Origin of the sequence: Laspinema olomoucense D3b (genome assembly GCF_025370785.1) — a bacterium.
GTDB lineage: Bacteria > Cyanobacteriota > Cyanobacteriia > Cyanobacteriales > Laspinemataceae > Laspinema > Laspinema olomoucense.
Map to the genome: position 1 here is coordinate 156029 of NZ_JAMXFA010000005.1, position 57671 is coordinate 213699.

The 57671-nt window shown below is 47.3% G+C and carries 45 protein-coding genes and 28 tRNA genes (1 of these 73 cut by a window edge); 53 read left to right on the forward strand and 20 right to left on the reverse strand.

Features of this window, described 5'->3' with window-relative positions; all coding sequences use genetic code 11:
* Positions 1 to 717, reverse strand: a 717-nt coding sequence (locus NG792_RS05210) for a calcium-binding protein (protein ID WP_317619494.1), incomplete at its 3' end; no start/stop codon positions are given.
* Positions 718 to 1341: 624 nt separating this feature from the next.
* Between NG792_RS05210 and NG792_RS05215 the strand changes: the two genes are divergently transcribed.
* Both NG792_RS05215 and NG792_RS05220 read left to right on the forward strand, forming a co-directional pair.
* Entirely contained in the window at positions 1342 to 6276 is a 4935-nt protein-coding gene (locus tag NG792_RS05215; RefSeq protein WP_261234769.1) for a CHAT domain-containing protein, read from the forward strand.
* 48 nt (positions 6277 to 6324) lie between these two features.
* Entirely contained in the window at positions 6325 to 7269 is a 945-nt protein-coding gene (locus NG792_RS05220; RefSeq protein WP_261234770.1) for an aldo/keto reductase, read from the forward strand.
* A gap of 117 nt (positions 7270 to 7386) precedes the next feature.
* Here the strand turns inward: NG792_RS05220 and NG792_RS05225 are convergent, their stop codons facing one another.
* Positions 7387 to 8055 (reverse strand): hypothetical protein, encoded by a 669-nt coding sequence (locus NG792_RS05225; RefSeq protein WP_261234771.1) that lies wholly within the window; start codon positions 8053 to 8055, stop codon positions 7387 to 7389.
* A 388-nt stretch (positions 8056 to 8443) separates the two neighbouring features.
* Here NG792_RS05225 and NG792_RS05230 point away from each other — a divergent pair, with 388 nt between their 5' ends.
* Together NG792_RS05230 and NG792_RS05235 are read left to right on the forward strand one after the other, a co-directional pair.
* Positions 8444 to 8764 carry a hypothetical protein gene (locus tag NG792_RS05230; protein WP_261197424.1) on the forward strand — a complete coding sequence of 107 codons (321 nt, stop codon included), beginning with the start codon at positions 8444 to 8446 and terminating at the stop codon, positions 8762 to 8764.
* Positions 8765 to 8896: 132 nt separating this feature from the next.
* Positions 8897 to 9142: a DUF8620 family protein gene (locus NG792_RS05235; RefSeq protein ID WP_261197425.1), complete on the forward strand. Its 246-nt coding sequence runs from the start codon at positions 8897 to 8899 to the stop codon at positions 9140 to 9142.
* A 509-nt stretch (positions 9143 to 9651) separates the two neighbouring features.
* Here the strand turns inward: NG792_RS05235 and NG792_RS05240 are convergent.
* On the reverse strand, positions 9652 to 11160 hold the full coding sequence (locus NG792_RS05240) for a PAS domain-containing sensor histidine kinase (RefSeq protein ID WP_261197426.1): 1509 nt from the start codon (positions 11158 to 11160) through the stop codon (positions 9652 to 9654).
* Positions 11161 to 13321: 2161 nt separating this feature from the next.
* Between NG792_RS05240 and NG792_RS05245 the strand changes: the two genes are divergently transcribed.
* Both NG792_RS05245 and NG792_RS05250 read left to right on the forward strand, forming a co-directional pair.
* On the forward strand, positions 13322 to 13825 hold the full coding sequence (locus NG792_RS05245; protein ID WP_261197427.1) for a hypothetical protein: 504 nt from the start codon (positions 13322 to 13324) through the stop codon (positions 13823 to 13825).
* Complete coding sequence (locus NG792_RS05250) at positions 13818 to 16163, forward strand: ATP-binding protein (protein WP_261234772.1); 2346 nt, start codon at positions 13818 to 13820, stop codon at positions 16161 to 16163. The genes NG792_RS05245 and NG792_RS05250 overlap by 8 nt, the downstream gene beginning before the upstream one ends.
* Positions 16164 to 16401: 238 nt before the next feature.
* On the opposite strand, the gene NG792_RS05255 is transcribed toward NG792_RS05250, so the two are convergent.
* Positions 16402 to 16647, reverse strand: a complete 246-nt coding sequence (locus tag NG792_RS05255; RefSeq protein WP_261234773.1) for a hypothetical protein — start codon at positions 16645 to 16647, stop codon at positions 16402 to 16404.
* A 78-nt stretch (positions 16648 to 16725) separates the two neighbouring features.
* Here NG792_RS05255 and NG792_RS05260 point away from each other — a divergent pair.
* The 3 genes from NG792_RS05260 (at position 16726) to NG792_RS05270 (ending at position 19096) form a co-directional block, all read left to right on the forward strand.
* Positions 16726 to 16797 (forward strand) — tRNA-Gln (locus tag NG792_RS05260).
* A 197-nt stretch (positions 16798 to 16994) separates the two neighbouring features.
* Positions 16995 to 17774, forward strand: coding sequence for an HAD family hydrolase (locus NG792_RS05265; protein WP_435387565.1), 780 nt, complete (start codon positions 16995 to 16997; stop codon positions 17772 to 17774).
* 92 nt (positions 17775 to 17866) lie between these two features.
* Positions 17867 to 19096 (forward strand): DNA double-strand break repair nuclease NurA, encoded by a 1230-nt coding sequence (locus tag NG792_RS05270; protein ID WP_261197430.1) that lies wholly within the window; start codon positions 17867 to 17869, stop codon positions 19094 to 19096.
* Positions 19097 to 19200: 104 nt separating this feature from the next.
* Here NG792_RS05270 and xseB read toward each other — a convergent pair whose 3' ends face one another.
* A complete protein-coding gene (xseB, locus tag NG792_RS05275; protein WP_261197431.1) occupies positions 19201 to 19461 on the reverse strand; it encodes an exodeoxyribonuclease VII small subunit in 261 nt (86 codons plus the stop codon).
* A gap of 332 nt (positions 19462 to 19793) precedes the next feature.
* Between xseB and NG792_RS05280 the strand changes: the two genes are divergently transcribed.
* Entirely contained in the window at positions 19794 to 20291 is a 498-nt protein-coding gene (locus NG792_RS05280) for a helix-turn-helix domain-containing protein (protein ID WP_261197432.1), read from the forward strand.
* Between the two features lie 137 nt (positions 20292 to 20428).
* On the opposite strand, the gene NG792_RS05285 is transcribed toward NG792_RS05280, so the two are convergent.
* The 3 genes from NG792_RS05285 to NG792_RS05295 all read right to left on the reverse strand — a co-directional run bounded on the left by NG792_RS05285 (position 20429) and on the right by NG792_RS05295 (position 22815).
* Positions 20429 to 20725, reverse strand: a complete 297-nt coding sequence (locus NG792_RS05285; RefSeq protein ID WP_261197433.1) for a DUF2103 domain-containing protein — start codon at positions 20723 to 20725, stop codon at positions 20429 to 20431.
* A 205-nt stretch (positions 20726 to 20930) separates the two neighbouring features.
* Positions 20931 to 21224 carry an ATP-dependent Clp protease adapter ClpS gene (gene clpS, locus NG792_RS05290; protein WP_317618941.1) on the reverse strand — a complete coding sequence of 98 codons (294 nt, stop codon included), beginning with the start codon at positions 21222 to 21224 and terminating at the stop codon, positions 20931 to 20933.
* Positions 21225 to 21750: 526 nt separating this feature from the next.
* The gene (locus tag NG792_RS05295) at positions 21751 to 22815 is read right to left on the reverse strand and encodes an adenylate/guanylate cyclase domain-containing protein (protein WP_261234774.1); all 1065 of its coding nucleotides are present in this window, start codon (positions 22813 to 22815) and stop codon (positions 21751 to 21753) included.
* Between the two features lie 152 nt (positions 22816 to 22967).
* Between NG792_RS05295 and NG792_RS05300 the strand changes: the two genes are divergently transcribed.
* Positions 22968 to 23126 carry a hypothetical protein gene (locus tag NG792_RS05300; RefSeq protein WP_261234775.1) on the forward strand — a complete coding sequence of 53 codons (159 nt, stop codon included), beginning with the start codon at positions 22968 to 22970 and terminating at the stop codon, positions 23124 to 23126.
* A 191-nt stretch (positions 23127 to 23317) separates the two neighbouring features.
* Here NG792_RS05300 and NG792_RS05305 read toward each other — a convergent pair whose 3' ends face one another.
* The 3 genes from NG792_RS05305 to NG792_RS05315 all read right to left on the reverse strand — a co-directional run bounded on the left by NG792_RS05305 (position 23318) and on the right by NG792_RS05315 (position 28079).
* Positions 23318 to 26845, reverse strand: coding sequence for a PAS domain-containing sensor histidine kinase (locus tag NG792_RS05305; RefSeq protein WP_261234776.1), 3528 nt, complete (start codon positions 26843 to 26845; stop codon positions 23318 to 23320).
* A 634-nt stretch (positions 26846 to 27479) separates the two neighbouring features.
* A complete protein-coding gene (locus NG792_RS05310) occupies positions 27480 to 27857 on the reverse strand; it encodes a response regulator (protein ID WP_015148449.1) in 378 nt (125 codons plus the stop codon).
* Between the two features lie 63 nt (positions 27858 to 27920).
* On the reverse strand, positions 27921 to 28079 hold the full coding sequence (locus NG792_RS05315; RefSeq protein WP_261197437.1) for a hypothetical protein: 159 nt from the start codon (positions 28077 to 28079) through the stop codon (positions 27921 to 27923).
* Between the two features lie 234 nt (positions 28080 to 28313).
* Here NG792_RS05315 and NG792_RS05320 point away from each other — a divergent pair, with 234 nt between their 5' ends.
* The 3 genes from NG792_RS05320 (at position 28314) to NG792_RS05330 (ending at position 30791) form a co-directional block, all read left to right on the forward strand.
* Positions 28314 to 29096 (forward strand): ATP-binding cassette domain-containing protein, encoded by a 783-nt coding sequence (locus tag NG792_RS05320; RefSeq protein ID WP_261197438.1) that lies wholly within the window; start codon positions 28314 to 28316, stop codon positions 29094 to 29096.
* A 136-nt stretch (positions 29097 to 29232) separates the two neighbouring features.
* Positions 29233 to 29865, forward strand: coding sequence for an ABC transporter permease (locus tag NG792_RS05325; protein WP_261197439.1), 633 nt, complete (start codon positions 29233 to 29235; stop codon positions 29863 to 29865).
* Positions 29862 to 30791 carry a glycine betaine ABC transporter substrate-binding protein gene (locus NG792_RS05330; RefSeq protein WP_261197440.1) on the forward strand — a complete coding sequence of 310 codons (930 nt, stop codon included), beginning with the start codon at positions 29862 to 29864 and terminating at the stop codon, positions 30789 to 30791. Before NG792_RS05325 ends, NG792_RS05330 begins: the two co-directional genes overlap by 4 nt.
* Before the next feature lie 13 nt (positions 30792 to 30804).
* Here the strand turns inward: NG792_RS05330 and NG792_RS05335 are convergent, their stop codons facing one another.
* Both NG792_RS05335 and petL read right to left on the reverse strand, forming a co-directional pair.
* Positions 30805 to 32160 (reverse strand): MFS transporter, encoded by a 1356-nt coding sequence (locus tag NG792_RS05335; RefSeq protein ID WP_261234777.1) that lies wholly within the window; start codon positions 32158 to 32160, stop codon positions 30805 to 30807.
* A 419-nt stretch (positions 32161 to 32579) separates the two neighbouring features.
* Positions 32580 to 32675 carry a cytochrome b6-f complex subunit PetL gene (gene petL, locus NG792_RS05340; RefSeq protein ID WP_261197442.1) on the reverse strand — a complete coding sequence of 32 codons (96 nt, stop codon included), beginning with the start codon at positions 32673 to 32675 and terminating at the stop codon, positions 32580 to 32582.
* Between the two features lie 94 nt (positions 32676 to 32769).
* Here petL and aroB point away from each other — a divergent pair, with 94 nt between their 5' ends.
* Together aroB and NG792_RS05350 are read left to right on the forward strand one after the other, a co-directional pair.
* Positions 32770 to 33864, forward strand: a complete 1095-nt coding sequence (gene aroB, locus NG792_RS05345) for a 3-dehydroquinate synthase (RefSeq protein ID WP_261197443.1) — start codon at positions 32770 to 32772, stop codon at positions 33862 to 33864.
* A 39-nt stretch (positions 33865 to 33903) separates the two neighbouring features.
* Positions 33904 to 34353, forward strand: coding sequence for a tellurite resistance TerB family protein (locus NG792_RS05350; RefSeq protein WP_261197444.1), 450 nt, complete (start codon positions 33904 to 33906; stop codon positions 34351 to 34353).
* A gap of 136 nt (positions 34354 to 34489) precedes the next feature.
* Here the strand turns inward: NG792_RS05350 and NG792_RS05355 are convergent, their stop codons facing one another.
* Complete coding sequence (locus tag NG792_RS05355) at positions 34490 to 34825, reverse strand: hypothetical protein (RefSeq protein ID WP_261234778.1); 336 nt, start codon at positions 34823 to 34825, stop codon at positions 34490 to 34492.
* A gap of 439 nt (positions 34826 to 35264) precedes the next feature.
* On the opposite strand from NG792_RS05355, the gene NG792_RS05360 reads away from it, so the two are divergent.
* Both NG792_RS05360 and NG792_RS05365 read left to right on the forward strand, forming a co-directional pair.
* Complete coding sequence (locus NG792_RS05360) at positions 35265 to 35813, forward strand: HNH endonuclease (protein ID WP_261197448.1); 549 nt, start codon at positions 35265 to 35267, stop codon at positions 35811 to 35813.
* Between the two features lie 238 nt (positions 35814 to 36051).
* Positions 36052 to 36447 carry an alr0857 family protein gene (locus NG792_RS05365; protein ID WP_261234779.1) on the forward strand — a complete coding sequence of 132 codons (396 nt, stop codon included), beginning with the start codon at positions 36052 to 36054 and terminating at the stop codon, positions 36445 to 36447.
* Between the two features lie 68 nt (positions 36448 to 36515).
* Here NG792_RS05365 and NG792_RS05370 read toward each other — a convergent pair whose 3' ends face one another.
* Positions 36516 to 37466: an IS630 family transposase gene (locus NG792_RS05370; protein WP_261234780.1), complete on the reverse strand. Its 951-nt coding sequence runs from the start codon at positions 37464 to 37466 to the stop codon at positions 36516 to 36518.
* Between the two features lie 350 nt (positions 37467 to 37816).
* Positions 37817 to 38611 (reverse strand): glutathione S-transferase family protein, encoded by a 795-nt coding sequence (locus NG792_RS05375; RefSeq protein WP_317619495.1) that lies wholly within the window; start codon positions 38609 to 38611, stop codon positions 37817 to 37819.
* A gap of 355 nt (positions 38612 to 38966) precedes the next feature.
* On the opposite strand from NG792_RS05375, the gene NG792_RS05380 reads away from it, so the two are divergent.
* The 31 genes from NG792_RS05380 to NG792_RS05530 all read left to right on the forward strand — a co-directional run bounded on the left by NG792_RS05380 (position 38967) and on the right by NG792_RS05530 (position 46272).
* A tRNA-Asp gene (locus NG792_RS05380) sits at positions 38967 to 39041 on the forward strand.
* Positions 39042 to 39100: 59 nt separating this feature from the next.
* Positions 39101 to 39175: transfer RNA gene (locus tag NG792_RS05385), tRNA-Glu, on the forward strand.
* 9 nt (positions 39176 to 39184) lie between these two features.
* Positions 39185 to 39259, forward strand: a tRNA-Ile gene (locus NG792_RS05390).
* Positions 39260 to 39262: 3 nt separating this feature from the next.
* Positions 39263 to 39337: transfer RNA gene (locus NG792_RS05395), tRNA-Trp, on the forward strand.
* Between the two features lie 5 nt (positions 39338 to 39342).
* Positions 39343 to 39419: transfer RNA gene (locus NG792_RS05400), tRNA-Glu, on the forward strand.
* Positions 39420 to 39427: 8 nt separating this feature from the next.
* Positions 39428 to 39514: transfer RNA gene (locus NG792_RS05405), tRNA-Tyr, on the forward strand.
* A gap of 4 nt (positions 39515 to 39518) precedes the next feature.
* A tRNA-Ser gene (locus tag NG792_RS05410) sits at positions 39519 to 39605 on the forward strand.
* Between the two features lie 37 nt (positions 39606 to 39642).
* Positions 39643 to 39732: transfer RNA gene (locus NG792_RS05415), tRNA-Ser, on the forward strand.
* A gap of 4 nt (positions 39733 to 39736) precedes the next feature.
* Positions 39737 to 39810, forward strand: a tRNA-Phe gene (locus NG792_RS05420).
* Positions 39811 to 39817: 7 nt separating this feature from the next.
* Positions 39818 to 39893 (forward strand) — tRNA-Gln (locus tag NG792_RS05425).
* Between the two features lie 8 nt (positions 39894 to 39901).
* Positions 39902 to 39977: transfer RNA gene (locus tag NG792_RS05430), tRNA-Gln, on the forward strand.
* A 6-nt stretch (positions 39978 to 39983) separates the two neighbouring features.
* Positions 39984 to 40057, forward strand: a tRNA-Leu gene (locus NG792_RS05435).
* Between the two features lie 13 nt (positions 40058 to 40070).
* Positions 40071 to 40155: transfer RNA gene (locus NG792_RS05440), tRNA-Leu, on the forward strand.
* Position 40156: 1 nt separating this feature from the next.
* A tRNA-Pro gene (locus NG792_RS05445) sits at positions 40157 to 40231 on the forward strand.
* A gap of 8 nt (positions 40232 to 40239) precedes the next feature.
* A tRNA-Leu gene (locus tag NG792_RS05450) sits at positions 40240 to 40313 on the forward strand.
* A gap of 178 nt (positions 40314 to 40491) precedes the next feature.
* Positions 40492 to 40565: transfer RNA gene (locus NG792_RS05455), tRNA-Leu, on the forward strand.
* Positions 40566 to 40578: 13 nt separating this feature from the next.
* Positions 40579 to 40656 (forward strand) — tRNA-Met (locus NG792_RS05460).
* Between the two features lie 9 nt (positions 40657 to 40665).
* Positions 40666 to 40738 (forward strand) — tRNA-Thr (locus tag NG792_RS05465).
* A 4-nt stretch (positions 40739 to 40742) separates the two neighbouring features.
* Positions 40743 to 40814, forward strand: a tRNA-Gly gene (locus NG792_RS05470).
* 6 nt (positions 40815 to 40820) lie between these two features.
* Positions 40821 to 40891 (forward strand) — tRNA-Val (locus tag NG792_RS05475).
* Between the two features lie 9 nt (positions 40892 to 40900).
* A tRNA-Arg gene (locus tag NG792_RS05480) sits at positions 40901 to 40974 on the forward strand.
* 319 nt (positions 40975 to 41293) lie between these two features.
* Positions 41294 to 41366, forward strand: a tRNA-Ala gene (locus tag NG792_RS05485).
* Between the two features lie 6 nt (positions 41367 to 41372).
* Positions 41373 to 41446, forward strand: a tRNA-His gene (locus NG792_RS05490).
* 288 nt (positions 41447 to 41734) lie between these two features.
* Positions 41735 to 41806, forward strand: a tRNA-Asn gene (locus NG792_RS05495).
* 62 nt (positions 41807 to 41868) lie between these two features.
* Positions 41869 to 41954: transfer RNA gene (locus tag NG792_RS05500), tRNA-Ser, on the forward strand.
* Positions 41955 to 41971: 17 nt separating this feature from the next.
* Positions 41972 to 42044, forward strand: a tRNA-Lys gene (locus NG792_RS05505).
* 22 nt (positions 42045 to 42066) lie between these two features.
* Positions 42067 to 43035, forward strand: coding sequence for a GNAT family N-acetyltransferase (locus NG792_RS05510; protein ID WP_263012717.1), 969 nt, complete (start codon positions 42067 to 42069; stop codon positions 43033 to 43035).
* A 385-nt stretch (positions 43036 to 43420) separates the two neighbouring features.
* Positions 43421 to 43621, forward strand: coding sequence for a hypothetical protein (locus NG792_RS05515; protein ID WP_261234782.1), 201 nt, complete (start codon positions 43421 to 43423; stop codon positions 43619 to 43621).
* Positions 43622 to 44167: 546 nt separating this feature from the next.
* A tRNA-Ile gene (locus NG792_RS05520) sits at positions 44168 to 44241 on the forward strand.
* Between the two features lie 273 nt (positions 44242 to 44514).
* Positions 44515 to 45948, forward strand: a complete 1434-nt coding sequence (locus NG792_RS05525; RefSeq protein ID WP_261197454.1) for a vWA domain-containing protein — start codon at positions 44515 to 44517, stop codon at positions 45946 to 45948.
* Between the two features lie 60 nt (positions 45949 to 46008).
* Positions 46009 to 46272 carry an HNH endonuclease gene (locus NG792_RS05530; protein WP_261234783.1) on the forward strand — a complete coding sequence of 88 codons (264 nt, stop codon included), beginning with the start codon at positions 46009 to 46011 and terminating at the stop codon, positions 46270 to 46272.
* A gap of 142 nt (positions 46273 to 46414) precedes the next feature.
* Here the strand turns inward: NG792_RS05530 and NG792_RS05535 are convergent, their stop codons facing one another.
* The 3 genes from NG792_RS05535 to NG792_RS05545 all read right to left on the reverse strand — a co-directional run bounded on the left by NG792_RS05535 (position 46415) and on the right by NG792_RS05545 (position 48307).
* Complete coding sequence (locus NG792_RS05535) at positions 46415 to 46831, reverse strand: hypothetical protein (RefSeq protein ID WP_261234784.1); 417 nt, start codon at positions 46829 to 46831, stop codon at positions 46415 to 46417.
* Positions 46832 to 47067: 236 nt separating this feature from the next.
* Complete coding sequence (locus NG792_RS05540; protein WP_261234785.1) at positions 47068 to 47211, reverse strand: hypothetical protein; 144 nt, start codon at positions 47209 to 47211, stop codon at positions 47068 to 47070.
* A 391-nt stretch (positions 47212 to 47602) separates the two neighbouring features.
* A complete protein-coding gene (locus NG792_RS05545) occupies positions 47603 to 48307 on the reverse strand; it encodes a hypothetical protein (protein WP_261234786.1) in 705 nt (234 codons plus the stop codon).
* A 635-nt stretch (positions 48308 to 48942) separates the two neighbouring features.
* On the opposite strand from NG792_RS05545, the gene NG792_RS05550 reads away from it, so the two are divergent.
* The 3 genes from NG792_RS05550 to NG792_RS05560 all read left to right on the forward strand — a co-directional run bounded on the left by NG792_RS05550 (position 48943) and on the right by NG792_RS05560 (position 54947).
* Positions 48943 to 49674, forward strand: coding sequence for a hypothetical protein (locus NG792_RS05550; protein ID WP_261197458.1), 732 nt, complete (start codon positions 48943 to 48945; stop codon positions 49672 to 49674).
* 1040 nt (positions 49675 to 50714) lie between these two features.
* Positions 50715 to 53693: a beta-phosphoglucomutase gene (gene pgmB / locus NG792_RS05555; RefSeq protein ID WP_261197459.1), complete on the forward strand. Its 2979-nt coding sequence runs from the start codon at positions 50715 to 50717 to the stop codon at positions 53691 to 53693.
* 120 nt (positions 53694 to 53813) lie between these two features.
* On the forward strand, positions 53814 to 54947 hold the full coding sequence (locus tag NG792_RS05560) for a M14 family metallopeptidase (RefSeq protein ID WP_261234787.1): 1134 nt from the start codon (positions 53814 to 53816) through the stop codon (positions 54945 to 54947).
* A gap of 234 nt (positions 54948 to 55181) precedes the next feature.
* Here NG792_RS05560 and NG792_RS05565 read toward each other — a convergent pair whose 3' ends face one another.
* Positions 55182 to 55796: a Uma2 family endonuclease gene (locus NG792_RS05565; protein ID WP_261234788.1), complete on the reverse strand. Its 615-nt coding sequence runs from the start codon at positions 55794 to 55796 to the stop codon at positions 55182 to 55184.
* 546 nt (positions 55797 to 56342) lie between these two features.
* Between NG792_RS05565 and NG792_RS05570 the strand changes: the two genes are divergently transcribed.
* Positions 56343 to 57671, forward strand: the 5' portion of a protein-coding gene (locus NG792_RS05570) for a type I restriction-modification system subunit M (protein WP_261234789.1). It continues 294 nt past the right edge of the window; only the first 1329 of its 1623 coding nucleotides appear in the window; its start codon is at positions 56343 to 56345; the stop codon falls past the right edge of the window.

Genomic DNA, 57671 nt, shown 5'->3' on the forward strand with positions numbered 1-57671 from the left:
AGGTTGATTTCCCGGTGGGGTAGTTGGTGAAATTCCCGGTGAGGGACCGGCAAAGGTAATTAGGGGTTGTTCCGTTGCTGCTTCTGCGGGTACTGCTGTCTCTTGTGTTGGGATGTCCCCAGTCGCCTCTGGCACAAAACTAGGCGTTGCCACATTCCGTAAAATCGCTAAATATCGGCCTGTATTCCGGTCCTGGATAATCGTATCCTTGGCATAATTTTCCGTTCCTTGAAAAATATTTAACCCTTCAAAGGTGAGTCCCCCGGTGAGTTCGAGTTCATCTTCTAAGGGATTAAAATCGTTAATAATCGCCGCTTCTGTTAAAGTGCCACCGCCTAGGGTGGGAAATAGAATAAAGGTATCTTTGTCCTTGCCTCCGGTGACGGTATCCGCACCCCACTCCAGATAAAAGCTGTCGAATCCAGCATCTCCAAATAGGCGATCGCCTCCCAATCCTCCAATTAAAACATCCTCCCCCTGTCCACCATAGAGGATATCATTGCCATTGCTGCCATCTAAGACATCATTGCCTTGACTTCCGGCAACCAAGTCATTGCCATTCCCGCCAGTTAGACTATCATTTCCTTCATCCCCGTAGAGGATATCATCCCCATCTGCACTATTGAGGAAATCATTACCTTGCCACCCATACAGAAAATCATTGCCCAGAGTTCCGAGTAAGGTATCATCGAACGGTGTGCCTTGAATGACGGTCATAATGTTTGAGTTGCCCTAGCTAGAAGAGAGGTTTTTGGGGATAATTCTTGGGTGGGTGTACTGGTCCCAAGGGAACAGAGTCACGAAGGGATTCGGCGACAGACAGAAGTAGTGACAAGACGAGTCCAAATACACCCCTTATTTGGTTATGCCCTTTCATAAGGATAAATGTGACACCTTGTTCATAAATCTTTAAGAAATTAGAAGTAGAAGTAAGCAATGGTGTGACTCTTTTTGCTCCCCAAAAGTTTCTGCTTGACAGATGAAACAAAATGGGTTAAATATTTGGGAATTCAAGTCAATCCAGTGGACTATTCAATCTCATTGAGGCGTCAGGCTATGGGGAAGCCGTATAGCTGAACTGAGTTATTCAGGGCATGAAAAGAGCTAAAGAAGTCCGTGGAATTTAGGCGAGAAAAGAGACCCCTATATTTTTATTTGTTATTTTTCACGATAAGGTTGCCTGCTTTGACAAGATTTAATCCGGTGAAAGGCGGCTATAAAAGTTATAATCGGTTCATCCAAGACCTGGGTTTGTGGACTGGGACTGTGCCAATATTTATCTAGGATAGGTAGAGATACTATTTCGGTCCCTAGAAAAAACTCAGGGTATGAGGGGCTAAAGTGTTAGTTAAACAGCGATCGCAAATGTTAGAGGGAATCGCGGCAATGGATCGGAAAAAGGTGTTCATCCCCAAATCAGGGAAATCATACCCAAAAGCACACTTCATCGGGCTTTTGATGCTACCTTTTGCGGTGTTTTTCTCCGCTTTGAGCGCCCAATCTCAACCCATCCTCCCGGCAACGGATGGGACAGGGACTGTTGTTACGCCCGAGGGAACCCGTTATGATATCACCGGGGGTCAGCGGTCCTCTGATGGTCGGAATCTGTTCCATAGTTTTACTGAATTTGGCCTAAATCCCGCTGAGATTGCTAATTTTATTTCTAATCCGGAAATTGTCAATATTTTAGGCCGAATTAATGGCGGCAATGCTTCTTATATTAATGGGTTAATTCAGGTAACCGGCGGTGCATCGCATCTCTATTTAATGAATCCTGCCGGGATAGTGTTTGGACCGAATGCTAGTCTGAATGTCCCGGGTTCGTTTCTAGCAACGACGGCAACGGGAATTGGATTTAATGACGGCTGGTTTAATGCGGTAGGGGGGAATCTTTATGGGGATTTAGTGGGAACTCCCAGTGCTTTTGTTTTTGAGACAGTGCAGCCCGGGGCTATCATTAATTCAGGCAATTTAACCGTGCCATCGGGGCAAAATTTAACCCTGATGGGGGGAACAATTTTGAATCAGGGGACAGTCGCCTCACCCGAGGGAAGCATGACAATGGCGACGGTTCCCGGTTCGAGTTGGGTGCGCTTGTCTCAACCCAATCATCTCCTAAGTTTGGACATTTCTGCACCATTTCCCATCGCACCGATCGCCTTACCCGCCTTACTCACTGGGGGGAATTCTTCCCATGTGACGGATGTTCGCATCAACCCCGATGGAACGGTGCAATTAATCAGTTCCGGACTGGGAATTGCATCGGGAGATGTGGTAACGACCCAATCTCACCTAGAAGGGGAAACAGTTTCTTTATCAGCTCATCAAAATCTCACTTTAGTAAAAACCACCTTACAAACCACCGGGGATATGCTGTTGAGGGCGGGGGATACGGTGCGGGTGCGAGATCGCCTGCACCGGCCCTTTTTAGCCCATTCCGGGGGTAATTTGACCTTGCAAGGCGATCGCGCCATTGATATCTTAGCCTTGGATTCTATCGCTTCAGTGGATCAGGTTAAGTTTCAATTTGAACCCTTTCGCGCCGGGGGAGATATCACATTAGTGAGCGATGGCCCGATTTCCGGGGATTCTCACTTTGCCACCGGGGGAAATTTTGCGATTCGCACCGCTTCGGGGGAACCGGGAACCCTAATCAGTCTGTTTGACCCGATTGTGACTTCCAATGGGGATGTGAGCTTTGGGGACTATACCGGCGCTTCGTTGAAAGTGGAGGCGGGGGGCAGTATTATCGGGGTTAGTATTAATATCACCCAACCGGACACCACTCTGACGGGTTCCGATCCAGATATTCCCATTCTCACCAGCAGTCCCTCGGTGATTCTGCGCGCTGGGGAAGGGAGTTTGTCTAATGTCGCCAATGTTCCCCCGGATCAGACAATATCTGATACAGTGTTTTCTGGTGGTGAGAGTTTCAGTCGAGGCAGCATTACCGTTAACAATATTACCACCGCTGGGGGTCCGGCCATTCTGTCGGCGACTAGCGATATTATTACGGGAAATCTCACCACCAATGGGGGGGATATTTCAGTCCTAAGTCGCACTGGAAATATTATTACTGCTGGGGAAGTGGTCTCATTAGGAACGACCGTTAATGGCAATATTAACCTCAATGCAGGCAATACTCTCACTGTGGGGATGGTCAAAAGTGGCAGTGGCAATATTACCTTGACGGGTAACGAAATTGATTTGAATGCCACAGTTACAGGCACAGGAATTTTAACTCTACAACCAAGAAATCCTAACCAAAATATTGTCTTATCGGGTGAAAGGGATAGCGGAAATACGATTTTGGATCTGACGGTGGCGGATTTAGCGGCCCTAGAGGATGGGTTTAATTCGGTTATTATTGGGGCGGAAAATAGCACAGGACTGATTACCATTGCTGGGGTTGTGGACTTCAGCGATCCGGTTACCCTGCGATCGCCCCAAGGACGAGGTGCGACGGATATCGCCGGAAATCTCACCCTTTCGGATAATGCGACCCTGAATATCGATACCGCAGGCGCAACCTTGGTGAGTGCCGATGTCATTACCGAAGGAGAACTTAGCTTTGGCAATATCTTTTTAAATGCCGATGTTACCTTTTCCGGGAGTAATATCACCTTTAATGGCACCATTGATGGGGAACGCCAGCTCAATGTTAGTTCCCCACTGGGGACTGTAAGAGTAAACCAACCTATCGGCAGTGAGGTTCCCCTCCGCAATTTGGATATTGTGGCAGATGTTTTAACCCTATCCAGTGATATTGTTGCCCAAGGGAATATTCTTCTGAATAGTGCGGTAATTCTCGGCAATGATATCCGCTTGAGTACCCTGACTCCAGGGAGTTTGATTACGTTTAATAATACGCTGAATAGTCAGGAAAATGCGGCAGAATCTCTCACTCTAAATACTGCCGGTGGGATTATCTTTGCGCGGGAAGTCGGGGGCGGGGAAGGGGGTGCATTAGGGGCGATCGCCATTGAGGAAACCACCCAAATGACGGCATCTGAGGCGATTACAGCCAGTCGCCTGACGGTGAATAGTTCCGGGACAGTCGCCCTCGAAGATGTCACCCTAGTCGCGGAAAATGCCAATCCGACAACCCCGGTTGTAGAACTGAATGCAACAGAGCAAATTGCTGTCGGAAATGTCACCGCTAATCCGGGTAAAATGAGTCTCACCAGTACCAATAGTTTTGTCACTACTGGGGATATGACTTCACCGGGAGGAACCCTAGAAGTCACGGCGGGACAAGAAATTACCACCGGCATCCTGAATACCTCGACAACGACAGGAACAGGGGGCGAAATTACCCTCACTAGCACTAACAATCGCATTCTCACGGAAGAGATTAATACCTCTGGATTATTTGGCGGTGGCACTCTCACAATTTCAACCTGTGAGACTTGTCAAGGCATTGCCGGACAGCCCTTGGCACCGGGAATCCAAACCAGCACAATCGCCACCAATGCTACAGAACAAGCAGCAGGGGATGTCACCTTAACAGCCCCAGGGGATATACAAGTCGGGTCTATTAGCGCTCAGGGGAGTACCGGGGGAACTGCCGAAATTACCACCGGACGCTTTTTTCGGGCCACAGATACCTTACTGGATGAAAATTCCCCTGATGCGAGTATTTCCACTGCTGGTTTAAGTGAAGAAGGGGAAATTAAAATTAGTCATGGAAGTGCGATCGCCCAAGCGCCATTTATTATCGGTGATCCTCAACTTAATGGCACTCTAGCGGCGATTATGACGGCTGGAAATAATATTATTGTCCCCGTGCAATCCTTTCCCTTTTCCTTTACTCAAGGGAATATTTCTTTGGTTTCTGCTGCCAGAGAACCTTCAATCATCATCCCCTCGGTACCCATTCCTGAGTCTCCTCCCTCCCTCGCCTTACCAGAAAACCCATTACAAACTCAACTGGAAAGACCCCCAGAAGCACAACCGCTGATTCAGCTTGAAAGTCGCCAACTGGATAGCCGAATTTTACCCCAGGATCGCGTTGCAACAGCCCGCTTAAACTTAGACAATTTTCTAAACCAAGGCACTGAAAATCTCCCGCTAACTATCGAGCAAATTGAAGGACTCCGGCAATCTGAATTTGAAACCTATTTTAAAGAAGACTTAGGGAGTGACTCCCTTTCTTATGAAGAAATTGTCCAAAGATTGCGCCAAATTTCCCAAGAAACTGGCACAAATCCGGCAATTCTTTATGTTTTATCCCGGGGCGATCGCCTAGATTTAGTCCTGGTTACCCCCCAGGGTCAACCCATCCACCGGGTTATTCCCGAAGCTAACCAAGAAGAATTATTATCCACAGCCCGCAATTTATTGTCCCAAGTTACCGATCCAAAACGGTTAAATACTCAAACCTATTTACCTCCGGCACGACAACTGTATCAATGGCTGATTGCCCCCATTGTTGCTGAATTAGAAGCCCAAGAAATTGACACCCTTGCGTTTTCAATGGACGCCGGATTACGAACTCTTCCCGTTGCTGCCTTGCACGATGGAGAGCAGTTTTTAGTGCAAAAATATCGTTTGGGCTTAATTCCTAGTGTGAATTTAACCGATACTCGCTATGAGGATATCCGGAATTTTCCGGTTTTAGCAATGGGAGCATCAACCTTTACTAATTTACCAAATCTGCCAGCAGTTCCGTTGGAATTACAAGCGATTATTGAGACTTTAGAAAACGGACAATCCTTTTTAAACGAAGAATTTACTTTAGAAAATCTCAAATTTCAGCGTGCATCTCAACCCTTTAGGTTAGTCCATCTGGCGACACACGGGCAATTTAATCCCGGTGACCCCAGTGAATCTTATATCCAACTTTGGGACGGACCCTTAAACTTACAGCAAATGCGGGATTTAGACTGGAACAATCCGCCGGTGGATTTGCTGGTTTTAAGTGCCTGTCGCACGGCGATCGGCAGTTTAGAGGCGGAGTTAGGATTTGCGGGATTAGCGGTGCGAATTGGGGCAAAAACTGCCATAGCCAGTTTGACTTACGTCAGCGATGAAGGAACATTAGCCTTGATGACGGAGTTCTACCAGAGTCTAAAAACCGCCCCGATTAAAGCAGAAGCACTGCGACAGGCACAGATTGCCATGTTAGAGGGAAGAGTGCGCTTTGAAGGCGATCGCCTCTACTCGGAATCCGCCAATTTTTCTCTACGTTCTGATGGAATCAACGAAAATCAAACCCGCGATTTCAAACATCCCTATTTTTGGGCGGTGTTTACCCTGATTGGCAGCCCTTGGTAATTCTGGATTACAATACAATAGCAATCAAAGATTCAGGGTTTTAAAACAATGGAATTAATCCAATTAGGAAACAACGGACCCACCGTCCCGACCCTCGGTATTGGTGCCTGGTCCTGGGGAGATACCCTATTTTGGAATTTTGGCAAAGATTACGGGGTCACTCAGGTGAGGGAAGCATTTCATGCCGCTGTAGAGGCAGGAATTACCTTTTTTGACACCGCCGAAGTCTATGGATTAGGCAAATCTGAACAGCTTCTCGGTCAATTCATTCGGGAAACAGAAATCCCTATCCAAGTTGCCACAAAATACGGTCCTTTACCCTGGCGGTTTACCGCCGATTCGGTTGCTGAAGCCATCACCGCTAGTCTCGATCGCCTGCAATTAACCCAAGTTACTCTCTATCAAGTTCATTGGCCTTTTACTTTTTTAATGAGTCAAGAAACCTTGATGAATGCTTTAGCCGATGAAGTGGAAAAAGGCCGAATTCAAACCATTGGTGTCAGCAATTATTCCGCTGCCCAAATGCGAGAAGCTCATGCAGTTTTATCCAAACGCGGCATTCCTTTAGCCGTCAATCAGGTGCGTTATTCTTTATTATCTCGTGAGGTAGAAACCCAGGGAATTATCAAAACTGCCCGAGAATTAGGCATCACAATTTTGGCCTATAGTCCCCTGCAACAAGGCTTACTCACCGGCAAATACACCCCCGACGGTCCTCAACCGACCGGAGCTCGTCAGTGGGATTCGCGGTTCAAACCGGAGGGATTGCGGAAAATTGCTCCCGTCTTAGACTTGTTGCGCCAATTCGGTCAAAACTATGGAAAAACTCCCGCACAAGTTGCCTTGAATTGGTTGATTGCTCAAGGGGGTATCATTCCGATTCCCGGTGCTAAAAATGCTGAACAGGCGCGACAAAATGCCGGTGCTGTGGGATGGCAATTAACGGCGAATGAAGTAGCGCAATTGGAACAAGTGACTCGTCCTTGGTTATAACGAAAAGGGCCGCCCCGTTGCCTCATTTAACCCGGATTCAAAAGCATTTTCGGTGAGGTTATCCGCTACTACCGGCGGGGTTAAACCCTCGCCGGTTTGTCGGATTGCAACGCTGTTCTAAATTTGATTGGGAGACTCAGAATTAGGCTCAGAAGGGGCTACATCCAGCCGAGGTAAAAGAGTGGATTCAAAAAAGTAAACGCGATCGCAATAGCGATTTTGAGTAGAACAAACCGTTTCAATGGCAACATGACTGGCATTAGTGATATTCAGGGATAAAGCAACTTGCTCTCCCGGACTAATGGTATGTGATTCCTGTCGCACCCCATCTAAATAAATATTAACCGCATTCGGCGGACTTCCTCGGTCATTGTCGCGCATTCCAAATTCTAATAACAGGGATTCAAATTGGCCTTCTTGTTCTCCGATTCGACAAGTTACTGAGACTGCTCGACTTCCGGGTCCTAAAAAGAAATAAGAACGATAGACTTTTCTCCCGACGGATATATCTAAGGTTTCTTGTTGTAATCGCCCGGGTCCATTGGTGACACATTGAGTATCAAATAAAAATAATGGAACGGTTTCGCGGGCTTTGACAACGGGTTGGAGCCAAGGCGCGATCGCCACAGATAGGATTCCCGCTGCCATCAGTTGATTAATGAAGGATCTATTTTGCATTGAGGGACAAACCACTAAGGGGTTTTGTATCTTATAATAGCCAATTTTGCCCCCGGATGTGGCACCGACTCTCAGTCTTTTTTTCCGGTCTTGTTGGCGCGACTCCATCGGGATTCGTTAGCATCTAGCGTACCCATGAGCCAGTTTTAATCAGGTTAACGGGAGTAGAACGGCGATCGCACCGCTACTCCCTAGAGAGGTTTTAACCGTTCGGTGATTTACCGCTTGCTGGTCCAGACTGTGGTAAACATCATCAGCATCCCCCCGACAAAAATCCCCACAGCCAGCAGTCCAGCCACTACATTAAAAATTCCTTCTGCATTTTCCATTAGGTACGCTATCCTTTACAAGAATTTACAACTTTCTTATTTTTACCATACCTCAATTTTTTATAAAATTTATCTATCATTCGTCCCATCTCCCACTCAATATGCTAGAGTAAACCCAGGTCTATTTTGTAGTTCTACTTAGCACAAAACCCTTTCATAAGTTTATAATGTTTGATCTGATTTGCGAATTTTCTCGAACCCACTGTATAGCGATTTGCGCGTTTTTGGTTCCGGCTAACTTACTGGCCACCCTCCAAACTCTGATTTTTATGGGACTCGGAACCCAGAAACTACAGATTCGGGTCATGGCCGCGATCGCCAGTTTTTATGCGATCGTCATGGTCTTGCACGTTGTAAGCTGGTTCCTGATTGGGGTGGTCATGGCTCCTACCTATATTTTGCTTGCCCTAGGCAGTCTGTGTCTGAGCATCAATATCTGGGCGATCGCCCATTCTCCGAGGGTCATTCCGTTACTGCGACGCATTTAAATGAGGGAATCCCTCCGGATTTCCATAACTCACCCCCTCGTGATACCCTAGCGGTGGTATCTTACCATTCACCAAACTGCGATCGCCGCAATGGGGTTAAATTTTTTACAGGATTAGGACTAGCAAGCGCCCATGAAAGAAAAACTTTTAAATTGGCTGAACCTGTTTTTAGTCGCCGATGTATTTTTCGTCTTGTTAAGCTTTGTTTGGTTTGCGATCGCCGTCGTGGGACGCTCCACTGGGGTCAACCTTGGCCTAGATGTCTGGCATCAACTTTGGCAACCTGTGTTTAATCCAGCAATTGGTATTTTAATGGCCGGTGCGCTCTTGAGTGGATTGACCAGTTGGATTTCTAAGCGCTTCAATAAAGCCCATTAATCAACAATCGCTCATCCTCCCCCTCGCCTGCTGTTAACTCAACAGACCCAGGGCGAGGGCGATCGCCCACAGAAATACCCAGGTTTCTTGAGTCCCCATCCTATTAGCCCATCCAAACGTTTAAAATTTTTCCGTCTTTTTACGGAATTGGGATTTTGGGAAAAAATCTGTTATAGTATTTCTAAGTAGAATTTCGGAGAGTTTCAGCCCCCTATTACTCTCGCTCCCCTCTGGATTAAGCTTTTCCCTGGGCCCGATTCCGCACCTAGAAAATTAATCCAAAAACAGCAAAATTTCCCCGTGACCCATTCTGGTGATTCCTCAAGAGAACTGGATCAGGGGTTAGCCGATAAATTCAAAGATAGCCCAGCCTACCACAATACCAGGTAAAAGAAACTCAGGCTGCCTTAAGTCTCCGCCGTAGATCCCCAGCGCGGGACCGCCAACCCTTCAAGACACTGCACCTTATGCACAACTCAATATCACGCTAAGTTCCCCTCAACCCACATTTAGCAAGCCTTGAGATGAGGTTGAAAGCGCGTTTGAGGTCTTAAATCTGAGCGATTGACTGGGGGTTCAGAAGACTTACGTTTTTGCTGTTGAATCGGAATTTCGATGATAAATTCCGTGCCTTCGTCGGGGGTCGAAAAACATTGCAATTGGCCGCCATGTTTTTCCACCACGATGTGATAGGAAATAGACAAACCTAATCCCGTCCCTTTGCCCACAGGTTTCGTGGTAAAAAACGGATCAAACAATCGTGCCCTGACTTCCTCGCTCATCCCCGGACCGTTATCGGAAATTCTAATCAGCAGACGGGTTTCATCGCGATCGCCATTCGCCGAACTCTTTTCGACCAATTCAGTCGCAATTTTAATCCGGGGCGAGATTTTACTGCTCGCAGCGGTTCCTTCCCCGGTGGAGTCGGACAATTCAGAATGCAGCACTAAAAACTTAGAACTTTCTTCAATCGCATCAATGGAATTGCTGATAATATTCATAAAGACTTGGTTGAGTTGTCCGGCATAGCATTCAATCTGCTCCAAGTCGCCGTACTCTTTAACCAATTCAATTCCGGGAAATCCCGATCGCGCTTTTAGACGATTTTGCAGAATCAGCAGGGTACTATCAATCCCTTCATGAATATTCACTCGCTTCATTTGCGCCTCATCCAACCGCGAGAAATTCCGCAAGCTCATCACAATCTCGCGGATGCGATCGGTTCCCAACTTCATCGAAGAAAGTAGTTTGGGTAGATCTTGACTCAAAAATTCCAGATCAATTTCTTTTTGGTACTGAGTAATCTCTTCTCCCGGATTAGGGTATTTTTGTTCATAGAGTGCCATCAACCCCATTAAATCTTCGATATAGCAACTGGCATGATCAATATTTCCATAGATAAAGTTAACCGGGTTGTTAATTTCATGAGCCACCCCAGCCACCATTTGACCCAAACTGGACATTTTTTCCGTTTGAATCAGTTGGGATTGAGTCTGCTTAAGTTGCTGGAGGGTCCGCTCAAGTTGTTGGGTTTGTTCCCTAAGCTGCGCCTCAGATTTTTGCAATGCTTCCAGTGCTCGCACCCGGGAAGTAATATCCCGCAGGGACGCCATCAGAGCTTTTTCCCCTTCCCATTCGGTTTCCACAATTCGCATCTCAGCGATCGCATCTTCTTCGCCTTTGCGCAAAATCTCCACTTGCGTTTGCACAACCCTTGTGCTATTGCGATCGCTATCTCCAACCCGCTGAATAATTTCCGTCCCGATTTGACCCCCCTGGATTTCAAAAACCCGAGTGCCAAACACTTCTTTTCCGAGCAGCGCATCCGCTGGGCATGAAAGCAAGCATTCCGCAGCGCGGTTAATAAAGCGGACCAGTCCCTTGCCATCAACAATGATAATCCCATCAGCCAATTTATCGATTACATTCCGAAACCGGATTTCACTGGCTGCAAGTTGTTGCTGGAGTTCCTGTGCCTCAACTTGTTCTCTATATTGCGATTGAAGTGTGGTTAACATAACGAATAACTTCCTTTACTTAATATTTCCGCACAATTCCACTATTATGTTGCCCTGGGCTTTACTTTAAAGCATTTCTCCAATTAGCTAAGCCCGATTCTGGTTATGGAATGAATCGGTGAAGCATTTAACCCTTCCCGGTCCGGCTGTGCTAACTGAGGTAGTTCCCCTGGGGCGATCGTAAAATTCTCTGACACTGGGTTGATAAAAACTCGGTTTACCCCATATTCCTTTCGGTTCGTGAGTTCTCCCTTCGGACTCTTTAGGGGCATCAGTCCAATGACAACCTTTTCATTTCTTCATCTCCTCAGCATCCCTTTACCAACTTGAGATCTGTGATTCGTGAATTTTGAGAAAGTTTTGACTTCGCCTACCTCTTGGGCAACCCGATTTAGATGTCTTCCTCCTTTGTAACTGATACTTGCCTACTATTTTGTTTTATAGATCACTTTCTGAAAATTTTAAGTATCTCTTAATACTTTTTCTAGAAACGCCTCCCGTTTAATCCAATCTAAACCCAGTCCCTCATAAAACTTAATACAAAAGTTACATTTTTTCATAGTTCTCCCAAGGCTGATCCTTTACGTTGTAGGGGCTGGTAAATGGAACCACCATTCTCCTCTAAAGAGCCTGAGCAAAACGGGATGAAGTTTAGGAAGGGCCATTTTTTTTTGAGCCAAACTGCTTATTTTGCTCCGGCAAATCATCAAGGAGACCAGCGATACTCTGAATTTAATCGGCTATTATTCCTCCGCTACAGAATAAAACCTCAGTCATCAACCTGAGAATTGAGGGAAAAGCATTGGGGGGAAAATTGACAATTTACTCCGATTCAGTCAGCAAATTTTCTAATTCATCAGGGTGAACTCCCGGGAAAAATAAGGATAATTACCCAGGTTGGAAAGTAGGACACCCCCTATCAACCCTTCTGGTACAGCAACCGGAAAAATGGATGAGTTTGACGATGCCGCAGAAGCTTAAAAATTCGCCCAGAAAAACCAGCAATGGAGTGGGAAGTCTGAATTGGCCGCCCTTGAAAGAGTAACGGGTTTAGGATATTCTTCGCCTCAGCCGAGGCGGTGGATCATTCCCTAGTTTAGAAATTGGATTCGCCGATGGATGTAGAGGATGGGAGCCTCATGCATTCAACAGAAGAGTTCCCCACAGAACCTCCTTAAAAAGAGGTGCTGTTCTGCATCAAAGGTTCCCCAACTGTAGAAAATTGTGACCGTTGCCTGGGGTTTTAGGATGAGGCTACAGATTCTGGGGAGAGGGGCTGATTCATCTCCCTGTCCCCTGTGAAATCCCGGAAATAATGCCGGAAAAATTGTTCATGATTCCTTTACACAGAATGATTTTTTCTTTATCGTTTCTTTGCATTGAGATCAGGTTGGTTCACAACTGCCCTCTCTGGGGTAAAAATTCAGGGGGATCATCAAAAACACGGGTGAGAGAGCGAGGATTGAAGGATTTCAAAGCAGGAGAGAAGCGCCCTCCAGTGGGCTACCCAGGTCAGAAAAGACGCTTTTAGGTTGATGGGACCGAGTGACCGAAGCCTGGGGCGATCGCCTGGGATTGGCTTCCAGCTTTATTCGTTAAGATTCCTTGACATCATTGATTTTTTTTTGATATCATTAGACATTTTAAACTCGGCTTTTCTTCGATTAAAAATTTAACGCGCCTGTGCGATGCAGGAGTTGTCCTCTCCCTTGATCGTTGACCCAACCCGGGTGACTTGTAACAAAAGTTAATTTTTATTAAAAAGTTTAAAAAAAAGCAACAAAAAAGACATACTAGAAGACAGGAGAGGATGAAAGAGGGAATAAAACGGTCTGCTATAAATATAGCCCTCCGGAAAAAACCTCCGCTAAAATTGACAAGGATGACTGCATCTGCGCTTTAAAAAAAATTAATCCTTAATCCGCAATTTCCCTGGAGCGAGTTGGGGTAATTTCCCGTAAAATCAACTCAGTACCGGGCCATCAAATCCATGATAAAAAGCTAAAGTCCCGTCAGACAGACTGGCGGTTTCTAATTTGGGGAGGGGTACCTTCAGATGAAAGGACCAGTGCCAAGTCAAGAACAAATCAAAAAAAACCGGAGGGATCAAGGGTCAATCAGCCTTTCCCGGCCCCTTGCCTGGAAGGAGATCGGACGGGGGGTGGATCAAAGTAGCTACAGCTTTCAGGCCGTCCAATTGTTGGTGCGGGGAAATCAACCGGCATTGCGGGCGATGGGGGGTGGTTCATCCTCAGTGATTCAGTCTGTGGTAAAACTGTCCATCAGAGGCCGAGCACTCAAGCAAAAGCCAAAAATTTGGGTTGATAGTGGGGTGGGAAGCAAAAGCATCCGGGAGTTGATCGCGAGTCACAGGGGTCCAACTCTGGAGGAAAAATATTTAGAAGTGCTCTTAAATAGAAAGGGTTCTCCAGTTGGGGATCCAACCTTACTGGGTTACGTTAGTTGGAGATATTTCGAGGACTTTACCTCAGTGGAGGCGGAAATCACAGACGCTTTTATTCTGGGGCGATGGTTTTCCTCGGACTGGGGCAGAATATCAGGGGATGGAATCGGGCAAGGGGTGTGTCGTAAGCGCCGATCGCCGGTGCAGAATTTTTGCTCCTCGGGGAGAACTCCTGTACAAAGATGGAATCGTCATGGATAAAACGAGTAACACCCACTCCTGTGCACCTCAAGCACCAGATGCCAAGATCGTCAGGACCAGTCACGATAGCTGTGCGATCGCCTTGGGGGAAGATCTAAAAAATTTGGGTTATTTTCGACTGGATCGCGAGTGGAATTTTATCGAAATCAACCCGCAGGGTGAAGAAATTTTAGGCAAACCCAGGCATCTTTTAGTGGGGAGAAATATTTGGGAAGAATTAACCCAGTGGAAGAATCAGTCTAAATTGATAGAGGAGTACCGACGCGCCCTAGGTGAGGGGCGGACGGTCACAAGTAAGGCATTTTATCTGGGACGGTGTTTAAAAATGCAAGCCTACCCAAACTCCGAAGGTTTATCCGTGTATTTCCAAAATGTGACCCCCCCAAACGAACTCGAAGAAACTCCCCCGAATAGCAGTCGCCTTTATGAATTCAGCGCTCAGATTGGGCGACTCATCGCCAAAGGAGGAGCTTTAGAAACTCTGTTCCCGCCGCTCATGAGGGCGATCGTGGAGTATTTAGAAGCCACCTCCGTCGGAGTTTGGACCTTGAATCCGGCCCTGAAAGAACTAGAGATGCGATCGAGCGCCGGGATTCCCCTGGACCAGGAACTGTTCCCCGATCGCATTCCTCTGGGACATACCCAGATTGGAACCGTCGCTCAAACGCGCAAAACTTACACCGGCTGCTTGGTCCGCCAAAGAGAACGGGGCAAAAACGACTGCTTAGAGAATTGTGAACTCCACCCCGATTGCCTGCTGCAACCCTTAATCATCGATGACCAGATTTGTGGGGTCATGGCTGTCATCATCGAGAAGGGGGTGAGCCAGTCCGTCCAAAACCTCTTAGTTTGGGTAGCCAGCACTTTAGCCCTAGCCATTGATCGCGATCGCGCCCGGGAAGCGCTTTTATCCCGTCGGGAAGGCTTGCTCTTCCGCCTTGCCAGTCAGATTCGCAACTCCCTAGACCTCGACACCATCCTGGAAACCGCCGTCACGGAAATTCACTCCCTCTTACAAATTGACCGCTGTCACTTCTTGTGGTACTTGCCGCATCCGCTTCAGCCTAGCCTCACCGTCACCCATGAATCGCGATCGCCCAACAAAAAAAACCTGCTGTGCGAATATCCCGCCTCCCTCAGCGGCCCCCTCACCCAGAAAATTCGCGACCTAGAATCCTTGCGTAGCGATCGCCTCGATACCAGCGCCGACTTAGACGACAAAACCCGCACCCTCTTCTCAGAAATGGGGATTGTCTCCGTCCTGCTCCTCCCCTTAGAAACCCGTTCCGGTCAACTCGGGGCCGTCGTTTGTAGCCATAGCCAACCCCGCCCTTGGACCGATAGCGAAATCGAACTACTCCAAGGCGTCGTAGATCAACTCGCCCTGGCGATCGACCAAGCCGAACTCTACGCCCAAACCCACGCCGCCGCCCTCGCTGCCCAAACCCAGGCCCAACAACTCAGCGTCGCCCTGCAAAACCTCAAACAAACCCAAGCCCAGTTAATCCAAACCGAGAAAATGTCCAGCTTGGGACAAATGGTCGCAGGCATTGCCCACGAAATTAACAACCCCGTTAACTTCATCACCGGCAACCTGGTCCATGCCAACAACTACACCCAAGACTTGCTGCACCTAATCGAAGTCTATCAAGATCTCTACCCCAATCCTGCCCCTGAAGTTCTTGAAGTCTCCGAAGATATCGACCTCGACTTTCTCCTCGAAGATCTGCCTAAAATCCTCGCCTCCATGCAGATGGGTGCCGATCGCATTCGTCAAATTGTCGTCTCCTTGCGAAACTTCTCTCGTCTTGATGAAGCCGAAATGAAGCCCGTAGACATTCATGAAGGCATTGATAACACCCTGCTGATTTTGCACAACCGCTGGAAACCCAAAGGCAAAGACCCCGGCGTTGAACTCATCAAAGAATATGGGAAACTTCCCAAAGTGGAATGTTACGCCGGACAACTCAATCAAGTCTTTATGAACATTCTCACCAATGCAATGGACGCCCTGGAAAATCAAGGCGCACCCCATATTATTAAAATCAGCACCGACATCGCCAAAACCGATGCCCTCGGCAACCCCACCGAAGTCTCCATCCGCATTCGGGATAATGGACCCGGTATGAGCGAAGAAGTTAAAAAACGCCTATTTGACCCCTTCTTTACGACTAAACCCGTAGGCAAAGGGACCGGACTCGGCCTCTCCATTAGTTATAAAATTGTCGTCGATAAACATGGCGGTGTACTTAAATGTGACTCAGAACCGGGCCAGGGTACTGAGTTTTTAATTCAAATTCCCGCTAAACAACCCTACGTCAAAAGTCGCTGCGCGTGAGAGGTTATGGGGGTGGTGGGAGATGGGGGGATGGGGAGGATAGGGGAGATGGGGGAGATGGGGAGGATGGGGGAGATAGGGGAGATGGGGAGGATAGGGAGGATGGGGGAGATAGGGGAGATAGGGGAGAAGCTCTCGTGTCATGGCTGAAGCCGTGACACGCACCATCAGCGGCTCTGCCGCCTGTATGGGGACTGGAGGCAGAGCCTCCAGAATGCGTGACTCGGCAGAAGCCCAGTCACGAGGAACCTACCCCATCCTCCCCATCTCCCCTATCCTCCCCATCTCCCTTATCCTCCCCATCTCGCCTATCCTCCCCATCTCCCCTATCCTCCCCATCCTCCCCTATCCTCCCCATCCTCCCCATCCTCCCCATCTCCCCTATCCTCCCCATCTCCCCTATCCTCCCCATCTCCCCCATCCTCCCCATCTCCCCTATCCTCCCCATCTCCCCTATCCTCCCCATCTCCCCTATCCTCCCCATCTCCCCTGAAAAAAAAGTTTCAAAAAACAGTTGACAAAACCCGGGAGGTATCTGTTAGTATGTTTAAGGTCAGAGCAATGGGGCGTCGCCAAGCGGTAAGGCACCTGGTTTTGGTCCAGGCATCCGGAGGTTCGAATCCTTCCGCCCCAGTTGACTACAGCTCTATGAATCAGAGTTGGGTTTTTGAAAATCGCTGAATTAAGGCGTCTGCTATCAGTGTTAAAGCGTCTAAATAAAAGACCTACTTTTTAATAAAAAGTGGGTCTTTTGTTTTGGGAGGAATCGGGGCAGCCGATCGCCATTTGTGGGAAAATCGGCAAGGAGATTCTCTACCCTCAAATCTGATTGTGTCTAACCCTCCGACAATTCTAGGTCTTGATTTTGATGGCGTCATTTGTGACGGATTAATCGAATATTTCCAGACTACGTGGCGATCGTATTGCCAAATCTGGCCGAATGCCGATCGCCTCCCCCCGGAAGAAATAGCGCCCTTGTTCTATCAACTCAGACCGGCGATCGAAACGGGATGGGAGATGCCGGTCCTGGTGCGATCGCTTCTTTTAGGAACCCACCCTGAGCAAATATTAGAAAACTGGCCCGCAATTTGTTCGCAAATTGTCACCGCTGAAGGATTAGACCCGACGGATTTAGCGGCGATCGTGGATGGCATCCGGGATAAATGGATTGCAGAAGACCTCACGGACTGGTTGAGTTTGCATCGGTTTTATCCGGGAGTCATCGATCGCCTCAAAAGCTACCTCGCCACCCAGCAGCAACTGGTGATCATCACCACCAAAGAAGAACGCTTCGTGCGATCGCTACTGCAAGAACAAGGTATCGAACTGCCAGAAGATTGCGTATTTGGCAAAAATGTCAAGCGTCCCAAACACCAAATTCTGCGAGAACTCCTGGGAAAAATAACCCCAACCCCAACCATTTGGTTTGTAGAGGACCGCTTAAAAACTTTAGAATCTGTCCAAAAACAACTGGATTTGACTGGGGTTAAATTATATCTCGCAGACTGGGGATATAATACCCCCAGCGATCGCTCAGCAGCGCAGAACAATTCGGGGATAGAACTCTTGTCCTTGTCCACCTTCTGCCATGACTGTTCAGTTTGGCCTTAAATCGGTCCCCAATCATCGAAGGGTCCGGCCCTGGGCTATAAAATAAATACAGCAAAAGCAACAACGGGCTATTTCATACCCAGGGGGAACGGATGCTAGATCTGACCAAAATCGCAAGGCAAATGCAGGGAATCAGCGAACATCTTTCCAAAGAAGCGGAACAATCCCGTCAGCGGTTGGAAGTCGCCCAAAAATTGCGGAAAAAAGCTCACTCAGACCAAGAGCATTTGATTCAGGAACGAGAAATTTGGCGCGATCGCATGGGATTTCCCGTTGCTATCCCGGCAGAACCCCTGGACTTTACCCCCTATATCCCTACTCCCCCCAACGTCCAAACCGTGATCGCGACGGATGGGTCTCAGATTGCACCCTCCCATCATGAAATTGCTTACTGTTACTTAATTAATGTCGGGCGAGTGATTCTCCATTATGGTCAAAGTCGCCTCCCTCTGTTAGATAGTCTGCCGGAGGTGTTTTATAAACCCGAGGACCTGTATATTTCGCGGCAATGGGGGATTAAAACCGAAGAATGGATGGGTTATCGACGGGGGGTTTCCGAGGCGATCGCCCTAGCCGATTTAGCCCTTGCCTTGCGAACCCCAGGCAGCGGTCAAATTGCTCATCCAGAAGCGCCGATTTTAGGCATGGTCGATGGAGCCTTGATTTACTGGTTTCTCGAACCCCTACCCACCGATGCGCGTCAGCTCATCCTCGGGGCCATTTTAGAAGCTTGGGAAAAAATGCGGCAAGTCAAGGTCCCGATTGTGGGTTATATCAGTGCCTCCCGCAGCAGCGAATCTCTCAGCTTCTTAAGGTTAGCCGCCTGTCCCCATCCCCACCCCGACTGTTTTAGCCATTGTCCCATCGAGGCTGATTCTGTCCTGCGTCCCTACGACCAAAAAGCTCCCTGCCAAGTCTTTGATCCCTTGCGGGATACCACATTATGGGCCTCTGTACTCGAACCGGGACAACGCAGTCCCCTGTGGCGCAGTTGTTCGCGGATTTTGGATTTATATCCCCCGGAACATCAAGTTTATTTCTGTTACCTTCATGTGGGGCCAGAAATTGCCCGAATTGATATGCCTGCCTGGGTTGCCAAAGATCCATCGTTGTTAAACATGGCTTTAAGTATGGTTTTGTCCCAAGTGCAAAAAGGGTATGGCTATCCCGTGGTGTTAGCGGAGGCCCACAATCAAGCGGTGGTTCGGGGAGGCGATCGCGCTCGTTTCTTTGCCCTTTTGGAACAACAAATGATTAAAGCCGGGTTGCAAAATGTCGGCACCTCCTACAAAGAAACCCGCAAACGCGGCAGTATTGCTTAAAAGAAGGATTCAGCATGAAAGCCCCACCATGAATTCCTCGTGACTGGGCTACAGAGTCCAGTCACACACCTTTGGAAGATCTCCCTCCATTGCTCTACAGACGTTCAAAACTCAAAACTCCCCTCATCCAGAGTTTCCAGTAATAAATTGACCTGTTGCTGTCGTTGAGAGAGGAACGATTCGCACTGCCGCAGATACTCAACTGCGGTGGTGAATTGGTCGAAAACCTCAGCTAATTCCAATTCCCCCGATTCGACTCGTTCAACGATCGCTTCAATTTGAGCCACCGTTGCCTCATAGTTCCAGTCTGGTTCGGGGGTAAAACCCTTGTTCTTAGAAGTCGGAACCCGCCCTGAATTGCTCATTATCTGTTCGTCTGAAGGGACTGTTAATAAAATCTGCTTAATTTTAATAGATCTCTGGGTGAAGTGCGAGCAATGGGCCAATTTTATACCCGTTGTTGGTAAATTTTATCTCGAAAATGGTCAATTATTTAGTTATATATACTTAATTTGCCCGGTTTAAGAGCAGATTTTACCCTCTAAATTAAAAAAGGTTACCCGCTCTTAATTCATAGGGACCTCTTGACGATCCACTTTGGGTAGGCTAGGGTGGAATCAAAAATTTTTATGCTGCCTGTGCATGAAATTAACCCATGAAATCAACGGAATGGGGCTGAAGCGAGAAATTTATACAAATGGCACGAACTCTCAACCTAGAAATTAAGGAATCTGCAGAAGAACTGAAACAACTGCTAGACAGGCAGACCAGTGTCCAAATGAAAGAAAGACTGCAAGCTTTGTACTTACTGAAAACAGGAACTCTCTGTACTTTGCAAGAGTTATCTTCAGTTTTAGTCAGAGACCCTTCAACAATTTATCGCTGGTTTCAGAAGTACAAACATGAGGGATTAGAGGGATTACTCAAACCCTATAAAAGCCCAGGTAAAACTACCACTATTCCCTCAGCAGCAATGGGTAAATTAAAGCAATATTTAGAAGAAAATAAGGGATTTAAGAGTTATGGAGAGATTCAAACTTGGTTAAAAGAAGAATGTGGAGTGGATGTTAGCTATCATGTAGTTTATAGAGCAGTGCATCAGAAGCTGAAGGCCCAAATAAAAGGGTCTAAAACCCCAAAAAGACTCAGAAAAAATAGTGGGATAGAAGAACCGCAACTGTTCCTTGAGAAGTGATACGCATTGGGTTGAGTATCTGAAGAACAGTAACTTGTTTCAAAGCATTGAATCTTAATTCTTATAAATTTGGCGGGAGAAGGGGGCCTTAACCCTAATCATCAGGGAATCGGGTTTTGTCGCATCAGACCCCGGGGCTATTTTTTTGCCAAGCATGAAGCGATCGCCCCTTCTAGGTCCGGTTGACTTAATTCCGTAATGATAAAGACTTCTTGCACCGTTTTTCCCTGTCTGGCAATCACCTTATATCCGCCCAAAATAGGAACCGATATCTTTAACTTCATCTGAGGACAGTGACCTTTGGCGCGACCAATTACCCCGGGAGTAATGGTTTGAATGCCGAGGCAACCCGTTAACTTTTCCAGGATGGCGATTAAACCAGGAATATGAGTGGAGTGATTCAGAACCAAGCGACCGCTAGAAGGTTTTCCCATGAGATGTTTACCAAATAGAATAGTGTTTTCTTGATATGGGGGAACCAATCAAAGGCTGGTACAGCCTGGAAATCAGCTCGGATACCCTAGACGAGAAATTTCGCGCCTGTAGCTTACAGTATGCAACCTACTGGTTCATCTTAAGGGTAAACCGTGAAACCCTAATTTTGAACCCTCAGCTTGGATGCCGGATTTTTTAACGGGATTAGGCTTTTTCTAAAGGAGCCATCGTTAATCCAGCGCGGCTAAGTTGCTGGTGGTACAATTCAGCTTGCTCTAGTGGACCCACCCAGACTGTGGCTTGTCCTTCAAAGTGAACTTGATTGGTGAGTTCCCAAGCGCGATCGCTCGTCATGTTGGGAATGTACTTCATTAAGCAGGAAGAAACGTGCTGAAACGTATTAAAATCATCGTTTAGCACGATTACTTTATAATTCGGGTACGGTTGTCGGGTAACTTGACCAACTTGGTCCGGCGCAATAGTGGGCGCTGTCGCCATTGATCGAATTTTTACTGAAAGTCCCCTAGTCATAGCCTTAGCCTTACCGAATTAAGTTAACAATAATAGTTCTGTACAGTGATTCTGTGGTTAGTTTAACAAGGAACTGACGGATCATCAATCCATTGAGTCGGGATGGGTCATAAATTGTCAAGGGCGGGGCTAATTTTTACCCCTGGGGGATAAAAGTCCGGTTAAGGGCCGATCGCCCCTCCACCCGCCGGAATCATTGCCCTAAGTTTAGGGAAACCGCAGACTGTCCGGGATGTTCGGGAATGGAAACAAGCAGGGCGATCCTTGGCTCCGGAGGTTGTGGTTTGGGAGGCGATCGCCAATTGCGCAACCCTCCAACCAAGGGTAATCCGTCAATCGCCCCTTTAACCGATTGAGGTCAAAAACAGGAGCATCTCACCCGGGAGCGTGCCGTCATCCGGGAGAGGAACCGGATGGATTCCGGGCTTTGATTCACTGCTTTAAAACATAGAAAAACCCGAGGGTTTTTAAATAATTATCAGCTAGAATTAAACTAAACAATAGGTTTTTTACCCATCAGGAGATAGGTCAACATTTCTCCTTTGCCTTTGACGGGAATTAGGCCCCGGTTTTCAAATACAAAATCATCAGCCAGACATTTATAAGTCGAAGTCGTCACTTGAATCCGTCCAGGAATGCCATGAGATTCCATTCTTGAAGCTGTATTAACCGTATCCCCCCATAAGTCATAACTAAACTTTTTAGTTCCAATTACTCCAGCTTCCACCGGGCCGGTACTGATGCCGATCCGCATGGCGATGGTTTCGCCATGATTCGTCCTTAATTGGGTCGTAGCGTCGAGCATATCGAGAGCCATTTGGGCGATCGCCTGAGCATGGTCCGGCCTAGGCATGGGTAAACCCCCGACCACCATATAAGCATCGCCAATGGTTTTAATTTTTTCCAACCCATATTTATCCGCCAACTCATCAAACAACGAGAAAATATGGTTAAGAAATTCCACCAATTCCGGGGGAGATAAATGAGAAGAAAGCTGGGAAAAGCCGACAATATCTGCAAATAAAACGGTGACATCGGAAAAATTATCAGCGATCGTCCGTTCCCCCGCCTTCAGGCGTTCGGCAATGGGTTTGGGTAAAATATTCAACAAGAGGAGTTCAGATTTAGCCTGTTCATCTTGTAATTTTTGTAAAACCGCTTGTTCTTGGTCTCGCAGGCGTTTTTTCTCCAAAGAGGCACTAATCCGAGCTTTTAACAGGACCGGATTAAACGGTTTAGAGAGATAGTCTTCTGCACCTAACTCAATGCATTTGACCACACTATCAATATCATCCACAGCGGAAATCATAATCACCGGGATATGGCGCAGACTGGAATCGGCCTTAATTTCCTCTAAGACTTGATAGCCATTAAGATGGGGCATCATAATATCCAGTAGCACGAGATCGAAGGGTTCCGCTCGGATTAATTCGAGTGCCTTCAGACCATCTTCTGCAATTTTGACGTGGTAGCCTTGCCGCTTCAAGCGGCGGCAGAGGAGATCGCGGTTGGCTTCAACATCATCAACTACCAGCACCGAGGCTTGGTCAAGGTTCATGGCATCGACTCTTTAAAATCTAGCAGGCTCGAAATAGCAATCGGGCAGGGGTTTAATGGGGTTAACCCGTCTCGGAACGGGCGATCGCCTCTAGGAGACGATGGGGTTCCGTTAGCCGTGGGATCATGGAGATCCCCTAGGAGATAGAACCTATGGATACCAAATCCGGGGGTCAAAGTTCTGTTTTGAGGTTAGCCCTTTTCATCGGGGCTTTGTCTGTGTCGCTGTACCCGACTGGGTGCAGCTACACAGACAAACGAGAACCGAGGGGAGTATTAGAGGAGTTTTGGGCGATCGCATCATGGCATTAGTGTCCGCATAGCTGGGTTTACTGAGAGTGAAGGAGCAAATCAACCCCTGATGGCGTTTGCTCTCTCCCCGTGGTGCAAGTGATTCTGCTTCATAGCGTGGACAGAGGAAAACTTCCTAGGATTCTACCTATTTCTTAAAGGTTCTATCCCACGGACAGAGAATTTCCCAGGGAAAATGCCTCGTTTGAGCATTAGGGGTGAGGCTGAACTGGGACAGTCCGGAGACGGACGGTAAAAGTGGAGCCCACTCCCACTTCACTGGTAACGGAGATGTCACCTCCCATCATCTCGCAGAATCGCTGAGAAATAGCTAATCCTAAACCCGTACCTCCATACTTGCGCGTTGTAGAAGGGTCTGCTTGGGTAAAAGCGTTAAAAATTTGATTCATTTGTTCCGGACTCATGCCAATCCCTGTATCTGTCACCCGAAAGACAATACAGGGAGACGGAGGCCCCAGCGGGTCACCGTTGACAGGGGAAATAGAATCCTTCCTCATCGCCTCCCCAGACTCCCCGAGAGATGAGTTCACAGGGGACTGAGGAATCCAGCAGAGGTCCCGAGAGACCTCAAAGGTAATGGTTCCTTGGGTGGTGAATTTAGCGGCATTACTCAATAGGTTTAATAACACTTGTCGGATTTTTGTCAAGTCTGCATATAAGGTTCCGATATCAGGCGGACAGATTGATTCAAATGTATTGTTATTTTTTTGAATCAGAGGTTTGGCGGTGGCGATGACATTATCAAGTAGGGTTGGGATCTCGAAGGTTTCTAAATAGAGTTCCATCTTACCTGCTTCGATTTTGGAAATGTCTAAAATATCGTTAATCAGGGAGAGTAAGTGTCTCCCGGCAATTTGGATTCTTTGCAAATCCGGGATGAATTCTTCAGACCCTAAATCTTCGGATTCTTCGAGGAGAATTTCGCTGTAGCCGATAATGGCATTGAGGGGGGTTCGCAGTTCGTGGCTCATGTTAGCCAGAAAGGCACTTTTAGCACGGTTTGCAGCTTCGGCGGCGGCTTTGGCTTCTTGCAATTGCTGGGAGACTTTTTTGCGATCGCTGATATCGTTGAGAGTTCCCGCCAGACCGATAATTGTGCCATCGGGAGAGAGTCGCAGTCTGGCATAAACATCCATCCAGCGGCGATCGCCTGTCTTAGTCAGATAACAGACCTCATGGCGGCAAATGTCAAGCTGCCGCTGAACCAATTTCTGGAATTTTTGTTGAGTCTCGGGGTAATTGTCGGGATGAATATAGTTTAAAAACGGCGTCCCGAGAGTTTCTTCGATACTGTATCCTGAGATTTCGGTCCAAGCTGGATTGAGGAAGGTCCAGCATCCCTGGGGATCGGTTTGAAAAATGACTTCTTGAACCGTATTTACTACAGACCGATATTTTTCTTCGCTTTCTTGCAAAGAGGTGATTAATTGCAGTTTTTCCGCTTCTGCGCGCTTGCGGGCGGTAATATCTCGGACGATCGCCAAGGCTTCCTGCTCTCCACTGGCTACAACCCGGCTTTCATAGCTAAAAACCTCTTCATTAATTTTTAAATCATACTCAAAAATTTCAATTTCATGACTTGCTAAAGTTTTTTCCAAGGCTTCAATACAATCAAAAACGACTTCTTCAGACAATAAATCATTTAATTTTTTACCTAAAAAATGGCCCGTTAAATTGCCAAAATCGATGCCGTTGACAGGTTTAAAGTCCAGAATTGTTTTTTTGCGATCAAAGCGGAACATTAAATCAGGCATGGCATTGAGCAAGGCGCGATTTTTGGCTTCGCTTTTGCTCAATAAGGACATGGCGTGTAACATTTGGAACTCCGACCGTTTGCGATCGCTAATATCCTGCACCGAACCCAACACCTTCTTAGACGATTCCCCTTCATTATCAACGGTTCGGGCGGAATCGCGCAACCAACAAATTTCACCAGATTTAGTAAAAATTCGGTATTCCAATACTGCCCCATTTTCCCCCAACATTTCTCGCTCAAATTGCCGAAACTTGGGCAAATCCTCGGGATGAATCACCCCATGCCAGCCGCCTTTTTGATTGATTTCTTCTCGGGTATAGCCGGTAATTCGTTTAAAAGATTCAGTGACCCATTCGGCGATCGGTTCACCCTGCTCATTGAGGGTCATGGAATACACAAAATCCGAAGCCAGTTCAGAAATGGCGCGATAGCGGGCTTCACTCTGACGCAAGGCTTCTACCGATTTGGTGCGTTCTGTGATATCGGTGAGGTAACCTTCTAGGGCAAATAATTCTCCATTAACTGAAAAAATCCCTCGTCCTTGTTCCGAAACCCATTTGATTTCTTTAGTCCGAGTGATGATGCGGTAAGCGCATTCAAAAGGCTGTTGGTTTTGTAAACTGGATTGGACCTTTTCCCAGAGTTGGTCTTGGTCGTCAGGATGGATGATTTTGGAAAAAGAAAACTGGTGATTACCGATGAGTTCTTCTGGATTATATCCGGTTAACTGGATACATCCATCGCTGACAAATTCCATTGTCCAGTTTCGGTCATTTTTACAGCGATAAACCATGCCTGGGAGGTTGCTCATCAGGGTGGCTAGGGTTCGTTGATTTTCAGTTACTGTGGCGATCAACAATTTTTCCAGGTCTTGGGACCGCTTGCGATCGCTAATATCTCGGACTGCTGCCACTCGGACTCCCGTCCCAGAATTTAAAATTTCTTTCCCCTGAATTTCCACGAAAAAATTTGTGCCATCTTTTTTTACAAGCTCTACTTCATAAGGGGTTTCATCCCCTAAGCTAATCATTTGTAAAGCAATTTTTTTAGAGTTTGGAGTTAAAAAATTCAGGGCATTTTTGCCAATCAACTCCGCTTCCGAGTAGCCGCTCATTTTGACGAGGGCTTGATTGACATCGATAATTTTTCCTCGGTTATGAATGATGATGCCTTCAAAGGTGGCTTCGGAGAGTCGGCGCAATCGGGCTTCGCTAGTGCTTAAAGCCGTTTCGGTTTGCACCTGCTGAGTAATTTCACAAACTAACGCGGCGACTCCGATGAGTTCCCCGGATGGATTTCGCAGGGGAAGGAGATTCCATTCACAAGGTAGGATTTTGCCCTCTCGGGTGCGATTTTCTAACCGCCAACGTTGTTTAGAGGGGTTGGTTAAAAGCTGGTTCCACTGGCGTCGGAAATCAGGTAGGGCATTTTCCGAGATAATTGCCGTGAGTAGAGGGGAGGCGATCGCCTCCCTGGCGTGATAGCCAAAGAGAGTTTCGGCAGTGGGATTCCAGGTTTGAATCTCACCCTTGAGGTTGAATTCAATAACGGCGATCGGCAGATGATTGAGGTAAAGTGCCAGTTGGTCTGCGGTGGGGGTCCCCACCCCGGGGACGCCGTAGCCCTCCCTTTCCCGGGAAGTGAGGTGCAAAGGCAATGGCTGAGTAGTTTTCTGGGCGATTTTTAATTGTCCCAAGGTCCACCCCATCCAGCCAAAGACGAGGGGATTGAGGTCTAGGATCCAGTGGAGGGGATTGGTGAGATGGACCTGGGCGATCGCCCCTAAAGACCAGTCCACATCTCGAATCACCATATCTAGAATCCATGCAGTCAATGGGATAGTGCAACCCAAGAGGATTCCCACCAGGGTGTAAGCTTGAATCAGCCCACCCCGCTGATTTTTAGGGTTAGAGTTCCCGTCTGGGTTGGGCTTCAAATTCGGGGCCGGTAAATTAATAGGCATCTTGATGAGATCTCTTTGGTGAAGAGGGTGGGTTTGACTTGAACTGTTCTGTTTAGAGTTCCTGTCTAGTCATCAACGGGATATTATCCACTGCTTTCCTAACCGCTATTTTTGATTCCCGATCCTGGGAGATCTTAAGGAAGTGAAGGGCAAGGGGTGGCACTTAAATTTTCGTTTCGGAGCACCAAAAATTCGGCCCAAATCGGCAGGTGCTTTGCATCATTGATTCACTTCCTCTCTTTCCTTTGTTTTCGCTTTATTTTAGGAATCACAGATATTTACTCAAATTAGGGTTTAGATTAACCAAAAAATCAAGAAATAACCCCGAATGGCAAAGAGTCAGGCATGAATCAGCGGGAAAAATCGAGGTTTTACAGATGAGGGCGATCGGCTGCCCTTTTATTCAGATCTCCTGATTTTAAGATTGAGCCAGAAATCCCCCCCATTAAAAATCCCCAGTTCGCCCCTGGAGAACTTGGAATACTTAAAAATATCACTCAAAACTTTTGTGGACTGATAGAAGAAATTCCCTTGATTGCTGTTCAAGAGGGAAGAAATTGACCCCGTGGCGATCGCACCCTTAAAATTTTCCTCATCCATTCTCCCCATTCCCCATCGGAGTGCCAGAAGCATCCTAAACCGTCGGTTGCTTGGAAATATGTAACTGAATTTTCTCCAATAACCGAGGAAACTCCACGGGTTTGGTGTCATAATCATCGCATCCTGCCGCCAGACATTTCTCGCGATCGCCAGACATGGCATGAGCAGTTAATGCAATAATCGGGATCCATTGAGTATCCGGTGCCGCTTTAATCCGTCGGGTTGCTTCCCACCCATCCAGTACCGGCAAACTCATATCCATCAAAATCAAGTCAGGTGTTTCGGCATGAGCCATTGTGACGCCTTGTCCGCCATCGACGGCTACGATGACCTCATAGCCCCGACGCTTCAGACGACGCAATAGCATATCCCGATTCATTTCATTATCTTCTACCAACAGGATCTTATGCATTGCTTTCGGGTTCCCTTTGCTCCCCTTACTGTACGCCTTCCTTAAGGCTTTGTAGCATAACGCTCATTTCCGCGCATCGATATTATTGCCCAGTTTCAACGCCAAGGTTGCTTTTTGGCGCGAATGGCTTAAAATCTCAGCGGGGTCAGTCTGAATGCCCGGTTTGGCATGGATCGTCTTGTTCTGTTGAACCCCTAACGATCGCGACCCTAATTTGGGCATCAATCTCCCGCCTAGGACCCATTTTCTATAAACTTACAAACCTATCTCCCTCTGCAACAATACTGCCCTAGCTGATTTTGCAGTCACAACGATCCGCTCCTCCTCCAGTGCCTTTCTTAATTTACTTTACTTGATCGCCACTCTTCCACAAGTCACCGAACGGAACTGACTCAACGGACCGGAATTCTCCCCCACCCCGACCCTCGATCCACCGATCCCCCGATCCACCGATCTATGTCCTTACCACATCCCCCTGTTAACGATTCAGTTGTAGAATTTTGGAATGTCACCTTTCGGCTGAATCAGCGCAATTTAGTCTCCAATTTGAATTTTAAAGTCAACCGGGGTGAAGCCTTAGTGCTGATCGGACGCAGTGGCAGCGGCAAAAGCACCACGATCGCCCTGATGGATGCACTCCGAATTCCCACCAATGGCGAGGTCCTCGTCGAGGGCAAACCCACCACTCAATGGGACCCCATTCAGTTACGGCGACGCATGGGCTATGTCATTCAAGACATCGGTTTATTTCCCCATTTCACCGTTGCTAAAAATGTAGGTCTCGTCCCGTCTCTTCAGGGGTGGGACCGCGATCGCATCCAGAACCGAGTCACCGAACTCCTCGAACTCGTCGGTTTAGAACCCCAACATTTCCTCAACCGCTACCCTCACCAACTCTCCGGGGGTCAACGCCAGCGGGTCGGCGTCGCCCGTGCACTAGCCGCTGATCCCCCCGTTTTGCTCATGGATGAACCCTTTGGGGCCGTGGACCCCATTACCCGCCTGGAACTCCAACGGGAATTTAAACACCTGCAACAGCAACTTGGCAAAACCGTAATATTTGTCACCCATGACATTCATGAAGCCTTGCGCTTGGCAACCCGCATCGGCTTGATGCAGGATGGCAAAATGGTCCTGTTAGGCACTCCGTCCGAATTTTTGCAATCCGAACATCCCGAGGCGCAAGCCTTTATCCGCTGTCTCCCCACTCCCACCTACAATGGAACCGCTGATTTTTAGGCGTTCCTATCCTGGGGACCAGAAACCGGGTTTCTGGCGTAGATTTGCCCGTGATTGCCATCAATTGGGACAAGAAACCCGGTTGATCACCCCTTGCGCTATAAATCCATCTTTGTCCACTTTATCAGCCTGAATAATGGATGAGTTTTTTCTGATTCGATATAGCCCAGAAATTTTACGTCGGAGTGGTGAACATTTATTTTTAGTGGCGATCGCCATTACTATTGCCACCACTGTCGGGATTCCTTTGGGCATTCTCATCACCCGAAAACCCCAGCTATCATCAGGAATTTTGGGCGTTGCCAATATCCTGCAAACGGTTCCCAGTTTAGCCCTCTTTGGCTTTTTAATTTCCGTACCCATTATTGGCGGAATTGGGGCAGTTCCCGCCATCTTTGCCCTGACTTTATATGCCTTATTACCGATTATTCGGAATACCTATACAGGCATTATTGGGGTAGACCCAGCCATTCGTGAGGCGGGAAGGGGAATGGGGATGACCGATTGGCAATTGCTTTCTCAAGTCGAAATTCCCTTGGCAATGGGGGTGATTTTAGCTGGGGTGCGAGTTTCTACGGCTATCTCGGTGGGAACGGCGACTATTGCGGCGGCGATCGGGGCTGGTGGATTGGGGGCGTTGATTTTTCAAGGGATTTCGATGGTGAACAATCAACTCATTTTAGCTGGGGCTGTTCCCGCAGCGGCGATCGCCTTAATTGCCGATGGGGCGATCGGCTGGCTTGAACATCAATTAACGGTCAAAAAATGAACGCCAAACACTTTTTATTGGTAGCAGTTTGTACCCTCAGTTTTGGGGTCGTTACCGGATGTAAAACTGACAACTCCCGCCCCAGCAGAAGGGCTGATATTGTGATTTGCTCTAAAAATTTCACAGAGCAAAATATCCTCGGTGAACTCCTCGCCCAACAAATAGAATCCCAAACCGATTTAACAGTCGATCGCCAGTTAAATTTAGGGGGTACATTCCTCTGTCATGATGGCCTCAGAACCGGACAAATTGATGCTTATGTGGAATATACTGGCACCGCTTTTACAGCAATTTTAAACCAAGCCCCCATTTCCGACGCTGAAACAGTTTACCAGAACGTTAAACAAGCCTATCAAGACCAATTTAACTTAACCGTCATGCCTCCATTAGGCTTTAATAATACCTTTGCCATCATGGTCCGAGGAGAAGATGCGCGGAACTTAAATTTAAAAACTCTCTCCGATGCCGCTGAATATACCCCCCAATGGACAGCGGGATTTGGCTATGAATTTATGAGTCGGGAAGATGGTTTTCCTGGCTTGGCTGCCACCTATCAGTTAACCTTTGCCCGCCCTCCCGAAGTCATGGATTTAGGATTAATGTATCGGGCCTTAGTTTATAAAAAAGTGGATTTAATTGCCGGAGATTCTACTAATGGATTAATTGACAAATTGGGATTAGTGGTGCTAGAAGATGATAAAAAATATTTTCCCCCTTATCAAGCCGTCCCAATAATTCGGACTGAGACTTTGGAAAAATATCCCGAGTTAGAATCGGCCATTCTCCAACTGGCGGGATTAATTTCCGAAGCAGAAATGCAACAAATGAATTATCAAGTTGATGGGGAATTTCGCCGATATGAGGAAGTAGTGCGCGAGTTTTTGGCATCTAAAGAGTCATTGAAATCCGGGAATGAGTCAGAATAGACTGGGGAAAAACTCACTTAATCGGGTTTCCCTGTTTCTGGAGAATCAGGTTCGGCATTCTCCCGATCCAAAATAAGCGGGTTGCCGTTACACCCATCAGGATTGCACCTGTGATGAAACAAGCACTGTATCCATAAGAAACAGCCATCATCCCGCCCACTAAACTGCCGATAATTGTGGCAATTCCAATTAGGGAATTATAGGAACCCATTGCGATCGCTTCCTGACCTTTGGGGGCAAGTGTGGCAACGATGGTGGTGCTAGAAATGCTAATTGCCGCCCAAGTCAACCCGGTTAAGAGGTGCGCCACGCCAACAATGGGCAAACTCAGGGGATGGACAGGCATGATCGCCACGAGGGAGAAAATCAGGAAAACAGCAACTCGGATGGCAGTCGCCCCAGCTTGTAGCTGAACCCCTTTGCGTTTTTGGACAAAACGCGCCATTGGCAGATAAAAGAATGCCTCGATCGCCGCTTTACCCATAGTGATGAGTAAAACTTGGGTATTGGTTGCCCCTAAATGGGTGGTGAGAAAAATGGGAAAGGGGACAAAAACGACATTCACGGCAAAGAAAAAGACCGCTGCACAAGCATAGTAAAGCAGCAGGGGACGGGAGAGTTTGTGAAGCAGGTTCACGCCCCATGACGGATGCAGGATAAAATACAGCATTCGCGAGGAATAAAACATTGCCCGTCTTTCGATGACTGCTACAGAGATCACGTCATGTAACTCGGGCTGATACTGGCGGTGTTGTGAACTCTTGCGGGGTTCTTTTACCCATTTGCAGCAGAGAATTAAGCTGACTGTAGCGGCACAACTGGCTAAGATTAACAGCGATCGCAGTCCCATACTCGTCCAGTGGATGGGAATGAAGGCTAACCAACTGGCCCCCAAGAGAACGCCCCCCACAAAACTCCAGCCGGAAATTTGATAAAATCTACCAAAAGCACTGGCCCATCGGTCTTCGGGGTTGCCATCGATGACCAGGGCGGAGGCAACTGGGGTAATGGCGGCCATGAGAAATGCGCCCAGGGTACAGAATATCATGACTTGCTCGATTCCCTGGGCGATCGCCGTGAGTGCGGTACAGAGGGCAAACCCGCAAAATCCTAGGATGAGGAAGGGTCGGCGCAGTTTGAGGCGATCGGAAAGGTTGCCCCAGACAATAAAGGCAATGACACCAGCTAGAGACGTCAGGGAGTGCACTCGTCCGACATCGGTGACACTACCATTGACGGTTTGAACGATAAATAAGGGCAGCAGGGTAATTAATAACGCTTCGCCTAATTTATACGGAACAAAGACAAAAAACCAAAGCGGTACCGTGAGGTGTGATAACCGGAAGGGGTTGATTAAGGAAAGATTCATCGAATCGGTATGGGTTGTAGGGTTAGAAAAAAACGAGCCAATTGCACCCCAGTAAACTTGCAAATTAAAAATAAAATTGATGCAAATTTAGAATGATTACCTACTCTAATTCGACGGAGCTATTGGGCTAAAAGTGCCTGTGTATCAGGTATCCGCAAAAATACGGACTCTTGGAGATCCCTTTTTTAATCTTTTGTTTATTTTTAATATCTGCAATCTTGTTTCGGTTCCATCCGGGCCGATCGCCTCATTTTTACCTGCCACTCTCCTTCCGGCTGATACCACAAAAAAACCCGCCGTAGCGGGTTGTATGCGCTTTCCCAATAAAAACCCGCACCCTCAAGGGTGGGGCTACACGGACAAAGCCCGCCTGCGCGGGCTGAAGAGTAGGGTTAGGTCTTTGGCAACAGGATTGGGGATTAGATCAGTTTGACGGCACGCAATCCAAACATGATCACGACTGCACTGACGAAGGCTCCACCGACAATCAAAGCGTAAGCAAGGACTCCAGACATTGAGAAGTATCTCCATTTAAAATCGCTACCCACCATTGAATCATGGCTTGCGATACAATACAGCCCTCTAGGTTTAGTGAATGGGTTGTTTACCATGCCGTCTGTTATCCGCGTCAATCTGCCCCAGGACTCTTACGATATTGCGATCGCCCCTCAATCCTTAGATCAACTCGGGGAGCAAATGCAGCCTTTAAAGTTGGGGAAAAAAGTCTTAGTGGTGTCTAACCCCGTGGTGGATCGACGGTATGGCGACTGCCTCCGGTCCTCCTTAACCGCAGCGGGATTTGATGTCTCTACCTGCATCCTGACGGCAGGAGAACAATACAAAACCCTGCGATCCATCCAAAAAATTTACGATGCGGCCCTGGAACAGCGCCTAGAACGGTCCTCCACAATGGTTGCTTTAGGTGGTGGGGTCGTGGGAGATATGACCGGATTTGCAGCGGCGACTTGGTTGCGTGGGATTAATTTTGTCCAAGTCCCCACCACCCTGTTAGCAATGGTAGATGCTTCAATTGGGGGCAAAACTGGGGTGAATCATCCCCAGGGGAAAAATCTGATAGGGGCATTTTATCAACCGCAGTTGGTGGCGATCGACCCCGAGGTGCTAAAAACGCTCCCAGCCCGGGAATTTCGAGCCGGAATGGCCGAGGTGATTAAATATGGGGTGATTTGGGATTCGGAATTATTCACCCAAATGGAACAAGCAAAGCGCTTAGATCAGTTGCGTTATGTAGATGCCGGATTTTTGGAAGAAATTCTCGCCCGTTCTTGCCAAAGTAAAGCGGATGTGGTGGGCAAAGATGAAAAAGAAGCAGGATTGCGGGCAATTCTGAATTATGGTCACACGATAGGTCATGCGGTGGAAAGTTTGACTCACTATAAAGGGATGAATCATGGGGAAGCAGTGGCAGTGGGGATGGTGGCGGCATCGCGGTTAGCGGTGGCGTTGGGACTTTGGGATGAGGAGTGCGATCGCCGTCAGTTTGCCTTGATTGAAAAAGCTGGGTTACCGACGAAATTACCGGACGGATTGAATCTTGAGGAGATTATTGACACGCTGCAAACGGATAAGAAAGTGAAAGATGGACAAGTGCGGTTTGTGTTACCCACGCAAATCGGTGCGGCAACTGTGAGCGATCGCGTGACGTCAGATTTGATTCGTCAGATATTGCCGGAAATGCAGTAAGTCCGGTTCACCTTGGAGAGTCCGCAAGAGGGGGATACCATGAGCAAGTATGACAAACTGTTCCAAACTTATGCCAAATCAACGGAAAAACTCACGCCTGTAGAAGCGTTGTTTGCCATTACGCTGATTGTGGTTTATGCCGATGGTGAAATGTCTGAACAACAATCGGAGTTACTCCATCAGTTGATGGCAAGTGGGGCGATGAAGGGGTATGAGGTAGAAGATATCTCCAAAATTTCGGCCAAAGTGGATAAAATTTGGGACCGTCAAGGGACTTCGGCTTTGTTTAATGCCGCCATTGAAGCTCTTCCCGATGATATGGTTGAAGGTGCCTTTGCCGTAGCCGCCACCTTTGCAATTGTTGATGGGAAGGTGACGCCAGAAGAATCCCATTATTTGGATAAACTGGCTCACGCCCTGAAAATTCCGGCAGAAACAGCACCCCGACTGATTGCTGAAGCTTGGGACAATTATCGGCGATCGGAATAATTAAAGCTTTGTGGGTCCTCTGTCCCTAGGGACGGGGACAGCTATTAAATTTATTGGACTTGAAGTAACGACAGAGGCGATCGCCAATTAAATGCGATCGCCTCTAAATGTTGAACCAAAAATTCCCTAAATTCGACTAGCCAACCATACTCTCTATACTCAGCGGCACCATATCGCCGCCGGTGGTTAAGCCTAATAACATGGGTTCTTGCGGTCGAATGAGTTTGCCGGTGAGGACACACCGTTCCTCCCGTTGGGCTGTTGCATCTAAACTGGCGCGAATATCGTCTCGGGAAAATGAAGGTCGATACTCTCCTGATTTTTGCTGGACGTAATTCCAGAGCACGTCTCGAATCAAGGCTTGGTATCCTTGATTGCCAGAAATGGCTTTGAGGCTTTCTTTCAGAGATCTCTCTAGGCGGATGCTGGTGACTTCCATTTCGGTGGTGGGTGTTCGAGTAATCGCAGACATAACTTTTTTCCTCTGGAGGGTTTACATTCTCTGTAATATTAGTGTAGTATGTTTGGTGAAGAATTCAAGTCCTTGCTTTCAAAAAATCTAACCGTGAACTTTTTACCCCTCCTTCCTACAATCACTGGACTGTATGCCAATGGCTTGGGCCGTGATGTTGATGCAGGCGATCGCCTCATGACATCGGCTATAGCTTTGGTGTCCATCGGGCGGGGTGAGTATGATAGGAATGCGGACCAAGATTTTGAGATGAGCGAGGAGTTTAAATCCACGTTAGGTCAGCTATCAGCATGGCCAAATATTCATAGCAGAAGCGGGAGGGATAGGCATCAAGTGCCGTATCCATCTAGGACGAGAAGACCCTAATAATAAGAGTTTTTTCAGCCCCCGCTTCCCCTAAATCAGGAAGTGGGGGCTGTTTTTTTTAAGGAGTCGAGTCGTGAATAGCATAAGTGACGTATTAACAAAATCGGTGGTGGTGTTTTCTAAAAACTACTTACCGATTAGCCGAGTCAACATTAAACGAGCAATTGTCCTGTTAATTGCAGGCAAGGCCGAACCCTTGGAATTAAGCGACGGCAGCAATAGCTATGACTTGGGTCTGGAAACCCCGAGAATGTATGAGGTGCGATCGCCTTCTCAGGTGGTGATGGTTCCGGACCATATCCGCCTAACCATTACAGGGACTGAACGGATTTGGAAGGTGCCTCCGGTCAACCGTCGGGAAGTCCTCAAACGGGACCACCATGCCTGTCAATACTGCGGCAGTACCAAACATTTAACCCTGGATCATGTCTTGCCTAAATCCCGAGGCGGGAGTCATAGTTGGGATAATGTCGTAACCGCTTGCATGAGTTGCAATTCTCGCAAGGGCGATCGCACTCCGATGGAAGCTGGAATGTCCCTCAAAAGCAAACTCAAGGCCCCCATCCACCCAGCCATCTCGTTTGCAGAACAATTCTGGAGCGATTTGAAGGGCTACGAGTGAGATCAACCGGCGATTTGATGTACAATTTGTACACATTTTTGAGAGAAAAGCTCACGGGAAGCGGTTAGACGGAGTGAATCTGAGATGGGGAATTGCCAATCGTTCAATAAATTTTTGATGTTTCACAATTCCTAAGCACCTATACGCCCTTTTCTGTAAATCACATAAGTTCGGGCAACTCAGACTCTCACTCAAGGGCGAAGCAAGAATAACTCACAAAGACGAGAGATCACTGGCAATGCTGAAGTTCATTTATACTGAAACCGGCTTTAACCTAGAGCGTTTGCCTGACTCCATTGAGGAAGTCGTGGCGACCCGTGCCGTCGTGGCGATGCGAGTGGGTGAAAGCATGGCGATCGCACCCTCTAGCGCGTCGTTTTTACTGCCTGCCGATTTACCTGGACTAAAATTTCTGGAAGCTGAGGCATTAAACGATCCAGGCGACATGATTTCGATCTGCGTTGCCGATAGCGAGTATGTGGAAGTCAGCCTACGCGGGACTTGGATCTCTACGGATTCCCAGAACGATTTTGGGGTTTTTGTCACCGCCTTGAGCGATCGGGCTGAGTTTTATATACTCAAATGTTCTGAGGAAGCAAAGGCAGGAGTTTCCCTGCTTAAGGAAGTTGATTAAAGCCCATGAACCCAGGGTGATTTGAAAGCCCTGGGTTCATTCGGGGTGAGCTATAGCGGTTCCCGGACTCATGAGGTACAGTAGCAGCAATGAGCAAACCAATTGCGAATATCTTGTTGAGTGACTTGCCGCATTGCTTCGGTAATCCCAATAACTAAATCTTCATAGGTTCTCGCTTGAAATTTTTTGAGAATTTCTTTAACTTTAGACCCAAAATTTTCAATCGGAGAAAATTCCGGAGAATAAGGAGAGAGATAGATAAGCTTTGCTCCCACTTCTTGGATAGCTTCTTCAACCATTTGGCTCTTGTGAATGCTGGCATTATCCATAACTACACAAGCATTTTTCCATAGATTAGGAACAAGCTTTGTCACAATAAAAGCTTCAAATGTAATTTGATTTGTTGTTCCATATATGTTGGTTGAAGCCACGAGTTTTTCGAGAGATAAAGCGCTCAACAAAGATACTCGTTTTCCTCTTTTTTGTGGCTTTGGGCCTCTAGCTCTTTGCCCTTTAATAGCTCGGGCTTGGGTTTTAATTAAGGCTAAGTCTACTCCGGATTCATCTATGAAAATCAAGTCCTCATAAGGAATATCTCGAATTTTCTCCCAAAACTCCACTCGCTTTTTTTGAACTTCTTCTTTATATTTTTCTTCGGCATAAAGGGTCTTTTTTTTACAAGTGTAGTTGAGCTTTTTAATGACTCTATCTAAAGTAGATGTACTGACTTTTACTCCCGTTTTTTCTTCAAGCAAATCACAAAGCTCTTGCAATGTAGCATCATTATTATTTTCAAGGAGTTCTATCAAAATTACTATTTCTTGACTTCCGAGTTTAGGGGCAGTATTTCCCCCTTGAGGTTTAGGGGCCAAATCACCCGTTTCTTTAAATTGCTTGAGGATTTTTTGCACAAAACTTTTAGCGACGCCAAATCGGTCAGCTACTTTTTGCATTGATAATTTTTCTTCCTCATAGATTTGTACGATTTTTTGCCGAAAGTCTAGAGAGTAGGGTTTCATGATAAATTCGGATGGTTAAGATGAGTCAGTTCTCCTATGTATTGTACCTCATGAGTCCGGGAACCGCTATAATCTTTCTGGGTTTCATTCAGTTAGGCGATCGCCATCCTTATTTGCCCACTCTTGAATATAACTCTCTAGCTGCTGGGATCACCACATCCACACAATTGATATATAGCAATTTTCACATTCAGGAAGTTCATGAAAGATCCCCCCTAGCCCCCCTTAAAAAGGGGGGAACCTGGAAAGTCCCCCTTTTTAAGGGGATTTAGGGGGAGCCTTTATGGACTTGACCCACAAGAGAAAGGTTATAACTTTTACCTGAGCAAATAAATCCCCACTTAATCTTCTTATCGGCGCTGAGAGAGCAGAATTTTGAGTTGGGTTTTAAATTCTGTAATTTCTTTCTCGGTGGGTTGGGTTTGTTGCCAACTCTCGCGGGTCATCAGGCGATCGCACCAATCTTTCAACCGAGGATAATCTTCCAGGGGTAATCCCAGACTCGGCAAAAACGGAATGGCAGTTCCGGCAACAATATCCGCCAGGGTCAACTGTTCATCCCCAAAATATAGGCGATCGACTAATTTACTTTCAAAAAAGCGTAACACCTGGTCAATATTCTGTTTAGCTTCCTGCAATTTTTCCGGAGTTTCTTGGGAAAACCCCATCGAATGCATCATCAAGGGCCGCATCGGTGGCATCATCTGAGTTAAGGTCAAAATTTCTATCATTTTCACAGTCCCTAACATCTGGGGATCCGAGGGCAGTAAAGAAGGAGTGGGATATTTTACCTCTAAGTAATCCAAAATTGCCAAAGACTCCACCATTACAAATCCGTCATCTTCCAAAACCGGAATTTGGTGAAACGGATTGAGTGCTAGAAACTCCGGTTGGAACTGATCGCCATTAAGTTTCATCGGGACCAACTCAAACGATAGCCCTTTTTCTAATAAGGATATCCAGACCCGGCTAGAGTTAAAAGAAATGCGGTTGTAGTATAGCTTCAACATGGCTTGATTTTTTTTACAATACCCTCCTAATTTTACCCGCCTTTGGGTCCAATACCACAACAGAGTCAGCGCAACTCGACCCAAGATGGTAAGGGCCGTTCCTCCTGGCCCATTGGGAGCCAGTCCATACTTCACTCCCTTCTTGTTGTAGTATGTTAATTTGGGGCAATCCTTTCCGCTTAATTATCGAGAAAACTCTTATATAGCAAGCTTTACAAGGATGCTTCAAAAAAAACTCAAAAATTTTTCCAAAACCCCTTGACAGTTTTGTAGTATGTATGTAGTATATAAATATGAGGCGAGAGGAACAGGGCAAAACGCTCTACCCAAACGCCCCCATCGAACCTTGAAAACTAAATAATTAAAGGGCCATTTAATGAAAATGGAAACAATGGCGGACTCAATGGGTGGGAATCATTCCCTTGAATTATTCCCACCCTATCAACCGCCGAACTTTTCCAAATTCCATGTAATCCACTGCTGATTTCATGGGGGTGTAGCTCAGTTAGCGTAGAGCACTTGTCTGTCGAACAAGTCGTCGCGGGTTCGAGTCCCGTCACTCCCGTTCAGCAGGGATTAAATTTGGAAAAAACCCCTAAGAAAAAACTCGATTGTAATGGATATGGCCTCATCGTCTAATGGTTAGGATAAAGTCCTTTCAAGGCTGGGATACGGGTTCAATTCCCGTTGAGGCTACCAAATCAATCTCGCAGTGTAACTTAATGGTAAAGTACCCAGCTCATAACTGGGTTGATGCAGGTTCAAATCCTGCTGCTGCGACCAAACGTGGGGATAGTGTAACGGCTAACATGACGGTCTCCAAAACCGTTGATCTGAGTTCAAATCTCAGTCCCTGCGCCAACTATGGTGCCGTAGGCAAATCGGTAAAGCCACTGACCTTTCAAGTCAGCATCTGCGGGTTCAAATCCCGTCGGCACTGCCACATTGTATGGGCTGGTATCCAAATTGGTGAAGGAGCTTGACTGTAAATTAAGTGCTATTGTGCTGAACATGGGGGTTCGAGTCCCTCCCGGCCCATTCTGGAGAGGTGGCCGAGTGGCTTAAGGCGCTTTCCTGCTAAGAAAGAGCGGTTTAATGACCGTCGAGGGTTCGACTCCCTCCCTCTCCGCCTTTTTTGTATAACCTGGGTGCATGACACCCAACCTGGAGAGATGGCCGAGAGGCTGATGGCGCGGTCTTGGAAAGACCGATCGGATTGAACAAATCCGACGAGGGTTCAAATCCCTCTCTCTCCTTTATCCCCCGGTAGCTCAGTTGGTAGTAGCGCCTGTCTGAAGAACAGGAGGTCGTCGGATCGAAGCCGACCTGGGGGGCTGGTATTGCCTGGTGGACGATTGGCAAGTCGCTGTGACTCTGAATCATAGAGAGGTTGGTTCGACCCCAACCCAGGCATCCATATCACAATGCCCTGTGGTGTAATTGGGAACATTTCTGGATTTGACCCAGAAGAGTCCAGGTTCGAACCCTGGCGGGGCATCCAATTTTTGCTCCTGTGGCGTAATTGGAAAACGCGATCGCCTCAAAAGCGATTTATTGTGAGTTCGAGTCTCACCGGGAGTACCTTGGTTCTCTCACTCCTGTGGCGGAATCGGTAGACGCGGCAGACTTAAAATCTGTTTTTTTAAAAAGTGTGGGTTCGAGTCCCACCAGGAGTACCAACGGGATGTAATTCAGCGGTTTTAGAAGCCTTGGTTTGGGGCCAAGGAGTCGTGGGTTCAAATCCTACCATCCCGATTTTTTTTGCCCCTGTGACGTAATTGGAAACCGTCGCTCGCTCAGACCGAGTGTTTTACAGGTTCGAGTCCTGTCAGGGGTATTGGGTTTAATTCACCCAACTGATGGCCTGGTTTAATATACTTCTTGCAACATTCTTTCACGCCCCCCAAGAGTTAAACATTTATTCCTCTAGCCTCCCCCTTTTTAAGGGGGACGGGAGGGGGATCTCAAGGGGGAACAAGGGAGCAATCCAGTATTTTGCAAGAGGTCTAAAATTCGCCCCTGTAGCCCAATTGGAAGAGGCACTAGACTAAGGATCTAGTGGATACTGGTTCGAGTCCAGTCAGGGGTATTTTGGTGATTTATGCAGGGATGGAGCAATGGTTGGCTCGTCAGTCTCATAAACTGAACATCAGCAAGTTCAAATCTTGCCCCTGCCACCAATTCTTAATGCTGGTGTGGCTCAATTGGCAGAGCGATCGCCTTGTAAGCGATGGGTTGCAGGTTCAATTCCTGTCACCAGCTTGTTGCGGGTGTGATGTAGTGGTAAGCATCTGAGTCTGCCAGTCTCAGTGCATGGGTTCAAATCCCATCATCCGCTTTTGGAGTCCTATAGCTCAACGGTAGAGCGCTTGCCTTACAAGCAAGATGTTGTCAGTTCAAATCTGACTAGGACCACCTATAAAAGAGAGTGTAACTTAATTGGAAAAAGTCCCGATCTTCTAAATCGGTTTATGTAGGTTCGAGTCCTACCACTCTTGTTTTTATTCACTTAAAAAGGAGGGATTATCTTCTGAAATTCAAATGGTTTAACTTTCGGCGATCGCGTCTAAGCGTGACCTAATTTTTGGAGCTTACATACTTGAGTACGAGAGGAAAAGTGCCACGAAATAACTGTGGGCGCGTGAGAACGAGGAATACGAAGAACCCGAGAGGTGGGCTTAAAAGTAGCCATCCTTTAAAGAGTGTGTAACAACCCATCGGCGGAGTCCCTCTAGTAACTGAGAAAGCGCAAAATGCTCCTCGCACTTGCACGACCAAACGCGATCGCCTCACTTAGGTCAATTGTCTACTGAATCTGGGTCTGTAGTTCCAATGGGAGAACGCTTCTCTTGCAAAGAAGAGGTTGCGGGTTCGACCCCCGCCGGATCCACTGATGGTGTCTGAAGTCCAAGCGGTCCAGACGCTGGTTTGTGAAGCCAGTCCTAGCGGGTTCAAGTCCCGTCAGACACCCTGCGGAAGATGCTGCTGAATGGACGGCAACTGGTCTCGAAAGCCAGAGTACGGGTCACTGTAGGGGTTCGATTCCTCCATCTTCCACCACCCACCTGAAGCCTAAAAGTGAGGCACCGTGCTGATAACACGGGGTTAGGAGGGGCAGTACCTCCCTGGTGGATTTCCCTTTGCCAGCGGATCTGGACCTGATGCTACGAACATCGGTGTGGGTGGTTCGACTCCATCCAAAGGGGCTTTCTCTTGCCTGTGAGATGCCTCGCGCATCACTTTAAAGTGAGAGATTATTCCTCGGTAGCTCAATGGTGGAGCGTCCGGCTGTTAACCGGAGGGTTCTTGGTTCGAGTCCAAGTCGAGGAGTTTCGGAGTTTTATTTAAGTGAGAGGTAACGTTGTGATGAAATAGTTTAAGTCGGGATTGATGGAAGCTGCTGCTGATGGGACGGCAACCAGCCTTGAAAACTGGGGTACGGTGGAAATCCGTAGGGGTTCGACTCCTCCAGCTTCCGGTGATCTGGTATAAAATGGGTGGTTGGCAGATCGGTTGATGCATCCGACTTTTAATCGGATCAAGAGAGGTTCAACTCCTCTACCACCCTTTATTTAAAGAGGTAAACAGTGATGATCACTTTAACTAAACGTTCCTATACTGGAGAAACTGATTTAGAGCCGATCGCCGATTTGATTCATGCTTGTGAGGCGGTGGATTGCCTGGATGAAGGGAGTTCGATCGCGGAACTGCGCCAAGAAATTGAAGCACCTGACGTCGATCGCGATCGCAATCTTCGCCTCTGGGAAACTTCGGAGGGGACGCTGATAGCATTCGCCCAACTGTGGATTCCTGAATCTGGTGAAGTTCGGGATGGGTTCCTCTGGTTTCGGGTACATCCGATGTTCCGAGGCGGAACCCTGGAACGGGAAATTGTAGCATGGGGTGAGACGCGAATGCAGGAAGTGAGTCGGGAGTGTGGTGTGCCGGTGAGTTTGCGATCGGGAACCCGGGAATCCGATGGCGATCGCATTCGGTTTTTAGAAAGCTGTGGATTCGCCATCAATCGCTATTTTTTCCGCATGGAACGAGTCGCGTCTGAACCCATACCCACTCCTCAGTTCCCCTCTGAATTTACTGTGCAGATTGGGGAACAGCAAAAGAATGGCGATGCTTGGGTTGAACTGTATAACCAGAGTTTTATTGACCATTGGAATTTTCACCCCTTAACTCGCGATCGCCTGGATCATGAATTAGCCAATCTTCCTTATCGGCCCGCCTTCGACTTAGTAGCCGTCTGTCCTGATGGGCAATTTGCCGGTTTTTGTTATTGTACAATTTATGATGAAAAAAATCGCCAGACTGGACGAAATGAAGGCTGGATTACTGTCCTAGGAACCCGTCGGGGCTTCCGCAATCAAGGCATCGGACGGGCGCTTTTATTAGCGGGGATGCAGCAGTTACAAGCTGCCGGGGTTGAAACTATTCTATTGAGTGTGGATGCCCAAAGCCCCACTGGCGCTTTGAAACTTTATGAATCTGTCGGATTTGGCAAATCTTTCACAAAGATATCGCTATTTAAAGCACTGGAGAGTCTTTAAATTAGCAAATTAATTTTTTTTACTATCCGCTTGACAAGTCGTAGCACGAATGTTACATTAAAGAGAGTCCAGAAAAAAACTCAATCATATTTCTCTAGTTTCCCCCTTAAAAACTCAATAATACCGGGGCGTTTAACCCAAAGCAATTAAAAGATTTTTTTGAAACAGATTGAGGTATTTCCTTGTTTTTATACCTGAAACTGCTTCCCCTGAGTTGGCAAAATTCTCAGCCGCAAACTCAGCAGAAGCAGTTAACCACAACTCCAAATCAGTCCAACGAAATTAACGCAAGAACTGTTTATCCGGGGGAGCAAATTTGTCACTCTATCATGGTAGTTTATTATTTAGAACGGCGTTGTTTTTTGTAGAACAAGGAGAAAATAAAATGGTTCACATTCGTTTTGAAGGTCGTTCTTACGACGTCACTGAAACTCAAATAGGCATTACAGAATCCATGACCGATACAGCCATAAAACAACAGCTTGCCCGTCACTTTGAGGTGAGTAGCGATCGCTTCAATGATTACGTTTGCGATCGGCGCCCTTCCGGTGATTTAATCGTTCGCCCAGAAGCCGTTTACGGTTAAACTCCACCTCCTAGATTTGATAACAATTAGCACTTCGCGCCCTAACTTACAAAGCTTACATACTTGCTCACTGGTAGGGCATTACTTCCTGTAAGTAACACTAGCAGGTTCGATTCCTGCGTATGAACCAACGGCTTTCTTGACTTGCGCGAAGTGTTTTAATTTTCTGCGGTTCAACACCCTTTTAATATCCAGGCACTTCGTATCCCAACGCAGAAAGCTTACATACTTTGGTAACGCTTTACTCTCATCAAGTAAATGCAGCAGGTTCGATCCCTGTGAATGACGCAACGGCTTTCTGGACTTGTACGAGGTGTTTAAATTTTTCCGTGTTCCACTGTTTTGTGTACCCCGGCACTTCGCGCCCTAACTTAAAAAGCTTACATACTTGCTCACTGGTAGGGCATTACTTTATGGAAGTAACCTTAGCAGGTTCGATTCCTGCGTATGAAATAACGGCTTTTTTGACTTGCGTGAAGTGTTTTAATTTTCTCCCTTTCAAAACTGTTTTAATATCAGGCACTTCGTACCCCTACTCAGAAAGCTTACATACTTGCTCACTGGTGGAGCATTACTCTGATAAAGTAACCCCAGCAGGTTCGATTCCTGCGTATGAACCAACGGCTTTCTGGACTTGTACGAGGTGGTTAAATTTTTCGGGTTTCATCCGGCTTGTAGTATCCACGCACTTCGCGCCCTAACTGCAAAAGCTTACATACTTGCTACTGGTAAAGCGCTTGATTCAAAATCAAGTACCCGTAAGGGTTTGTGGGTTCAACTCCCATGTATAAACAACGGCTTTTCAAACTTGCGCGAAGTGTTCTTTTTTTTGTTAAATCTTACATCATTTAAAGCTCATTAAAAAAAATCATTTAGACAAAAGGAGGACGTTCATGAATGCAGCCGAACGGGATTTAAGACTGGAAATGCTGAATAGTTTGCTAACAACCCCACACCGCAAACTGGAAGATGTGGCCGAATTACATCAGCTAATGGTGGAACTAGACCCGATTTTTTATGGTCATTTGGGGGTTTGGTATAGCAAAAATGGAGATGTCCGCGATCATAAAGAAGTATTTGTAGGACATTTACTCACCAGTCCCTTAACTGCACATCGGGAAGCGGGTTTCGTGATGCTGCAAGAGTTTCCTCCATATCAAGTGGGACGGGTTGTAGACTTTATGAAGCAGCATCGGGGAAAAGTACCCCGTTCCTCACGGACGGCAGTGACGCAATACCTACGCGATCGCGAAAAAAATGCCAGATTCTTTGATCGCGCCGCACTTCGTAACCGCAGTGCCATGAAACATCTGTATGCCAGCTTGCATATCAAACCGAGCGATCGCGCCGATGCGGTGTTGTTTAAAAACAAACCCCCCCAGGATTCTCTCGCCTATATCCTGAAGCAATTGGCAAAATCACCCAATCCGGCAGAACAAGCGGCGCTGATTGTAGAACATAATATCCCCTATCCGATCGCAATTGGTGCCGTTCAACAGTTAACCCCCACTGTCTTAGTCGCACTAATTAACTCCATGTCGGCGCAGGAAGTGATCAATAACCTGAAATCCCTGCAAGCACGAGGTGCGATGGATCATCCCGATGTCAAAGCGTTGATTGAGGGAAAATTACAACAAGCACAAACAAGCGATCGCGTCTCTGCCTACAAAGCGCGAGTCGCTGCCGATGCTGCTAACCTGGATGCTGATACCACCGCACAGCTAGAACAAATTACTAACGAACAAGTCAAAAAGCGCGGGAAAATCAGCAAACCCACAGGATTGCTGGTAGACAAATCCGGTTCAATGAACTCGGCGATCGATCTGGGTAAGCGTCTAGCTGCCATGATTTCCGGGATTTCCGAAGCGGAACTCTATGTCTACGCCTTCGATACCATGCCTTACCCAGTTACTGCGCAAGGCAGTGAATTAAGCGACTGGGAACGTGCTTTCGATGGGATTAAGGCAGGTGGCGGCACCAGTATCGGTTGTGCCTTAGAAGCCATGCGTCGGAAAAAGCAGGTTGTGGACCAAATCATCCTCGTCACCGATGAAGGTGAGAATGGTCATCCCCATTTCGCCGATGTTTATCAAACCTACTCTCGCGAATTTGCGGTGATGCCGAATGTCATCATCGTCCGTGTGGGAAGTTTCTCCAATTGGGTAGAAACCCAACTCAAGCAAAAGCAAGTGCCGGTGGAAACCTTCACCTTTGCCGGAGATTACTATTCCCTGCCGAATCTCGTCCCCTTGCTGTCTCGTCCCTCGCGCCTGGATTTGCTGATGGAGATTATGGACACTCCCCTGCCGGTGCGTCAAAATAAATAAAGGAAGTCGGATGCGCTACGGCGCATCCAGCTTATTTATACCTATTCTCCCTTAAATCCTATGCAGTGTGGACTCTGCCAACGAGAGATGGAGAACCTCACGGTTCACCACCTGATTCCGAAACAAAAAGATGGAGCAAAAGGGCCGAGGGTTGATATTTGTTCAGCCTGTCACCGTCAGGTTCATGCACTCTTTGATAATGCTCAACTGGCGAAGGAACTTAATACGGTGGAAAAACTCCAGGAAGAACCCCAAATGAAGAAATTTCTGGCTTGGGTGAGGAAGCAAAAGCCCGAGAAAAAGATTAAGGTGCATCGCGCCTAATTATTTTAGCGCGCCCGATCCTCCCAGTCCCTTGGGTAATTGGACAATCCCTGCAAAACTCCCGATCGCCATGTCAAGTTAATCTTTAGAAGTTTTAGGCTCTAAAGATTAACTTTTGTGGGAGAGGAAGTGCAAGACTCTCCTAATTTTCAAAATAAGTATATGAACTCATTTCACAAACGTTTATATTCGTTTGGTAAATATCCCCTGCCCCAACATCTTCACCCGGTCCAAAGGTAGCTTTTAAGTCATAGTTGCAGGTAAGTGCGCCATCATAAATGGTGACGGTTGTGAAGTCTCCTGGCTCGACTACAACTCCTTCACCCAAAATATCGGGTCCCCAGTCCTCGGACTCACTAGGGGAAACGTAAAAGTGCGTTAAGCTGCGACTCTCGAAGTTATTAATCAGTGTAAATTCTATATCCTCGCCAACTTGAGCGAGTTTAAATTCTATATCCTGAGCATCTTGAGCTTGCGCGGTGTAGGTTGCTCCGGACCAAATGACGGGAACTGAGACCAAAGCCACGGCTAACATTTTACGAACTGAATGGTTCAACATTGTTTGATTCCTTTAGGAAAATGAGTTGGGTGTGAAAATAGTGAAGTCTAAGAGTGCAAGTCACAAAGGATTGGATAGCCTAGGGGAGGCGATCGCCCCATAAGCGATTACAATCCTTTGCTCGAATTACTTCTATCCAGCCGGTATCGGGCAACAGGTTGGTAGCCTGATCTAACATTAAACCCGTGTTGCGGGACCCTAGATAAAGGGTTGATTCTCCCTAGTATTAGCGGCCTTTACGACGGTGATGAGAGTTGGGATTTGGGAGATAATCTGATTGCCTCGTGATGGATCAGTCCCGAGGCGATCGCCCGATTTTTTAGACCCGGTGATCGCTGAAGTCTCTTTCCCCGATGGGGACTGCCCGCAAGTTTTTCCATTAGGAAATTACGCGACGGCTTCAAATTAACCGATTTTACTCGGCTTTAGTATATATGCTTGCCCTGAGTTTATGTCTCTCAATTGATAAAATTTGAGAGTTACATATTTTATGACACAAAGTTCGGGTAGATGTCAATCCCTTTTTGATTAATTTTTTGCTAAGCGATTGGGAATTTAGAGGCGCTATTATAGGTAAAATATAATTAAGACGCATAGTCATCGCAAAAAGTTCGGGGGAGTTAAAGAAAATTTTGCCGAGGCCCAGCCGCCGGGGCCGAAGAGGCGGGTTATGGCGCTGCGGCCCAGGACGGAAGGCAAAATCAAACCGGGGCCGAGGCAATTTACGGCTTTACCTACATTTTGTATATCTCTCACATTCATAAACTCGCCTCACTTAGATTTACGATCGCCCTCGGACTCGATGGCAAAAAACTGCTTAGTTGCCGGTGCATAAGTCCAGGCAAATCCTGCCGGGTCTTTCTCCCGACTCCAGTCCAGAAATTCGGGTTTGTTCTTATTTTTACTCACCGTCGTCGGATGCACCCCCAACCGGGTTGCCAGTTCCGTCTGATTCATCGGCGGGGGCAACACGATCCGGCGCTTTTTCGGGGCAACGGCTTTGGGGGGTTCGGGTTCCGCCATAGCCGGGACGCTGGCGACATCGATGGTTTGGTAGCGTTCCGGCAATTTAATACTGGAAAAACAGTAAACCATGCCCCCATTATCGGTGATTTCATATCCTGCGGCGAACTCCCGCGCCCGTTCTTCTAAATATTCTTGGGCTTCAGTCCCAGAAATGTCCCCATGCATGGCAAAGTCTAGGGCGGTTAGACGTCCCTGGTTATCCTGGATTAATTGATAAAACAGGGCATTGAGCTTAGAGAGTCGCTGTTGTTCCTTTTCTTGATACTGTTTCCACGCCCATCCCAATCCGGAGATCACGGCGACCCCCAGTAACATTCGCCATGCAGATAATACGACGGTGACGCCGACTAAGATAGGCACCAGCACAATCAGCCGGGATTCTAGGGTTCCGGTGGCTTGGGGGGGGTTGCTGGGGTTGGGGTCACGGTTCATCTCGCGATCGGCTGGCATTTTTACCTAGAGTTTGGATTTAACCTTTGAGTGAGCATCGGCATGATTTGCCACAAGTTGCATTATTGCATCAGTGTCCGCGTTTAGTCACGGCGATCGCCATCCCAAGATAGATTTTCTGAGGGCGGCCCTACCTGATGAGTGGCATCTGCGGACTCTGGAGGCTTCTATATCCCCAGATGGAAATTGAGGCAATGGAGTCAAGATCTCCCAGGGTCTACCCCCAGTTAGATTTTTGCCCAGTTTAGAGGCTTTATACTTAGGGTTGCTCTATCCAGGATTTGCATAATGGTAGAAACTGTTCCGGAAATTTTCTGGGGTTACGGGTCGGGCATCATCGGCTTAAGTTGGGGGTAATTAGCCCGGTCCTAAACTCCTACAAGAGCCACTAACATTGGGTTTGAAGGAGTTTCATATAAAAAATTATTAATAATTGAGGACTCTTTTCATAGCCACAAGTTGGGACTAAATCATCAAAGCATAGTTTTACCTATTCCGAGGATATACCCACAGATATATCTTGAATCACTTTATCATAAATTCGAGGATTGACACCAAATTGGTGATGTAAGACAACTCTCAAACTTGTTAACGTTGAACTATAAAACTAATCAACGTTTAACAGAGAGTGTGACATGAGTTTTTTTCCGACCAACCAAGCGATTTTTTCCAAAAAACCCGATCCGAGTACCATTCAGGATTGCAAAGGATTATGGCGAATCCGCTGGAAGATTGGAGAGCGGACTATTTTTAAGCAATTTTATACCCGAATTGATCAAAGTATGATGGTTTGGGCATTGGTGACGGCAGCTATCTTTTTCACTGCCCAATTTTTCCCCATTAGTTGGACAACGCAAGCGATCGCTTGGTCGGTGTTCACCCTGGTAGCGACTGCCCTCATGTGCTACTTAAGCTGGTTTTGGGTGACGGTAGAAGAAGTACGCTGGACAATTTATTGGTGGGTATTCCTGATGGTGGGGGGAACGATTTTAACTGACGCCAGTATTGTTTATGGTTGGGGAGATATTTTGATTCGTCTGTGTCCCTTATGGTTGGCATTATGTGGACTGGGTTATGTGGGAACCGCATGGGCATTGCGATCGCGCAGTACCTTTTTAGCGGCAGGATTTCATTTTGTGGGGATAGCTATTTTACCGGCGTGCAGTGGATGGCAATATCTGGTTACAGGTTTGATTATGACGGGTACTTTGGTACTCTTTTTTGAAAGAAGGTGGGATATGCGTCCTCATCAGGAAGTTAAGGCGATCGCTGTGGAGCGTCAAGAAGTGAAGCGCGATCGGCGACTACGGGAGGACTCGGTTTATGCCACACAACTGCGCCACCTCTCTACGGCGAAGCAGAATTAATCCCCGGCAAGCTTTTCACCCGGAATGAGGCCCTAAAGAAAGCCACTCTCATTCCCCGGTTACCGAGGGAATCGACTAACATTTCAGAGTTCCCAGATATAGTATTCCCTATAATAATCCTGCTCTACATCCTGGATTAAATGGCGTTGAGAAATCGTCTATCTTTTCAATAACCGTTAGTGAAATCCCCGCCCCAAATCTCAGGGCGGGGATTTCACTAACAGACCCTAGCCCACTCTTTGGGAGAGGGCTAGGGTTTTGAGGACTAGATTAGGGTTTGTCCGGCTCTCTGGACCCTGAGTAACTGCCCCTATTTTGCGGGGACCAATTGTAACTACACCACCCCATTGACGGGTTAGATTGCAAATCGAATTTCCTAAATCTATCTAATTTGTCGCCCGTCCCTAGCGCCTCGGTAAAGTGGGAGTTAGAACCGGGTTTATGGAAAAAATCTCAGCTAATCCCTAAAGTTTTTTGGACCCAAAGCCCGGTTTCGGGTCCCAGATTTGTTGCAAGCGGCCCGCAAATTGGGAATAAACCGGGGTTCGGGTCCAGGGGAGTGAATGAGGGGAGAGCAATGCCCTGGTGAGTTTTAGGAAGGGCTTTTCTGACGGGCCAATTGTAGGAGCCTGGGGCGGAGTTTAGGATGTATCTCGGGATTTTAAGGGGCAATTCTGGAGAATCTATCGAGGAATTACCCCTTAAAATCCCGCGATACTTGGCAAGAGGTTTAGTGTCAGGGTTTCTTGATTTAAAGTGGGCTTATTATAGCAGATTTTCGGTGATTTTTCCCAAACGAATAAGCATTTCCTGACTTTATGTAATTTTGTATCGTTTTGTAGAGTTTTTTAGCATTTTGATAGTTACATCCATCCGGAGAGGGATTCTATAGAAAGAAGAAGAGATTGTAGGGAAGATTTTGGGCAAAATCATCTCAACGATCCATCTGCGATCGCCCCCTGGATGTAGAAACTCTCCCGGATTTGTTTTTACAGCCAGAACCCTCGAATAGTTAAGTAGAATTACCTGAGCGGATACCGATGTACGCAACCGATTGGACTATCACCGAACGCAACTTTGACTCCTTGAGCGAACCGCATCATCATGAAACGGTTTTTACCCTCGGAAATGGGTATCTGGGCACTCGTGGAACCTTCGAGGAAGGGTATCCCGGGGCAAAACCTGCCACCTTGATTAATGGGGTGTATGATAAGGTCGCGATCGTCCATACGGAACTGGCAAATTGCCCCGATTGGCTGCCGATGGTGGTGTCTGTCGGTGGCGAATACTTCAGCCTCGATCGCGGCGAAATCCTGCACTATGAAAGGCAACTGGATATGCGACGCGGCATTCTCAGCCGCCAAATTCGCTGGCGTAGTCCCCAGGGAAAAACTGTGGACCTCCATTTTGAGCGGTTTACCAGCCTTGCTGAACACCATCTCGCCGCCATCCGACTTTCGGTTACCCCGGTTGATTTCGCCGATATTGTGGAAATCCAAGCGGGACTCGATGGACACCCGGACAACCAAGGGATCAAGCATTGGAAATGGATTAATCAAGGTTTAACCCCAGTCAGAACCGCTCAATCCGGCAGTTCCCTCCCCTTTTCCCTCCTCCCGTCAGAAGTGGATGGGGTCTGGATGCAGTTGTCTACGTTACATAGTGGAATTGAACTGGGAATGGCAACCCAGCTTTCAGTTAAAAACGCCCAGCAGCAAGCTTTTCCGGTGTTGGCGATGACGACCCCGGGCTATCCAACCCTCACCACCCGCTTTCAAGGCAACCCGGGAGAAACGGTGACGGTGGAAAAATTGGTGACGATTTATACCTCCCGGGATACAGAGGCCCCGACTCAGGCGGCGATCGCCAAACTGAGTCAACTCAAAGACTACGACACCCTCCGGGACGAACATACTGCCGCCTGGGCTCGCCTCTGGCAACAATCTGATGTGGTCATCGAAGGGGACCTCAAAGCGCAACAGGCAATCCGCTATAACCTGTTCCAATTGCTGCAAGCGGCTCCCCTCCATGATAGTCATGTCAGCATTCCCGCAAAAACGTTATCGGGTTTTGCTTACCGGGGTCACGTTTTTTGGGATACGGAAATTTTTCTGCTGCCCTTTTTAAGCTACACCCAACCGGCAGTGGCCAAAAATGCCCTAACTTATCGCTACCATACTCTCCCCGGTGCGCGTCGCAAAGCGGCAGATTCGGGGTATGAAGGGGCGATGTTTGCCTGGGAGAGTGCAGCTACTGGAGATGAAGTCACCCCCCGGTGGGTCCCGGATGCAGAAGGGAAAGAATTAGTGCGAATTTGGTGTGGGGACATCGAACTGCACATCACCACGGATGTTGCTTATGCCGTCTGGAACTACTGGCAAATCACCGGGGACGACGGCTGGATGGTAGACTATGGCGCAGAATTAATCCTGGATACGGCTGTATTCTGGGGAAGTCGCGCCGAATGGAATGGCGATCGCAACTGTTATGAGATCCGGGACGTGATTGGACCCGACGAAAATCACGATCGCGTCAATAACAATACCTTCACCAATCGAATGATGCAATGGCATCTGGAAACCGCGCAGAAAGTATTGAACTGGTTACAGGATTTCGCACCGGATCAGGCGCAGGCATTGGTGCAGCAACTGGATCTCGATGCCAAACGCCTCACCCATTGGAACCAGGTGATTGAGCGGATTTACCTGCCGACCCCCACAGAAACGGGGTTAATTGAGCAATCGGAAGGCTTTTTCGCGCTCAAAGATGTGAATTTGGCGGATTACGAACCGCGTCAGCAGTCGATGCAGGCGATTTTAGGAATTGAGACGACGAATCAATGCCAGATTCTCAAACAGCCGGATGTGTTGATGTTGCTGTATCTGTTGGGCGATCGCTACGATTCCCAAACCCTGCAAGCGAACTGGGATTACTACTGTCCCCGGACTGATCACGTTTATGGATCGAGTCTGGGTCCGGCAATCCATGCGGTTTTAGCGGCACAATTGGATCAACCGATGGAGGCCTATCAACACTTCATGCGCGCTGCATTAGTCGATTTAGAAGATGTGCGGGGTAATGCTTGTGAGGGGATTCATGCTGCCTCGACGGGAGGGGTGTGGCAAGCAGTTGTGTTTGGATTTGCGGGGATTCGTCTGACAGAACGGGGCCCGATCGCCAATCCTCACTTACCCCCAGGATGGACTCGTCTGAAGTTCAAGCTTTCCTGGCGCGATCGCTGGTATGAGTTTGATATTAAGCAGGATAGTCCCTCCGTTTTGTCGGAAATTACTGCAACAGCGTTACGCGACAAGTTGCGCGGGGTGATTTTTGATTTGGATGGGGTACTGACGGATACGGCAGAATACCATTATTTAGGCTGGAAGCAACTAGCGGATGAGGAGGGAATCCCCTTTGATCGCGAGGCAAATGAAGCGATGCGCGGGTTGGCACGTCGCGAGTCTCTGTTAACGTTGCTAGGCAGTCGCCAAGTTCCCGAAGCGCAAATGCAGGAAATGATGGACCGCAAAAACCGTTACTATCTTGACTTGGTGGCGGAGATTGGTCCCCAGGATTTGTTACCGGGGGCACTGGAGTTTTTGATGGAACTGCAAGCGGCAGGGATGAAGGTGGCGATCGGTTCATCGAGCAAAAATGCTCATAATGTGGTGGAACGCCTGGGAATTGGTCATCTCGTTGAGGCGATCGCCGATGGATACAGTGTATCGCGCTCAAAACCCGCCCCGGATTTGTTCCTTCATGCGGCGGATTTGTTGGGGATTCCTCCGGCACAATGTATTGTTTTTGAAGATGCTGACTCGGGGGTAGAAGCGGCGAAAGCAGCGGGAATGTTGGCTGTGGGATTGGGTCCGGTGGAACGCTTCCAGGATGCGGATTTGGTTCTGCCTTCTTTAGAGTATATTCAGTGGAAGGATTTGCTGGACAAACTCGCACAAATCACCGGGGGGCCTGGGGATTTAGCGGCGATCGGCAAACCCATTGGTGCCGGTTTGGTGTAATTCAGGTCCCCAAATTTGGGTTAATCCTTGAATTGGATTAACGTTGTAAAGACACGGCTTTTATTGCCGTGTCTTTTTGTTGTAAAATTTCAACGCTAAACGTGCAAGGGTCAAGGTTGTATGCTACCGATTATTGAGACAATTCCCATTGTTCAACTGGCTTCAGGCGATCGCTTATTTATCCAGGTTTATAAATTTATTGGAGCAAATCCCGGTCCCAAAGCCTATATCCAATCTAATTTACATGGGGCAGAAATCGCCGGGAATGCGGTAATTCATCAATTTATAGAGTTTTTGCAAGGGGTAGATGACTGTTCCCTCAAGGGCGAAATTTGGTTGGTTCCGGTTTGTAATCCCCTGGGAATTAATCAGCGATCGCAACATTTTTCCAGCGGACGCTATCACAGCTATGATGGCAAAGACTGGAATAGAATATTTTGGGACTATGAAAAAGAAGCTACCGATATTCACGACTTTGCCTACTCGCTTCTTAATGTTGATCCAGAAGAAATTGAAGAATATTATCGACAGATTATTCTCACCAAATTTCATCAACTCCTACAAGATATCAACGCTACCAGCGGCGTTCCCTTTGTCGAACAATATCGCTATCAATTACAATCTCTGAGTTTAGATGCCAACTATGTCATTGACTGTCACAGTTCCACCAATCAAGGACTAGATTATCTCTATTGCTTCAATTCCCGAGAAGAAAGCGCTAAAGCTTTTTTGCTTGATTATGCAATTTTGATGAACGAGTATGATGGCGATGCCTTCGATGAAGCGGGGATGAAACCTTGGCTGGCATTAGAGAAGAGTTTCGCCAAACAGGGAAAACCCATCCAGTTTGATGTGGAATCCTGGACTTTGGAACTGGGGACAGGAATGCAGATGAATCCGCAATCCGTCGCCAAAGGATTGCTGGGTATTCAAAACTATTTGGCTACAAAAGGGATGTTGAATATTCCCGGATTTCCCCTGCCGGAAACTAACTTTCATTCGGTGATTTTTATCACCAAAGACCGAATCCGGAAATATTATGCCACCGCAGGCGGAATGATTCAAAACCGATTGCCGTTGGGAACCGTGGTTAAAACAGGCGACTGTCTTTACCAACTCTTAAGTTTTGACAAAACTGGAAAACCTCCAAAAATAATCGATATTACTGCTGTAGAATCAGGCTTAATTGCCGATATTAGTATGAACTACTCGGCGAATCAAGGGGATTATATTTTATCCATTTTTCAGGGGTAACCTGAAAAATTTTGTAAAAATTAACCCTAATTTTTGACGTATTATAGCTTTAATGAAAAAGGGGGATAGGCACATTCCACAAATTTTTTATCGGTAGAAAATAAGGCTTTAAACCTGCTTATTTTCCCGTTGATACCTCGGGTACAATTATAAAAACCCTCCCAGAAATTACAAATTTAAGCTTCCCTTTAAAACGCCTATGGTTTGGGGGAAGCCATTTTTTTTGCAAGCTGTCTATTCAGCTTTAAAAATTTGGGCTGCTGTTAATTGTAATTCGGGGAAAGCCAAGGACTCAACTCTTTCATTATCGCGGAATTGCTTGACTTCATACTCACCATTTACCATGTAATAAACGGAAATAGTGGGAGATTTAGAGCTACCAATGAAGCGCCGAGCACCTAAGCCTAAATGGTCTACAATCCAGTATTCAGGTATGCCCATTAATTCATAATCTCCTGCCTTTCTTAGATACTCATTCTGCCAATTAGTGCTGACTACTTTTACCACTAGGCGCACAGAACTCCCGAGGGTAATGATAGAGTCTTTTTGCCAGCCGGGTTCATTGCTTAATTGGTCGCGATCGAGGACAATAATATCAGGCTGATAACCCGATTCATCCTCCACGGGTTTCAGCAAGCAATCACCGGGAATAGAGTAAGGTAATTTTAGACGTCTGATTTCCAAATGGAGTTCACCCGTGATAAAGCCGGTAATATTAGAGTGGGCACCCGTTCCTAGAGGCATTTCTACAATCCTTCCGTTATGTAACTCATATTTGCAAACCGCATTTTCTGGATACCAGGCTACAAATTCATCAAAGGAGATGGGTTTTGTAAGGGTCTGAGTCATAGTTGGTTTACTCATGGGTAATTTGAGGATGGAATTTGAGGGAGGCGATCGCCCTCTCAAAGATCCATAAAGCTATAGCTTAGAGATGGATTCACTTTCTCATTGTAGCAAAGCGCCGGACAGGCGGTTTCTGAGAGGGCGAGGCACGAACCTGGAGAAACAAGAAACCGGGTTTGTCGCAATATCTCGGTTTCTTCACCCATCGAAACTTCCTGGATCTATAATATGCCAGATTTGATAGTGCCGAAGCATTTTGATTGCAGAAAATTAACTTCTTCTCGCCATTTTATTGTAATTATTGTTTGCCGTTGATAATTGGCTAAGGATAATCAAACAGTTCGAGAATTTCACAGCGCTTGACTTGATGCACCCGATCTGCGAGACTATGAAAATTCCTACCTTGAGGGCGGGAATCCCTGGACTCCCCGCGTCAATTTTCGGATGGAGTCCCGAAAATGGACAAATTCGGAGCCTTTTAGTCTTCACGGCTTCGGCTTACACAATATATGACCTCATTTACGCGGGATTATCCTGTACGAGAGAGCAATGACAAACGGACTGAATGGGCAAACCGGACACAAGAAAAAGCTAGAAACTCAGCTTTGGAATATTGCCGACTCGCTGCGGGGTAAGATGAATGCAGATGAGTTTCGGGATTACTGCTTAGGGTTCATTTTTTATAAATACCTGTCTGAGCGGCAGCATCTCTATGCTAATGAAGTCTTAGCGGCGGATGCCATTGATTTCCTGGAAATTGATGAAGCTTCCGAAGAGGGGCAAGAATATTTAGAAGCGATTAAGGAAGAGTCGATCGCCTCGTTGGGTTATTTTCTCAAACCTTCGGAATTGTTTAGTTCATTGGCGGAACGGGCGTTAGGAACTCAGAAAGCCCATGAGGAAAATCTAGCCGATGAAGATTTTGAATCATCTAATTTTATCTTGGATGATCTGACTCAGGTGCTCCAAGGGATTGAACGTTCCACAATGGGGAAAGAAAGCGAAGAGGATTTTGATCACTTGTTTGAGGATCTGGATCTGACTTCGACCAAATTGGGGCGCACTCCGAAGGCAAAAAATGCCCTGATTGCTAAGATTTTGGTGCATTTGGATAAAATCGATTTTCGCCTAGAGGATACAGAAAGTGATGTGCTAGGGGATGCCTATGAGTATTTGATTGGGCAGTTTGCCAGTGGTGCAGGGAAAAAGGCGGGGGAGTTTTACACGCCGCAGCAGGTTTCTAAAGTGTTAGCCAAAATTGTAACAACGGGAAAGCGGCGGCTGAAGTCAGTCTATGACCCTACCTGTGGATCGGGTTCGCTGTTGCTGCGGGTGGCGCGGGAGGTGGAGTCAGTTGGGGATTTTTACGGGCAGGAAATGAACCGCACAACTTACAACCTAGCTCGCATGAACATGATTTTGCATGGGGTACATTATCGCAATTTTGATTTGCGCCAGGAGGATACCCTAGAACATCCGCAACATGAGGGAATGCGGTTTGAGGCGGTGGTGGCAAATCCGCCGTTTTCCGCGAAATGGAGCGCTAATAAGCTGTTTGAGTCCGATGATCGCTTTAGTCAGTATGGGGCATTGGCTCCTAGTTCTAAGGCTGATTTTGCCTTTGTGCAGCATATGCTCCATCATCTCGATGACAATGGCATAATGGCGGTAGTGTTGCCTCACGGGGTTTTGTTTCGCGGCGCGGCAGAGGGACGGATTCGTAAATATGTGATTAAAGAGCGCAATTGGTTGGATGCAGTGATTGGGTTGCCTGCTAATATTTTTTATGGCACGAGTATCCCCACTTGTGTGCTAGTGTTTAAAAAGTGTCGGGAACATCCTAATGATGTTTTGTTTATTGATGCCAGTGCCTATTTT

Excerpts from the sequence above, each read along its gene's own strand:
- NG792_RS05220 (WP_261234770.1), top strand. The coding sequence starts at position 6,325 with ATGGAATTAATCCAATTAGGAAACAACGGACCCACCGTCCCGACCCTC.
- NG792_RS05225 (WP_261234771.1), bottom strand. The coding sequence starts at position 8,055 with ATGGAGTCGCGCCAACAAGACCGGAAAAAAAGACTGAGAGTCGGTGCC.
- NG792_RS05230 (WP_261197424.1), top strand. The coding sequence starts at position 8,444 with ATGTTTGATCTGATTTGCGAATTTTCTCGAACCCACTGTATAGCGATT.
- NG792_RS05235 (WP_261197425.1), top strand. The coding sequence starts at position 8,897 with ATGAAAGAAAAACTTTTAAATTGGCTGAACCTGTTTTTAGTCGCCGAT.
- NG792_RS05240 (WP_261197426.1), bottom strand. The coding sequence starts at position 11,160 with ATGTTAACCACACTTCAATCGCAATATAGAGAACAAGTTGAGGCACAG.
- NG792_RS05250 (WP_261234772.1), top strand. The coding sequence starts at position 13,818 with ATGGATAAAACGAGTAACACCCACTCCTGTGCACCTCAAGCACCAGAT.
- NG792_RS05255 (WP_261234773.1), bottom strand. The coding sequence starts at position 16,647 with ATGGGGAGGATAGGGGAGATGGGGAGGATAGGGGAGATGGGGAGGATA.
- NG792_RS05270 (WP_261197430.1), top strand. The coding sequence starts at position 17,867 with ATGCTAGATCTGACCAAAATCGCAAGGCAAATGCAGGGAATCAGCGAA.
- xseB (WP_261197431.1), bottom strand. The coding sequence starts at position 19,461 with ATGAGCAATTCAGGGCGGGTTCCGACTTCTAAGAACAAGGGTTTTACC.
- NG792_RS05280 (WP_261197432.1), top strand. The coding sequence starts at position 19,794 with ATGGCACGAACTCTCAACCTAGAAATTAAGGAATCTGCAGAAGAACTG.
- NG792_RS05285 (WP_261197433.1), bottom strand. The coding sequence starts at position 20,725 with ATGGGAAAACCTTCTAGCGGTCGCTTGGTTCTGAATCACTCCACTCAT.
- clpS (WP_317618941.1), bottom strand. The coding sequence starts at position 21,224 with ATGGCGACAGCGCCCACTATTGCGCCGGACCAAGTTGGTCAAGTTACC.
- NG792_RS05295 (WP_261234774.1), bottom strand. The coding sequence starts at position 22,815 with ATGAACCTTGACCAAGCCTCGGTGCTGGTAGTTGATGATGTTGAAGCC.
- NG792_RS05300 (WP_261234775.1), top strand. The coding sequence starts at position 22,968 with ATGGATACCAAATCCGGGGGTCAAAGTTCTGTTTTGAGGTTAGCCCTT.
- NG792_RS05305 (WP_261234776.1), bottom strand. The coding sequence starts at position 26,845 with ATGCCTATTAATTTACCGGCCCCGAATTTGAAGCCCAACCCAGACGGG.
- NG792_RS05310 (WP_015148449.1), bottom strand. The coding sequence starts at position 27,857 with ATGCATAAGATCCTGTTGGTAGAAGATAATGAAATGAATCGGGATATG.
- NG792_RS05315 (WP_261197437.1), bottom strand. The coding sequence starts at position 28,079 with ATGCCCAAATTAGGGTCGCGATCGTTAGGGGTTCAACAGAACAAGACG.
- NG792_RS05320 (WP_261197438.1), top strand. The coding sequence starts at position 28,314 with ATGTCCTTACCACATCCCCCTGTTAACGATTCAGTTGTAGAATTTTGG.
- NG792_RS05325 (WP_261197439.1), top strand. The coding sequence starts at position 29,233 with ATGGATGAGTTTTTTCTGATTCGATATAGCCCAGAAATTTTACGTCGG.
- NG792_RS05330 (WP_261197440.1), top strand. The coding sequence starts at position 29,862 with ATGAACGCCAAACACTTTTTATTGGTAGCAGTTTGTACCCTCAGTTTT.
- NG792_RS05335 (WP_261234777.1), bottom strand. The coding sequence starts at position 32,160 with ATGAATCTTTCCTTAATCAACCCCTTCCGGTTATCACACCTCACGGTA.
- petL (WP_261197442.1), bottom strand. The coding sequence starts at position 32,675 with ATGTCTGGAGTCCTTGCTTACGCTTTGATTGTCGGTGGAGCCTTCGTC.
- aroB (WP_261197443.1), top strand. The coding sequence starts at position 32,770 with ATGCCGTCTGTTATCCGCGTCAATCTGCCCCAGGACTCTTACGATATT.
- NG792_RS05350 (WP_261197444.1), top strand. The coding sequence starts at position 33,904 with ATGAGCAAGTATGACAAACTGTTCCAAACTTATGCCAAATCAACGGAA.
- NG792_RS05355 (WP_261234778.1), bottom strand. The coding sequence starts at position 34,825 with ATGTCTGCGATTACTCGAACACCCACCACCGAAATGGAAGTCACCAGC.
- NG792_RS05365 (WP_261234779.1), top strand. The coding sequence starts at position 36,052 with ATGCTGAAGTTCATTTATACTGAAACCGGCTTTAACCTAGAGCGTTTG.
- NG792_RS05370 (WP_261234780.1), bottom strand. The coding sequence starts at position 37,466 with ATGAAACCCTACTCTCTAGACTTTCGGCAAAAAATCGTACAAATCTAT.
- NG792_RS05510 (WP_263012717.1), top strand. The coding sequence starts at position 42,067 with ATGATCACTTTAACTAAACGTTCCTATACTGGAGAAACTGATTTAGAG.
- NG792_RS05515 (WP_261234782.1), top strand. The coding sequence starts at position 43,421 with ATGGTTCACATTCGTTTTGAAGGTCGTTCTTACGACGTCACTGAAACT.
- NG792_RS05525 (WP_261197454.1), top strand. The coding sequence starts at position 44,515 with ATGAATGCAGCCGAACGGGATTTAAGACTGGAAATGCTGAATAGTTTG.
- NG792_RS05530 (WP_261234783.1), top strand. The coding sequence starts at position 46,009 with ATGCAGTGTGGACTCTGCCAACGAGAGATGGAGAACCTCACGGTTCAC.
- NG792_RS05535 (WP_261234784.1), bottom strand. The coding sequence starts at position 46,831 with ATGTTGAACCATTCAGTTCGTAAAATGTTAGCCGTGGCTTTGGTCTCA.
- NG792_RS05540 (WP_261234785.1), bottom strand. The coding sequence starts at position 47,211 with ATGGAAAAACTTGCGGGCAGTCCCCATCGGGGAAAGAGACTTCAGCGA.
- NG792_RS05545 (WP_261234786.1), bottom strand. The coding sequence starts at position 48,307 with ATGCCAGCCGATCGCGAGATGAACCGTGACCCCAACCCCAGCAACCCC.
- NG792_RS05550 (WP_261197458.1), top strand. The coding sequence starts at position 48,943 with ATGAGTTTTTTTCCGACCAACCAAGCGATTTTTTCCAAAAAACCCGAT.
- pgmB (WP_261197459.1), top strand. The coding sequence starts at position 50,715 with ATGTACGCAACCGATTGGACTATCACCGAACGCAACTTTGACTCCTTG.
- NG792_RS05560 (WP_261234787.1), top strand. The coding sequence starts at position 53,814 with ATGCTACCGATTATTGAGACAATTCCCATTGTTCAACTGGCTTCAGGC.
- NG792_RS05565 (WP_261234788.1), bottom strand. The coding sequence starts at position 55,796 with ATGACTCAGACCCTTACAAAACCCATCTCCTTTGATGAATTTGTAGCC.